Annotated in this window: 52 protein-coding genes (2 of these 52 only partly in view); 20 read left to right on the top strand and 32 right to left on the bottom strand. The window is 73.2% G+C overall.

What is annotated here, in order from left to right; translation table 11 throughout:
* Nucleotides 1–1381, top strand: the 3' portion of a protein-coding gene (locus ACWEMJ_RS00520) for a hypothetical protein (protein ID WP_452134697.1). The gene continues 923 nt to the left of window position 1, outside the view; 1381 of the gene's 2304 nt are visible here — the last part of the coding sequence; its start codon lies off the left edge, out of view; the stop codon is at nucleotides 1379–1381.
* 86 nt (nucleotides 1382–1467) lie between these two features.
* On the opposite strand, the gene ACWEMJ_RS00515 is transcribed toward ACWEMJ_RS00520, so the two are convergent.
* The gene (locus ACWEMJ_RS00515; RefSeq protein WP_452134696.1) at nucleotides 1468–1929 is read right to left on the bottom strand and encodes a nucleoside deaminase; all 462 of its coding nucleotides are present in this window, start codon (nucleotides 1927–1929) and stop codon (nucleotides 1468–1470) included.
* A 124-nt stretch (nucleotides 1930–2053) separates the two neighbouring features.
* Nucleotides 2054–2641: a TetR/AcrR family transcriptional regulator gene (locus ACWEMJ_RS00510; RefSeq protein WP_452134695.1), complete on the bottom strand. Its 588-nt coding sequence runs from the start codon at nucleotides 2639–2641 to the stop codon at nucleotides 2054–2056.
* Nucleotides 2642–2695: 54 nt separating this feature from the next.
* Here ACWEMJ_RS00510 and ACWEMJ_RS00505 point away from each other — a divergent pair, with 54 nt between their 5' ends.
* On the top strand, nucleotides 2696–3649 hold the full coding sequence (locus tag ACWEMJ_RS00505; RefSeq protein ID WP_452134694.1) for a TIGR00730 family Rossman fold protein: 954 nt from the start codon (nucleotides 2696–2698) through the stop codon (nucleotides 3647–3649).
* A gap of 579 nt (nucleotides 3650–4228) precedes the next feature.
* On the opposite strand, the gene ACWEMJ_RS00500 is transcribed toward ACWEMJ_RS00505, so the two are convergent.
* Nucleotides 4229–5314 (bottom strand): DUF5937 family protein, encoded by a 1086-nt coding sequence (locus ACWEMJ_RS00500; RefSeq protein ID WP_452134693.1) that lies wholly within the window; start codon nucleotides 5312–5314, stop codon nucleotides 4229–4231.
* 33 nt (nucleotides 5315–5347) lie between these two features.
* Nucleotides 5348–6556, bottom strand: a complete 1209-nt coding sequence (locus tag ACWEMJ_RS00495; protein ID WP_452134843.1) for a cytochrome P450 family protein — start codon at nucleotides 6554–6556, stop codon at nucleotides 5348–5350.
* A 263-nt stretch (nucleotides 6557–6819) separates the two neighbouring features.
* On the opposite strand from ACWEMJ_RS00495, the gene ACWEMJ_RS00490 reads away from it, so the two are divergent.
* From ACWEMJ_RS00490 to ACWEMJ_RS00480, 3 genes are all read left to right on the top strand, one after another.
* A complete protein-coding gene (locus tag ACWEMJ_RS00490) occupies nucleotides 6820–8049 on the top strand; it encodes an MFS transporter (RefSeq protein WP_452134692.1) in 1230 nt (409 codons plus the stop codon).
* Nucleotides 8050–8668: 619 nt separating this feature from the next.
* A complete protein-coding gene (locus ACWEMJ_RS00485) occupies nucleotides 8669–9637 on the top strand; it encodes an EI24 domain-containing protein (protein WP_452134691.1) in 969 nt (322 codons plus the stop codon).
* A 66-nt stretch (nucleotides 9638–9703) separates the two neighbouring features.
* Nucleotides 9704–10936, top strand: a complete 1233-nt coding sequence (locus tag ACWEMJ_RS00480) for a cytochrome P450 (RefSeq protein ID WP_452134690.1) — start codon at nucleotides 9704–9706, stop codon at nucleotides 10934–10936.
* A gap of 65 nt (nucleotides 10937–11001) precedes the next feature.
* Here the strand turns inward: ACWEMJ_RS00480 and ACWEMJ_RS00475 are convergent, their stop codons facing one another.
* Nucleotides 11002–11259, bottom strand: a complete 258-nt coding sequence (locus ACWEMJ_RS00475; RefSeq protein ID WP_073809193.1) for a Prokaryotic metallothionein — start codon at nucleotides 11257–11259, stop codon at nucleotides 11002–11004.
* Nucleotides 11260–11406: 147 nt separating this feature from the next.
* On the opposite strand from ACWEMJ_RS00475, the gene ACWEMJ_RS00470 reads away from it, so the two are divergent.
* On the top strand, nucleotides 11407–11730 hold the full coding sequence (locus tag ACWEMJ_RS00470; protein ID WP_452134689.1) for an antibiotic biosynthesis monooxygenase family protein: 324 nt from the start codon (nucleotides 11407–11409) through the stop codon (nucleotides 11728–11730).
* A 4-nt stretch (nucleotides 11731–11734) separates the two neighbouring features.
* Here ACWEMJ_RS00470 and ACWEMJ_RS00465 read toward each other — a convergent pair whose 3' ends face one another.
* Complete coding sequence (locus ACWEMJ_RS00465; RefSeq protein ID WP_452134688.1) at nucleotides 11735–12196, bottom strand: Lrp/AsnC family transcriptional regulator; 462 nt, start codon at nucleotides 12194–12196, stop codon at nucleotides 11735–11737.
* Nucleotides 12197–12312: 116 nt separating this feature from the next.
* On the opposite strand from ACWEMJ_RS00465, the gene ACWEMJ_RS00460 reads away from it, so the two are divergent.
* On the top strand, nucleotides 12313–12942 hold the full coding sequence (locus tag ACWEMJ_RS00460; RefSeq protein ID WP_452134687.1) for a LysE family translocator: 630 nt from the start codon (nucleotides 12313–12315) through the stop codon (nucleotides 12940–12942).
* A 66-nt stretch (nucleotides 12943–13008) separates the two neighbouring features.
* Here the strand turns inward: ACWEMJ_RS00460 and ACWEMJ_RS00455 are convergent, their stop codons facing one another.
* Nucleotides 13009–14250, bottom strand: a complete 1242-nt coding sequence (locus ACWEMJ_RS00455) for a PucR family transcriptional regulator (RefSeq protein ID WP_452134686.1) — start codon at nucleotides 14248–14250, stop codon at nucleotides 13009–13011.
* Nucleotides 14251–14401: 151 nt separating this feature from the next.
* Between ACWEMJ_RS00455 and ACWEMJ_RS00450 the strand changes: the two genes are divergently transcribed.
* Entirely contained in the window at nucleotides 14402–15724 is a 1323-nt protein-coding gene (locus tag ACWEMJ_RS00450; protein WP_452134685.1) for a lipase family protein, read from the top strand.
* Between the two features lie 48 nt (nucleotides 15725–15772).
* Here the strand turns inward: ACWEMJ_RS00450 and ACWEMJ_RS00445 are convergent, their stop codons facing one another.
* Nucleotides 15773–16372, bottom strand: coding sequence for an HdeD family acid-resistance protein (locus ACWEMJ_RS00445; RefSeq protein ID WP_452134684.1), 600 nt, complete (start codon nucleotides 16370–16372; stop codon nucleotides 15773–15775).
* Nucleotides 16373–16596: 224 nt separating this feature from the next.
* Between ACWEMJ_RS00445 and ACWEMJ_RS00440 the strand changes: the two genes are divergently transcribed.
* Complete coding sequence (locus ACWEMJ_RS00440) at nucleotides 16597–18393, top strand: NAD-binding protein (RefSeq protein ID WP_452134683.1); 1797 nt, start codon at nucleotides 16597–16599, stop codon at nucleotides 18391–18393.
* 47 nt (nucleotides 18394–18440) lie between these two features.
* Entirely contained in the window at nucleotides 18441–19451 is a 1011-nt protein-coding gene (locus ACWEMJ_RS00435; RefSeq protein WP_452134682.1) for a VanZ family protein, read from the top strand.
* A 3-nt stretch (nucleotides 19452–19454) separates the two neighbouring features.
* Here the strand turns inward: ACWEMJ_RS00435 and ACWEMJ_RS00430 are convergent, their stop codons facing one another.
* Entirely contained in the window at nucleotides 19455–20597 is a 1143-nt protein-coding gene (locus ACWEMJ_RS00430) for a Na/Pi symporter (RefSeq protein WP_452134681.1), read from the bottom strand.
* A 100-nt stretch (nucleotides 20598–20697) separates the two neighbouring features.
* On the opposite strand from ACWEMJ_RS00430, the gene ACWEMJ_RS00425 reads away from it, so the two are divergent.
* Nucleotides 20698–24417, top strand: coding sequence for a HEAT repeat domain-containing protein (locus ACWEMJ_RS00425; RefSeq protein ID WP_452134842.1), 3720 nt, complete (start codon nucleotides 20698–20700; stop codon nucleotides 24415–24417).
* 52 nt (nucleotides 24418–24469) lie between these two features.
* On the opposite strand, the gene ACWEMJ_RS00420 is transcribed toward ACWEMJ_RS00425, so the two are convergent.
* From ACWEMJ_RS00420 to ACWEMJ_RS00385, 8 genes are all read right to left on the bottom strand, one after another.
* A complete protein-coding gene (locus ACWEMJ_RS00420) occupies nucleotides 24470–25258 on the bottom strand; it encodes an enoyl-CoA hydratase (RefSeq protein WP_452134680.1) in 789 nt (262 codons plus the stop codon).
* Between the two features lie 95 nt (nucleotides 25259–25353).
* Entirely contained in the window at nucleotides 25354–26394 is a 1041-nt protein-coding gene (locus ACWEMJ_RS00415) for an enoyl-CoA hydratase/isomerase family protein (RefSeq protein WP_452134679.1), read from the bottom strand.
* Nucleotides 26395–26507: 113 nt separating this feature from the next.
* A complete protein-coding gene (locus ACWEMJ_RS00410; RefSeq protein WP_452134678.1) occupies nucleotides 26508–26687 on the bottom strand; it encodes a hypothetical protein in 180 nt (59 codons plus the stop codon).
* A 186-nt stretch (nucleotides 26688–26873) separates the two neighbouring features.
* Nucleotides 26874–28088 (bottom strand): fumarylacetoacetase, encoded by a 1215-nt coding sequence (gene fahA / locus ACWEMJ_RS00405; RefSeq protein WP_452134677.1) that lies wholly within the window; start codon nucleotides 28086–28088, stop codon nucleotides 26874–26876.
* Nucleotides 28085–28894 carry a hypothetical protein gene (locus tag ACWEMJ_RS00400; protein WP_452134676.1) on the bottom strand — a complete coding sequence of 270 codons (810 nt, stop codon included), beginning with the start codon at nucleotides 28892–28894 and terminating at the stop codon, nucleotides 28085–28087. The genes fahA and ACWEMJ_RS00400 overlap by 4 nt, the downstream gene beginning before the upstream one ends.
* Nucleotides 28873–30060 (bottom strand): cupin domain-containing protein, encoded by a 1188-nt coding sequence (locus ACWEMJ_RS00395; protein ID WP_452134675.1) that lies wholly within the window; start codon nucleotides 30058–30060, stop codon nucleotides 28873–28875. Before ACWEMJ_RS00395 ends, ACWEMJ_RS00400 begins: the two co-directional genes overlap by 22 nt.
* Before the next feature lie 40 nt (nucleotides 30061–30100).
* A complete protein-coding gene (gene hppD / locus ACWEMJ_RS00390; protein WP_452134674.1) occupies nucleotides 30101–31312 on the bottom strand; it encodes a 4-hydroxyphenylpyruvate dioxygenase in 1212 nt (403 codons plus the stop codon).
* A 133-nt stretch (nucleotides 31313–31445) separates the two neighbouring features.
* Entirely contained in the window at nucleotides 31446–32747 is a 1302-nt protein-coding gene (locus tag ACWEMJ_RS00385) for a phosphoribosyltransferase family protein (RefSeq protein ID WP_452134673.1), read from the bottom strand.
* Between the two features lie 186 nt (nucleotides 32748–32933).
* Between ACWEMJ_RS00385 and ACWEMJ_RS00380 the strand changes: the two genes are divergently transcribed.
* Entirely contained in the window at nucleotides 32934–33386 is a 453-nt protein-coding gene (locus ACWEMJ_RS00380) for an SPW repeat protein (RefSeq protein WP_452134672.1), read from the top strand.
* A 70-nt stretch (nucleotides 33387–33456) separates the two neighbouring features.
* On the opposite strand, the gene ACWEMJ_RS00375 is transcribed toward ACWEMJ_RS00380, so the two are convergent.
* Entirely contained in the window at nucleotides 33457–34872 is a 1416-nt protein-coding gene (locus ACWEMJ_RS00375; protein ID WP_452134671.1) for a class II fumarate hydratase, read from the bottom strand.
* Nucleotides 34873–35040: 168 nt separating this feature from the next.
* Here ACWEMJ_RS00375 and ACWEMJ_RS00370 point away from each other — a divergent pair, with 168 nt between their 5' ends.
* From ACWEMJ_RS00370 to ACWEMJ_RS00335, 8 genes are all read left to right on the top strand, one after another.
* Nucleotides 35041–36225 carry an acyl-CoA dehydrogenase family protein gene (locus tag ACWEMJ_RS00370; protein ID WP_452134670.1) on the top strand — a complete coding sequence of 395 codons (1185 nt, stop codon included), beginning with the start codon at nucleotides 35041–35043 and terminating at the stop codon, nucleotides 36223–36225.
* A 44-nt stretch (nucleotides 36226–36269) separates the two neighbouring features.
* Entirely contained in the window at nucleotides 36270–36614 is a 345-nt protein-coding gene (locus ACWEMJ_RS00365) for a hypothetical protein (protein WP_452134669.1), read from the top strand.
* A gap of 59 nt (nucleotides 36615–36673) precedes the next feature.
* Nucleotides 36674–37879: a helix-turn-helix domain-containing protein gene (locus ACWEMJ_RS00360; protein ID WP_452134668.1), complete on the top strand. Its 1206-nt coding sequence runs from the start codon at nucleotides 36674–36676 to the stop codon at nucleotides 37877–37879.
* A gap of 174 nt (nucleotides 37880–38053) precedes the next feature.
* The gene (locus tag ACWEMJ_RS00355; RefSeq protein WP_452134667.1) at nucleotides 38054–39199 is read left to right on the top strand and encodes an adenosylhomocysteinase; all 1146 of its coding nucleotides are present in this window, start codon (nucleotides 38054–38056) and stop codon (nucleotides 39197–39199) included.
* Entirely contained in the window at nucleotides 39183–39725 is a 543-nt protein-coding gene (locus tag ACWEMJ_RS00350; RefSeq protein WP_452134666.1) for an NUDIX hydrolase, read from the top strand. Before ACWEMJ_RS00355 ends, ACWEMJ_RS00350 begins: the two co-directional genes overlap by 17 nt.
* Nucleotides 39726–39879: 154 nt before the next feature.
* Nucleotides 39880–40299: a PaaI family thioesterase gene (locus ACWEMJ_RS00345; protein WP_452134665.1), complete on the top strand. Its 420-nt coding sequence runs from the start codon at nucleotides 39880–39882 to the stop codon at nucleotides 40297–40299.
* Nucleotides 40300–40472: 173 nt separating this feature from the next.
* A complete protein-coding gene (locus tag ACWEMJ_RS00340; protein WP_452134664.1) occupies nucleotides 40473–40928 on the top strand; it encodes a hypothetical protein in 456 nt (151 codons plus the stop codon).
* 71 nt (nucleotides 40929–40999) lie between these two features.
* On the top strand, nucleotides 41000–42286 hold the full coding sequence (locus ACWEMJ_RS00335; RefSeq protein ID WP_452134663.1) for a multidrug effflux MFS transporter: 1287 nt from the start codon (nucleotides 41000–41002) through the stop codon (nucleotides 42284–42286).
* An 80-nt stretch (nucleotides 42287–42366) separates the two neighbouring features.
* Here ACWEMJ_RS00335 and ACWEMJ_RS00330 read toward each other — a convergent pair whose 3' ends face one another.
* The 14 genes from ACWEMJ_RS00330 to ACWEMJ_RS00265 all read right to left on the bottom strand — a co-directional run.
* Complete coding sequence (locus tag ACWEMJ_RS00330; RefSeq protein ID WP_452134662.1) at nucleotides 42367–44415, bottom strand: glycosyl hydrolase family 18 protein; 2049 nt, start codon at nucleotides 44413–44415, stop codon at nucleotides 42367–42369.
* 279 nt (nucleotides 44416–44694) lie between these two features.
* On the bottom strand, nucleotides 44695–45609 hold the full coding sequence (locus ACWEMJ_RS00325) for an ABC transporter substrate-binding protein (protein WP_452134661.1): 915 nt from the start codon (nucleotides 45607–45609) through the stop codon (nucleotides 44695–44697).
* Nucleotides 45606–46319: an ABC transporter permease gene (locus ACWEMJ_RS00320; RefSeq protein ID WP_452134660.1), complete on the bottom strand. Its 714-nt coding sequence runs from the start codon at nucleotides 46317–46319 to the stop codon at nucleotides 45606–45608. Before ACWEMJ_RS00320 ends, ACWEMJ_RS00325 begins: the two co-directional genes overlap by 4 nt.
* The gene (locus tag ACWEMJ_RS00315; RefSeq protein WP_452134659.1) at nucleotides 46316–46978 is read right to left on the bottom strand and encodes an ABC transporter permease; all 663 of its coding nucleotides are present in this window, start codon (nucleotides 46976–46978) and stop codon (nucleotides 46316–46318) included. The genes ACWEMJ_RS00320 and ACWEMJ_RS00315 overlap by 4 nt, the downstream gene beginning before the upstream one ends.
* Complete coding sequence (locus tag ACWEMJ_RS00310) at nucleotides 46965–48161, bottom strand: ABC transporter ATP-binding protein (RefSeq protein ID WP_452134658.1); 1197 nt, start codon at nucleotides 48159–48161, stop codon at nucleotides 46965–46967. The genes ACWEMJ_RS00315 and ACWEMJ_RS00310 overlap by 14 nt, the downstream gene beginning before the upstream one ends.
* 76 nt (nucleotides 48162–48237) lie before the next feature.
* Nucleotides 48238–48636, bottom strand: a complete 399-nt coding sequence (locus ACWEMJ_RS00305) for a rhodanese-like domain-containing protein (protein ID WP_452134657.1) — start codon at nucleotides 48634–48636, stop codon at nucleotides 48238–48240.
* Nucleotides 48630–49133, bottom strand: a complete 504-nt coding sequence (locus tag ACWEMJ_RS00300) for a cysteine dioxygenase (RefSeq protein ID WP_452134656.1) — start codon at nucleotides 49131–49133, stop codon at nucleotides 48630–48632. The genes ACWEMJ_RS00305 and ACWEMJ_RS00300 overlap by 7 nt, the downstream gene beginning before the upstream one ends.
* A gap of 464 nt (nucleotides 49134–49597) precedes the next feature.
* Nucleotides 49598–49801 carry a hypothetical protein gene (locus ACWEMJ_RS00295; protein WP_452134655.1) on the bottom strand — a complete coding sequence of 68 codons (204 nt, stop codon included), beginning with the start codon at nucleotides 49799–49801 and terminating at the stop codon, nucleotides 49598–49600.
* On the bottom strand, nucleotides 49798–50181 hold the full coding sequence (locus ACWEMJ_RS00290; RefSeq protein WP_452134654.1) for a hypothetical protein: 384 nt from the start codon (nucleotides 50179–50181) through the stop codon (nucleotides 49798–49800). The genes ACWEMJ_RS00295 and ACWEMJ_RS00290 overlap by 4 nt, the downstream gene beginning before the upstream one ends.
* A 114-nt stretch (nucleotides 50182–50295) precedes the next feature.
* Complete coding sequence (locus ACWEMJ_RS00285; protein ID WP_452134653.1) at nucleotides 50296–50607, bottom strand: cupin domain-containing protein; 312 nt, start codon at nucleotides 50605–50607, stop codon at nucleotides 50296–50298.
* 103 nt (nucleotides 50608–50710) lie between these two features.
* Nucleotides 50711–52156 (bottom strand): sensor histidine kinase, encoded by a 1446-nt coding sequence (locus tag ACWEMJ_RS00280; RefSeq protein WP_452134652.1) that lies wholly within the window; start codon nucleotides 52154–52156, stop codon nucleotides 50711–50713.
* Nucleotides 52153–52866 (bottom strand): response regulator transcription factor, encoded by a 714-nt coding sequence (locus ACWEMJ_RS00275; RefSeq protein WP_452134651.1) that lies wholly within the window; start codon nucleotides 52864–52866, stop codon nucleotides 52153–52155. Before ACWEMJ_RS00275 ends, ACWEMJ_RS00280 begins: the two co-directional genes overlap by 4 nt.
* Before the next feature lie 167 nt (nucleotides 52867–53033).
* Nucleotides 53034–54185 (bottom strand): serine hydrolase domain-containing protein, encoded by a 1152-nt coding sequence (locus tag ACWEMJ_RS00270; RefSeq protein WP_452134650.1) that lies wholly within the window; start codon nucleotides 54183–54185, stop codon nucleotides 53034–53036.
* A gap of 74 nt (nucleotides 54186–54259) precedes the next feature.
* On the bottom strand, nucleotides 54260–55004 hold the 3' portion of the coding sequence (locus ACWEMJ_RS00265; protein WP_452134649.1) for a serine hydrolase domain-containing protein. It continues 422 nt past the right edge of the window; 745 of the gene's 1167 nt are visible here — the last part of the coding sequence; its start codon lies beyond the right edge, outside the window — the gene reads right to left on this strand; its stop codon occupies nucleotides 54260–54262.

Raw genomic sequence — 55004 nt, 5'->3', positions numbered from 1 at the left:
GGCGCTGGCGGCGGGGCCGCGACAGGCCACGGACGAGACTGCGGCGGTCGAGGACGTGGCTGCTGAGGTTGAGGCCGAGATCGAGGCCAAGGACGAGGCTGAGGTCGAGGTCGAGGCTCCGGTGGAGGTTGTTGCGGAGGAGTCGGCTGCTGAGGTGACGGCTGAGGTCGACGCCGAGCTGCCGGCCGAGCCCGCTGCTGAGGTGGCGGTCGAGGCCGAGCCGGAGCCGGTGGTGGAGACCGTCGCTGAGGTCGAGGTTGAGGCCGAGGCTGTCGCGGAGCCGGTTGCCGAGGAGGTGGCTGAGGCCGAACCGACCGTTGAGCCCGAGGCTGAGCCGGTTGCCGAGGTTGCTGCCGAGGAGCCTGTTGCCGAGGCGGCGGTCGAGGCCGAGCCGGAATCGGCTGTGGAGGCCGTCGAGGAGCCCGCGGCTGAGGTCGTTGCGGAGCCCGAGGTCGAGCTGGTCGCCGAGGAGCCCGCTGCTGAGGTGGTGGCCGAGGCTGAGGCTGCCGTCGAGCCCGAGGTCGAACTGGTTGCCGAGGTTGAGGCCGAGCCGATCGTGGAGCCCGAGGCGGCCGTCGAGGAGGCTGCGGCTGAGGTGGCGGTTGAGGCCGAGCCGGAGCCGGTTGCCGAGGCCGCCGTCGCTGAGGCCGAGGTTGCCGTGGAGCCCGAGGTCGAGCCGGTTGCCGAGGTTGAGGCCGAGCCGATCGTGGAGTCCGAGGCTGAGCCCGTCGTCGAGGTTGCCGCCGAGGCGGTCGTCGAGGTCGAAGCCGAGCCGGTGGCCGAAGCTGCTGTCGAGGTTGCGCCCGTCGTCGAGGTAGAGGCTGAGCCGGTCGCCGAGCCCGTTGCCGAGGTCGTCGTCGAGCCGACTGTCGAGCCCGTCGTCGAGGTCGAGCCGGTCGCCGAGGTTGCCGCTGAGCCCGTCGTCGAGGCAGAGGCCGAGCCCGTCGCCGAGGTCGTCGTCGAGGCTGCGCCCGTGGCAGAGGCTGCTGCTGAGCCGGTGGCCGAGGTCGTCGTCGAGGCTGAGCCTGTCGTCGAGGCAGAGGCAGAGGCCGAGCCGGTCGTCGAGGTTGCTGCTGAGCCGGCCGCCGAGCCTGTCGCCGAGGTTGCTGTCGAGGTCGCCCCCGAGGCCGAGGTCGTGCCCGTGGTCGAGGTGGCGGCGGGCGGGGGGCAGCCGGTGAAGCCGGAGGTGGTGGCCGGGAAGCCGATTACGGGCTACTCCGCCGAGGAACTGGTCGCGCTGGTGGCGTGGTTCGATGCGGACGGGACCGAGCGGACGGACGACGAGCTGCTGCGGGCCGCGATGAAGGAGCTCGGGTTCGCCCGGCTCGGGCCGCGCATCAAGGAGGCGCTGGGCGCCGCGGTGGCTGCCGTGCGTGGCTGACGCAGCGTCAAAAAACAGGCCCGTGCCCGTCGTTGTGCGATTTCGTGCAGCGGCGGGCGCGGTCGTTCCGGGCGGGGCGTCTCGGGTCATTCGCCGATGTCCTCCTGCCACAGGTCGGGGTGGGCGGCGATGAAGTCCGTCATCAGGCGCACGCACTGGGGGTCGCCCAGCAGGGTGATCCCGGTGCCGTGCTCGGCGAGCCAATCGTGGCCGCCGGTGAACGTGACGGACTCGCCGATCACCACGTGGCCGATGCCGAACTGCCGTACCAGGCCCGAGCAGTACCAGCACGGGGACAGGGTGGTGACCATCACCGTGTCCCGGTAGTCGCGCAGGCGGCCGGCGGCGCGGAAGGCGGCGGTCTCCGCGTGCATGGACGGATCGCCGTCCTGGACGCGACGGTTGTGGCCGCGCCCGAGCAACTCCCCGTTCGCGCCGAAGAGTGCGGCCCCGATCGGGATGCCGCCCTCGGCCAGGCCGAGTCGGGCCTCCGCCACCGCGACCGTGAGCCACTCCCGGGCCTGCTCCACCGTCACCTGGCCGTCCATCGGCCACCTCCTTTCGGGTCCGCGAGCGGTCTACCCGCCCGCACCCGCGCCCACCGCGGATCGAACGTTGTTCGCTCGATCGAGTGTTCGGAAGGGTCTGAAGGTGACGGAAGGAGGCGGGAGTTCAGAGGCCGAGGATGCGCACCAGGCGTTCCGGGAGCCGTTCGTCGACCGGCAGCCCCGTGACGAGTTGGCGGTAGAAGACCGCCCCGGCCAGGGCGTCCATGAACAGTTCGACGTCGGTGTCGGCGGGCAGGTCGCCGCGTTCGATGCCGCGGTGGACCACGGCGGCGCAGTTGGCGCGGCGCTCGGTGAGGAAGGCCGCGCGGAAGGCCTCCAGGGCGCCCGGGCGGCCGGAGAGGTCGGCGATCAGGGCGGGCATGGTGGCGCCGGCGGGGGTGGCGGTGTAGTTGGCGATGGTGCCGCGCAGCCAGTTGGTCAGGTCCTCGCGGGTGTCGCCGGTGTCCGGGACGGGGCCGGTGTCCATCCGGGAGGCGAGGGCGTCCGCGACCAGGGCGGCCTTGTCCGGCCACCACCGGTACAGCGTGCTCTTGTGGACGCCGGACGTGCCGGCCACGCCTTCGACGGTCAGCCGGGCGTACCCGGTCTCGCTGAGCAGGGCGAGGGTGGCGTCGAGCACCCGGTCGCGGCTGCGCGGGCCCCTGAGCTGGGAGGACGGCAGGGGGTCGGTGTGGTGGCGGGAGGCGGTCATGTGATGAACTCTGCCACAGTGCGACGCGACGTCGCGTCGCATTTGGAGGATTGAATGCGCTTCGCAGTCTTTGCCGGGTCCGCCGCCGGCCACCGCACCGAGTACGCCGCCCTGGCCGCCGAACTGGGCGCCACGCTGGCCCGCAGGGGCATCGGCATCGTCTACGGAGGAGGCAAGGTCGGCCTGATGGGCGCGCTGGCCGACGCCGCGCTCGCCGCCGGGGGAGAGGTCGTCGGCGTGATGCCGAAGGCGCTGGTGGACAAGGAGATCGCCCACCGCGGCCTGACCCGCCTGCACGTGGTGGACGACATGCACCGGCGCAAGGCCGCGATGGCCGACGCGGCGGACGCGTTCGTCGCGCTCCCCGGCGGCGCGGGCACCCTGGAGGAACTGTTCGAGGCCTGGACGTGGCAGCAACTCGGCCTGCACACCAAGCCCGTGGCGCTGCTCGGCCCGCCCGGCTTCTGGCAGCCGCTGACCGACCTCGCCGAACACCTCGTCGGCACCGGCTTCGTCCGCCCCGCCCACGCGGACCTGATCTCCGCGACGGACCCGGACGCCCTGCTCGACGCCGTGCACCGGTGGAGCCCGCCCACCCCCAAGTGGGAGTCGCGGGCCGAGGAGACGCTGCTGGACTCGGTGGGCTGGATATGCGTCCGCGACGGGCGGCTGCTGGCCGTCCGCACCCACGGCAAGGACGCCTTCTACCTGCCCGGCGGCAAGCTCGAACCCGGCGAGACGCCCGCTCAGGCCCTGGCCAGGGAACTGCGCGAGGAACTCGGCCTGGCCTGCGCACCCGAAGACCTCGCCCTCGCCCACACCGTCGAGGCCCCCGCCCACGGCCGCCCGGGCGTCCGCCTGCGCATGCGCTGCTACACCGGCCCGGCCGCCGGCACGCCCACCCCCGGGGCGGAGATCGCAGAACTCGCCTGGATCACCGCCACCGACAGCGCCCGCTGCGCCCCTGCGCTGCGCGAGCTCGTCACCCGCCTCGACCTGGCCCGGTAGCGGGGGGGAGGGAAGCGTCGGCACAGGATCGCCGCGAGCGGGTGCGGAGGAGCTCGCCTTCGCCCGCGCCGTCGAGCCTCCCGCCCACGGCGGCCCGGGAGTGCGGTGGCGCACGTGCGGCGGCAACGGCTCTGGGAGGTTTGGTGGCGGGGCGGGGGAATCGGCGCGGGACAGCCGCGAGCGGGTCGGTTCCGGTGGCACGTTCGGGAAGCTCGTCCTCGCGCACACCGTTGAGGCGCTCGCCCACAGTCGCCGCCGGTTGCGCATGTGCCGCGGCAGCGGCCGAGGGTGTGGCCGCTGCCGATGGCGACGGTCCGCCTGCCCCGATCCGGCCCGGTACGTGGGGGAGGCGGAACTCGGCGCAGGACGGCCGAGCGCAGGCCGGTACCGGGGTCGGCCCGGCTGCGGGCACATCGACGAGGCGCGCGCCCACGGTCGTCCCGGCGTCCCGTTGCGCAGGCGCTGCTGCATCGGCCCCGGCGGCATGCCCGAGGGCTTCGCCCGCGCTGTCGAGCCGCGCCCGCGGCCGCCCGGTTGGGTGTGCGCTCCTGTTCCGGCCTGGGGCCCCGGCAGGCGGCGTCAGCGCAGGATCGCGGAGAGCAGGTCGGTGCCGAGGGCGGTGGTGGCGGGGAGGTTGAGTCGGTGGTGGACGTAGCGGCCGTGGCGGTGGGCGGTGAGGAGGCCGGCGCGGCGGAGGGTGGCGAGGTGGCGGGAGACCTCGGGCGGGGTGAGGTCCCAGGCGTGGGCGAGTTCGCCGGTGGTGTGCGGGCCGCGGGCCAGGGTGCGGACCAGGCGGAGGCGGACGGGGTGGGCGAGGGCCTCCAGACGGAGCTGGAGGGTGTCGAGCGGGACGGTGGTGTCGCGTTCGCCGTCGGCCGCCGGGTACTGGACGACGGGCTGCCAGCCGGCGGCGTGGACGGCGACCAGGTGGGGGTGGCCGAAGGCGCTGGGCAGGAAGGTGACGCCGGCGGGGCCGGCGGTGGTCGCGTTGTCCTGGAGCTTGTCGAGGACGAGGCAGTCGCCGTCGGCGGTGAGCGCGATCGCCGACGAGACCTCGGCGAGCGCGGCGGCGAGGCCCCGGCGGCGGGCCAGTTCGGCCTTGCCCCGGACGTCCTGCCCGAGGCGGGCCGCGAGGGTCGGCCACTCGGCGTCGAAGAAGGCCTCCGCGCACCGCTCCAGGGTGTCCCGGACCCGGGCCCGGACCGCTCCCGGGTCGGCCAGCAGGCGGGCGGCGAACTCCTCCTGGCGCGGGCCGCGGGCCTGCGCGCGGTCGAGCGCGTCGGCCCGGGCGTCCGGGTCGCGCAGCGGCGAACTGCCGCTGAAGGTAAGGCGGTTGGAGCCGCAGGTGGTGATCAGCGCGGCCCGGACGTACCGGTCGTCGTCGATCAGGTCGAGGTCGTCGAGCTCGGCGGTCAGGGTGGCGCGGGGCCGGGCGGGCACCAGGAAGTCGGCGCGGGAGGAGCGCCACAGGAACTCGGCCTCGTGCAGCCGGTCGGCGAGCTCCGGCGGCAGCTCGGCCCACACCCCGGCCGCCCAGCCGGCGTACCGGGGATGGTGGTCGGGGGCGGCCAACACGTGCAGCATCGCGGCGAGTTCGGCGAGCGGGGAGACGGCGAACCGGATCCGCTCGGGCGGCGTCCCGGTCAGGTCGATGCGCAGGGTCACCCGCCCATCCTCCCCGACCGGCGCCCGAAGGCTTCAGCCCTCCAGCAGGACGGGCAGGGTGCGGTGCCCGTTGGAGATCAGCGAGTCGACCGGCTCCAGCTCCACGCCGGGGACGAGCACCAGCCGGGGGAAGCGCTCGAACAGCGCGCGCAGCGCCGTGCGGGCCTCCAGGCGGGCGAGCGGTGCGCCGAGGCAGAAGTGCGGGCCGTGTCCGAACGCGAGGTGGTCCTTGACCGCGCGGGTGACGTCGAAGACCGCGCCGCTGTCGCCGTGCCGCGCCGGGTGGCGGCCGGCGGCGGCGTAGGAGCACAGGATCGCCTCGCCCCAGTGGACGGTGACCCCGCCGGGCAGCTCGATGTCCTCCAGGGCGAAGCGCAGCGGCAGGTGCGCCACGGGCGCCTCGCGGCGCAGCGACTCCTCCACCACGTCGTCCCAGCCGGCCTTGCCGGCCCGCACCAGGCCGAGCTGCTCGGGGTGGGTGAGCAGCAGGGAGACGGCGTTGTCGAACAGGTTGACGGTGGTCTCGTAGCCGGCGGAGACCACCAGCAGGACGGTGTCGACGAGTTCCTGTTCGGTGAGGGCGCTGCCGTCGCCCTCGGTGTCGCGGGCGGTGATCAGCAGCGAGGTCATGTCGTCGCCGGGGTGTTCGCGCTTGGCGGCGATCAGCTCGGTGATCAGCGTGTAGAAGGCGACGTTGTTGGCGGCGGACTCCTCCGGCGTGAGGGTGGTGTCGAAGACGCCGTCGACGTGGTGGCGGAAGCCGTCGCGCAGTTCGGCGGGCAGGCCCAGCAGGTGGGCGATGACCAGGATCGGCAGCGGGCGGGCCAGGTGTTCGCGCAGGTCGACCGGCGCTCCGTCGGCGCCGGCGGCGGCGACGGTGTCGAGCAGCGCGGCCGTCATCTCCTCGATGCGCTCGCCGAGGGCGGCGACCTGGCGGGGCGTGAAGGCGGCGCTGACCAGGCGGCGCAGGCGGCGGTGGTCCTCGCCGTCGGAGGAGAACATGTTGCGGGCCGTCACCCACAGGGCGAGCGGCCAGCCGGCCGCGACCGGTTCGTAGTCGGGCCAGTGCCGCTGGCCGTTCTTGGCGATCCTGGGGTCCTTGAGCAGGTCCTCCAGCAGGTCGGGGTCGGAGACCGCCCAGACCTGCACCCCGAGCAGGTCGGCGGGGACGGCGGGGCCGCGTTCGATCAGCTCGGCGCTCTCGGCGTCACGGGCCCGCCCGGTGGGGTCCAGGACGAGCATCGGCCGGTCGACCGGGCACTTCAGCGGGTGGTTCAGCGGGGCCGGCCGGTTGTCCAACTGACGCTCCACGAGGGCTCCTTCACGCGGGTGGGGGTGACCAGGTCGAGAATGGCCCGCCGCCCGCCACCCGTCGAGAGCGCATCCCCACGCCCCCGCGCGCCCCCGGCGCACTCCGCGCGCCGCCGGCCCGACCCGCCCACCCCGATTGACGGGGAACGTCAACTCGCGTGACCCGCGCCGCCCGGACGAGAACCGTGGGCGCCATGACGACGATCACCATGCCCCGCCCGACGCCGCGCCAACTCGTGGCGGCGAGCGGCGGGGCGCGCTACGCGGTGGCGCTGGCCGTGGACGCCCTCGGCACCGGCCTGCTGCGGCCGTTCCTGCTGCTGTACGGCATCACTGTGCTGGGCCTGGGCGCGGCCGCCACCGGCCTGGCGATGACGGTCGGCATCGTCGCCGGGCTGGCCGCGATGCCGCCGCTGGGACGCTGGCTGGACCGGGGCGCGCGCAGCACCGCCGTGGCGGCGTCCATGCTGGTGCGGGTCGCGGGCGTCGCCGTGCTGCTGGCCGCGCCGCGCGGGAGCGCCGTGCTGTTCGCGCTGGCGGCGCTGATCCTCGGCATCGGCAACCAGGCCTGGCCCGCCGCCCACGCCGCGCTGGTCGCCACCCTCGTCGAGGGCCGCCTGCGGGACGCCGCGCTCGCCGCCGGCCGGGCCGTCCGCAACGCGGGCCTCGGCGTGGGCGCGCTGCTCGCCACCGTCTGCCTGAGCGGCGGCGCACCGGCGCTGCGGGCCCTCGCGGCGGTCTCCGGTGCTGGGTTCCTGGCCGCGGCGCTGCTGGCCCGCTCGGTGCGGGTGACGGCCGCCCCCGCCGCCCGGAGGGCGGAGCGCGCGGACGGCGCCGGGCCCGCGCTGGGCACCGTGCTGGTGGCCAACGTGGTGTACGTGTTCTGCCTGAACGTGCCCGAGGTGGCGCTGCCGCTGGTCCTGGTGACCGTCCTGCACGCCTCCCCGGCCTGGTCGGCGGCGGTGTTCGTGGCCAACACGGTGCTGGTGGTCGCCCTCCAGGTGCCGCTCACCGCCTGGGCGGCGGCCCGCTGGTCGCGCGGGACGGTGCTGGCGCTGTCCGGCGCGGTGCTGGCCGCGAGCTACCTGGGCTTCCTGGCGGCCGTCCCGTTCGGGCCGCTCGCCGTGGCGCTGGTCTCGGTGCCCTGCACGCTCGGCGAGATCCTGTACGCGGGCAGCGCCACCGCCCTGGTCACCGCGCTGGCCCCGGCGCCGCTGCTGGGCCGCGCGCTGGCCCGCCTCCAGCTCTCCACCGGCCTCGGCCTGGCCCTCTCCCCGGCCGTGATCACCGCCCTCGCCGCCGTCGGCCAACCCTTGCTGTGGGGCACCCTGGCCACCGCCACCCTGGGCGCCTCGGTCGCCGTCGGCCACGCCTCGGCCCGGCTCGGCGGCGGCCGGATCGGAGCGGGTGACCTACGGCTTTGATGGTTCCTTCGCCTCGTCACCGGCCTCGGTCCGGTCCCGTCCCCAGTAGTGGTCTCCGCCCTCGTGCCGGCGCTGTGGGGCCCTGGCCACCGCCTCGCCGGCCGCCGTCGGCCGGATCGGAGCGGGTGACCTGTGGCTTTGATGGTTCCTTCGGCTCGTCACCGGTCTCGGTCTGGTCCTGTCCGCGGTCGTGGTCTCCGCCCTCGCCGCCGTCCGCGTGCCGGTGTTGAGGGGCTCGGGCCATCGCCTCGGCCGGGGCCAGAACGGGCTGGGTGACCTGTGGCTTTGATGGTTCCTTCGGCTCGTCACCGGTCTCGGTCCGGTCTTGTCCCCAGGCGTGGTCTCCGCTTTCGTGCCGGTGCTGTGGGTCCCTGGCCATCGCCTCGCCGGCTGCCGTCGGCCGCGCCTTGGCGGGGGCCAGAACCGACCGGGTGACCTGCGGCTCTGACGGTTCCTTCGGCTCGTCACCGGTCTCGGTCCGGTCTCGTCCCCAGTAGTGGTCTCCGCCTTCGTGCCGGTGCTGTGGGGGCCCTGACCATCGCCTTGCCGGCCGCGCCTCGGTCGGGGCCGGAACGGGCCGGGTGGCCCATGGCTTTGACGGTTCCTTTAAGGTGCGGGGATGCGAGATTTCGGGGCGGGACTGCGATTCCTGTTCAACGGACAACGGTGGGTGGCGCGGCACGGCCGCTGGTGGGGCTTCGGCATGATCCCTGCCCTGATCACCCTGGTCGGATACCTGGCCGCACTGGCCGTGCTGATCGTCTACGCGGGTGACCTCGCCGCCTGGGCGACACCCTTCGCCGACGACTGGTCGGACCTGTGGCGCGGAGCCGTCCGGGTGGCGGTCGGTGCGGCGGCGGTCGGCATCGGCGGGATGCTCGCCATGCTCACCTTCACCGCCGTGACTCTGCTGATCGGCGAGCCCTTCTACGAGTCGCTGTCCGACAAGGTCGAGGAGACCGAGGGCGGCGGCCCCCAGGGCCCCGACCTGCCGCTGTGGCGCGAGCTGTGGATCGGCCTCAAGGACAGCCTGGCGGTGCTGCTGCGCGCCGCGGGCCTCGGCATCGTGCTGTTCCTGTGCGGTTTCATCCCGGTGGTCGGCCAGACCGTCGTCCCGGTGGTCGCCGTCTGCGTCTCCGGCTTCTTCCTGACCGTCGAACTGACCGGCACGCCCCTGCAGAAGCGCGGCCTGAACCAGAAGGAGCGGCTGCGCCTGCTGCGCTCGCGGACCTCGCTGGCGGTCGGCTTCGGCACCGGACTGGTGCTGCTGTTCCTGATCCCGGTGCTGACCGTGCTGGCCATGCCCGGCGCGGTGGCCGGCGCGACCCTGCTGGCCCGCGAGCTCGCCCCGCACGAGGAGCCCGCCGACGGCCCGTCCGACGACGCCGACGGGGCCGACCACGCCGAGGGCTCCGAGGGCTACGGCAACCCCGGCGGATACGGCGCTGACCCGGACGGCGGACACCCCGGGTACCCCTATCAGCAGCACCCGTACCAGCAGCAGCCCTACCCGCAGAACCCCTACCAGCAGCCGTACCCGCAGAACCCGTACCAGCAGCCGTACCCGTCGGACCCCCGGCAGGGCTGACGGACCGCGCTCACCGACCGCTACGGCGATTTGACGTAGCGTCACCGACTGCGCGATAACGTCCCCATGCCCGTATCCGTGGACGCCGCCCCGCGCGGCATTGACCTCGGCGACCCCGCGTTCTGGCGGCTCCCCGAGAAGTTGCGCGCCGAGGCGTTCGCCCGCCTGCGGGAGCGCCCGGGACCGGTGGCCTTCACCGACCGGGCGACGGGGCGGCGCTGCTGGGCGCTGGTGCGGCACGCCGACGTGATGACCGCCAGCCGGTCGCCCGAGGTGTACCTCTCGGGGCCGGGAGTGACCTCGCCGGAACCCGCCCGCTGGGTGCGGGCGGTGTTCGGCGACTCGATGGTCAACCTCGACGACCCGCAGCACGCCGACCTGCGCCGGGTGGTCGGCCGGGCGTTCACCCCGCGCCTGCTCGCCGAGGCCGAGCAGGACATCGCCCGTACCGCCGCCCGCCTGGTCGACCGGCTGGAGCGCGAACGCCCCACCGACTTCGTCGCCGCCGTCGCCGGGGAGCTCCCGTACCAGGTGATCTGCTCGATGATGGGCATCCCCGAGGAGCAGCGCCGCGCCATCCTGGCCCGGATCAACCGGGCCGCGGCGGCGGCCGGCGTCACCCGGCGCGGCCTGCGGGTCCCCGGCCGGGGGCTGCACGCGCTGGCCGCGATGCACCTGACGGTGGCCGCGCTCGGCCGCGAACGCCGCCGCCGCCCCACCGGCGACCTGATCTCCGCCCTGGTCACCGCCGACGTGGACGGCCGCCGCCTCGGCTCCCGCGAGCTCGGCGCGTTCTTCTCGCTGCTGCTGGTCGCCGGCGTCGAGACCACCCGCAACGCGCTCGCCCACGGCCTGCACCTGCTGACCGTCCACCCCGAGCAGCGCGAACTGCTGCTCGGCGACCTGGACGCGCACCTGGGCGGCGCGGTCGAGGAGATCGTCCGCCACTCGACGCCGATCGTGCAGTTCCGGCGCACCGTCGCCGTCGACCACAAACTGTCCGGGATCCGGCTCGCCGCCGGCGACAAGGTGGTGCTGTTCTACGGCTCCGCCAACCGCGACGAAGCCGTCTTCGACCGCGCCGACGCCTTCGACATCACCCGCTCGCCCAACCCGCACCTCGGCTTCGGCGGCGGCGGCCCGCACTTCTGCCTCGGCGCGCACCTGGCCCGCCAGGAGATGCGCACGGTGCTGCGCGAACTGTTCACCCGGCTGCCCGCCATCCGCTCCACCGCCGAGCCGGAACTCGTCCCGTCGTCCTTCGACCACCGGGTGCGCACGCTGCGCTTCACCTTCTGACCCCGTGCGCGAGGGGCGGGCGCCGACACCGGCGACCGCCCCTCCGTCCTGTGGAACGCCGCAGGTCAGCCCGGGTGGGCGCCCACCGCGTCGCGGACCTCCGCGCCGAGCACGCTGTTCGCGCGGGCGCAGTTGGCGCAGCAGAAGAACCGCCCCGCGACCTCCACGCCGTGGCCGACGATCCGCACCGAGCACTGCTCGCAGCGCGGGGCCAGCTTCTCCATCGCGCACTCGAAACTGTCGAAGACGTAGGTGTCACCGGTGATCGTCTTGATCTCGAAGGACAGCCAGTAGTCGTTCTGGCACACCACGCAGACCGCCATGTCGGGCTCCTCTCGCCGTACGGGTCCACCGCCGAGTCTTGGCCCGGCGCGCACCGGCGGCAATCGGCGGCGGTCCGAACGGCTACCGCCCGGGCGCGACGGATCGATAATGGTCGGGCGGGCCCGGGTTCAGCCGAGGAGGCCGAGATGATCATCCGAATCTGGGAGGCGCACGTCTCCCCCCTGCGGGTCGAGGAGTTCTGCGCCCGACTCGCCTCGACCGTCCTGCCGGAGTTCGACCGCTGGGACGGCTTCCTCGGCGGCGAACTGCTGCGCGCCCTCGCCGACGACGACCACCGCGTCCAGATGATCACCCGGTGGCGGGACGAGGAAGCCCTGCGCGCCTACGCCGGCCCGATGTGGAAGATCCGCCCCGTGTGGGCCGAGGGCGAGCTCCACGAACTCGAACACCCGCCGACCGTCGCCCACTACCACTCGCTGCGCCGCCTCGACGCCCTCCCCGGCGACTGACCGCTCAGCCCCGCTGCACCGGAATCCCGCCGTCCGCCTTCACCTGCTTCATCGTCAGGTGCGAGTGCACCTGCGCGATGCCCGGCAGCCCCGACAGCACATCCGTGACGAACCGCTCGTACGCCGCCAGGTCCGCGACCGCCACCCGCAGCAGGTAGTCCGGGTCGCCGAACAGCCGGTGCGCCTCCACCACCTCCGGCAGCTCCGCCACCCGACGCTCGAACTCGGCCACCGTCGTGCGGTCCTCGTGCCGCATCACCACTGTCACGAACGGCTGGAACCCGCGCCCAACCGCCACCGGATCCAACTGCGCCCGGTACCCGCGGATCACGCCCTGCTGCTCCAACTGCCGCACCCGGCGCAGACACGGCGACGGCGTCAGCCCCACCCGGTCGGCGAGTTCGGCATTGGTCAGCCGGCCTTCCTGCTGGAGCTCGTGGAGGATTCTGCGGTCGAGGCGGTCCATGGCGCAACATTCTGCCCCACGAGCGACCTGACCAGCGAAAACGGGACATCGGCTGCTCGCCGCCCCCGGATAGCGTCCTGGACGACCCCGGACCGCTGCGAAACGAAGGCCCACCCATGGACCCGCACACCCTGCTGCTCTTCCTCGGAGTGGACCTGCTCCTGGTCTGCACCCCCGGACCGGACTGGCTCTACATCGCCGCCCGCGGCCTCGGCCAGGGCCGCGCCGCCGCCCTCACCGCCGTCGCCGGAGTCTGCGCCGGGTACGCCGTCCACACCCTGCTCTCCGCCGCCGGCCTCGCCGCCGCGCTCCGCGCGGTGCCCGCGCTGCTCCCCGCGCTCCGTCTGGCCGGCGCGGGCTACCTGGCGTTCCTCGCCGTCACCATGCTGATCGGCCTGCGCCGCACCGGCCGCAGCGCCGCCCTCGCCGCCGCCCGGCCCCAGCCCACCTCCGTCGTGCTGCGGCAGTCGCTGCTCACCGCGCTGCTCAACCCCAAGGGCCTGTTGCTCTACCTCTCGCTCGTCCCGCAGTTCGTCACCCCCGGCGCCGCGCTGCCCGTCGGCGCGCAGGTCGCCGCGCTCGGCGCCGTCAACGTCCTGTGCTGCGCGGCCGTCTACACCGCCGTGGCGCTCACCGCCGCCCGCCTGGCCGGCCGCCTCGGCGGCACCCCGACGGCCGCCCGCCGGCTCTCCGCGGTCTCCGCCGTCCTGCTGCTGGCGGTCGCGGGCGTGACGGCGGCGGCCTGACGGGCAGCCGGTCGGCGGGGGCGGCGGGCCGTCAACTCCTGTGCGCAGCACCTGCGGTGCGGCCGGTCACGGGGTGGCGGTGTCGTGGGCGGTCAGGGCGGCGTGCAGGGTGAGCAGGTCGGGGGTGCGGGTGGGGTTCAGGCCGGTGAGGGCGGCGGTGCGGCGCAGGCGGTAGTCGACGGTGTTCGGGTGGACGAGCAGGTGGGCGGCGGTGCGGCGGCGGTCGAGGTGGTGGGTGAGGAAGGCGCGGAGGGTGTCGAGCAGTTCGGGGCGGTCGGCGAGCGGGGCGAGTTTCGCGGCGAGGGCGTCGCGGGCGGGGCCGGGACGGCTGAGCTGGTAGGCGAGCAGGACGTCGTCGAGCAGGTGCGGGCCGGGGCCGCGTCCGGTGGCGGCGGCGAGGCGGCGGATCTCGTCGGCGAGCCGGGCGGCGTCGGCCACCGCGGCGGGCACGGCGGTGGCCGCCCCGGCGGTCAGCGGCGCGCCGCAGGCGCGGGCGAGGCGGTCGACGAGTGCGGTCAGCGCGTCCCGGTCGAGCGGGCCGGCGGCGGGGAGGAGCACCGTCCCGCCGTCCGCCGCGAGGGCGCAGAGCGGGGCGCCGTCCACCTGGCGGCGCTCCAACTCGGCGCGCAGGCGGCGGAGTTTGCGGCGGGCGGCGACCGCCCGGTTGACGCCGGGGCGGGACTCGTCGGGGTGCGGGCCGACGGCGAGGGAGAGGACGAGGTAGTGGGCCGGGAGGCGGATGCCGGCCCGGTCGGCGGCCGCGCGCGGGTCGCCGCCCTCCAGCAGGCGGGAGAGCAGGGCCTGCCGGGCCACGTGCTCGTCGCCGAGCGCGGCCTGCCGTTCCTGCACGTAGCCGGCGGCGACCGCGCAGCTGACGGCGCGCAGCCAGCCGAGCAGCCGGTCCTGGGCGGTGGCGACGTCGGGCAGGTCGTCGGGGTCGGCCTCGGCGAGCAGCCGGGCGGCGCAGAGCTGCGCGCCGAGGTGGTACGCGCCGACCACGGACTCCAGCGGGACGCCCTCGTCGGCCCGGCGCGCGGACGACTCGCGGATGCGGGCGAGCTCGTCCTCGCCGGGCGGCTGTCCGCCGCGCAGCACCTCGACGAACGCCCGGATGCCGCGCTCCACCTGCCGGGTGATCTCGGCGCGCAGCTGCTCGGGCGGCAGCGCGTGGTAGGCGGGGAGCTGGTCGAGCAGCCGGGCCATCACGTCGGCGGCCAGCCCGGGGGCCAGGGCGAGCAGCCGCAGATGGACCGGGGTGCCGCCGAACTCCGGTGCGGGGGAGGTGGGTTGGTCGTTGGGTGCGGTCACAATCCACCTCGCGAATCTCTGTGCAGCGGCCCGGCGACGTGGCGGGGCGACGCGTCCATGATGGTTTTCCGCAGGTTACCTACCCGTAGGTAACTCGCGGGATCCCACCACCCCTGTGCGCCCCGTCCCCCACGCCAGAAACGGGAGAGCCATGTACCGAGCCGTCGCCCGGACCCTCGCCGCCGCGCTCGCCGCGGCCGTCGTCGCCACTGCGGCCCCCGCGGTCACCGCCTCCGCCGCCGCGTCGCCCGACGCCTTCTACAGCTACGACGGCAGCACCCCGCTGTCCTCGTTCGCCCCCGGCACCGTCCTCAAGACCCGCACCCTGTCGTACCACCTGCTGGGCATCCCGACCCCGGTGCCGGCCGTGCAGCTGCTGTTCCGCACCACCGACGCGCAGGGCCGCCCGTCCGCCGGGGTGACCACCGTGGTGCGCGGGCTGGGCAGCGACGGGTCCAGGGCGGTGTCGTACCAGTCGTTCTACGACTCGCTGAACCCGGCGGACTCCCCGTCCCGGGCGATCGCCGGCGGCCTCACGCTGGGCGGGGCGATCCCCAACGCGGAGGCGCTGTTCGTGGTGCCGTTCGTCCTCCAGGGCTACGACGTGGTGATCCCCGACACCGAGGGGCAGCGCGCCGACTTCGCCGCCGGGCCCGAGTACGGCACCAACACCCTCGACTCGATCCGCGCCGTCTCCGCCTCCCCGGCGACCGGCATGAACGCCGACACCCGGTTCGGCCTGCTCGGCTACTCCGGCGGCGCGATCGCCACCAACTGGGCCGCCGCCCTCGCCCCCGGCTACGCCCCCGACGTCAACCGCCGCCTGGTCGGCTTCGCCGAGGGCGGCCTGCTGGTCGACCCCGCGCACAACCTCAAGTACGTGGACGGCAGCACGGTCTGGGCCGGCGTCGTCCCGATGGCCGTCGTCGGCGTCGCCCGCGCCTACGACCTCGACCTGACGCCGTACCTCAGCGACTACGGCAAGCAGGTGTACGCGAAGCTGCAGGACGCGTCCATCGTCAACGCGCTCGGCCAGTACCCCGGCCTGACCTGGAAGAAGCTCGCCAAGCCGCAGTACGCCGACCCGAACTCCGTCCCCGCGTTCCTGACCGCCGTCAACCGCGTCAACCTCGGCTCGGCCCCCACCCCCACCGTCCCCGGCTACCTTGCGCAGGGCAACGCCGGCGTCCTGGAAGGCACCTTCGGCAACCTGCCGGGCATCGGCACCGGCGACGGCGTGATGGTGGCCGGCGACGTCCGCGCCCTGGCCCGGCAGTACTGCGCCACCGGCAACGGGCGGATCGCCTACCAGCAGTACGACCTGCTCAGCCACCTCGGCGCGGCCGTCCCGTGGGCGCCCACCGCCGTGGCCTACCTGAACGACCGGTTCGCCGGGAAGGCCGCCCCCAGCGACTGCGGCCGCATCCCGGCCGGCAACTCACTGGCCCCCGAACAGCCCGCCCCCGCCCAGTAGCCGGAGGGCGCCTCGGGCCCGCCCGGAGCCGGGCGGGCCCGCTCGGCCTCAGAGTTCGCGCGGGTACAGCTTCGCGCCGCTGCGGATGCGCAGCGCCGCCACCACCTCGGTCAGCCCGAGCACCACCAGCCCGCAGCCCGCCAGGATCGCCAGCGCGGTGATCGAATGGGCCGGCCACACCATCAGCAGGATGCCCGCCAGCAGGTTCAGCACCGCGATGAACCCCTGCCAGCCCCGGGCCGGCATCATCGGGTCGGACACCACCGCCGCCAGATGCGTGATCCCGCGGAACAGCCAGCCGATGCCGATCCACAGCGCCAGCAGCAGGATCGACTGCGCCGCCGAGCGGAAGCACAGCAGACCCAGCAGCACACAGATCGCGCCGCTGACGAACGCCAGCACCCGCAGCGCCGTCGAGACGTGCGTGCCGAACGCCGCGACCAACTGCACGATGCCGATCACCAGCAGGTACAGGCCGAACAGCACCCCCACCACCCACAGCGTCTGCTTCGGCCAGGCCAGCACCACCACCCCCAGCGCCAACGAGATCAGACCGCCCAGCAGCACCACCTGCCAGGCCAGCCGCGCCAGTTGCTGGAACGGACCGATCGCACCGGGACGGTCGTCGGTCCGATAAGGCTCTGCCATGGCTCCTCCGAGGTGCCGTCGCGGGACAGGGATCACCCATCAGCCTCGACGCCCGGCCCCTCGCAGAGCACGGTGGATTCCACCGAACGGGTGAACCTCCCCCGCCGCTCCCGCAGGAGCCTCCGCCACCGCTTCCGCAGGAGCCTCCGCCACCGCTTCCGCACCCGGATCCGATACCGACTGTTCACCCGCCCGTCCTGACGGGCCGTCTACCATCTGACGCTATGACGGATCAGGGGCGGGGGAGCCCACCGACCGCAACGGTCGACGGCGGCAGCATCGAAGGGCACTACATCGTCTGCGGCGGGAACTCGCTCGCCCACCGCCTGATCCTCGAACTCACCCAGCAGTACGAAGTACCGGTGGTCGCCGTGGTGCCCGACCGCTCCCGCGAGCACGGCCCCGCCATCGCCGCCCTCCCCGGCGTCGCCGCCGTCCTCGAGTACTCCACCCTCACCGGCGAAGCCCTCGGCGCGGCCGGCGTCGAACGCGCCCGCGGCATCGCCCTGATGGACGGCACCGACCAGGAGAACATCCACGCCGCGCTCGCCGCCGAGAACCGCAACCACGGCGTCCGGATCGTGCTGCGGATCTTCAACCAGCGCCTCGGCGAACACCTGGAGAAACTCCTCCCCAACTGCGCCGCACTCTCCGCCTCCGCCACCGCCGCCCCCGCCTTCGCCAACGGCGCCCTCGGCCGCCCGCACTCCGTCGAGGTCGGCGGACGCCACCTCTACGTCGCCTACGACGAAGACATCCACACCAACCAGATCTGCCTGGTCGCCGACCGCATCGACCGCCAGGACCTCACCCGGCTGCGCCTGCTGCCCGACACCGGCGGCCGCGCCGCCGACTTCATCCGCATCGCCGAACGCTTCGGCAGCGGCGAAGGCCCCATCGAACTCGGCCGCCCCGACCTCGCCCCCGCCCGCGAACCCGGCGGACTCGCCGCCCTGCAACCGCTCGACAACGAACCCGCGCTGCGCCAGCCGCTGCGCAAGCGGATCAAGTGGTGGCTGCTGGACAGCCTCAAGTACTTCACCAACACCCGGCTGCGGATGATCCTGATCACCGCCTTCGCCGCGATCGTGGTCGGCGCCGCGGTGCTCTACTTCCGCACCGAGCACCCGCCCGGCCTCGGCTGGACGCTCTACTCCACCCTGCTGGACGCCGCCGGCGCCGCCCAGCCCGACCTGCCCGGCGAGCAGGCCCTCGGCGACCCGTGGGCGCGCGCCGCCCAGGTCCTGATCACCTTCTGCGGCATCACCTTCGTTCCGCTGGTCACCGCCATCGCCGTCGAGGCCCTCGCCAGCGGCCGCCGCGGCCTGCCCCGCCCGCCCGGCGCCCGCACCCGCGACCACGTCATCGTGGTCGGCCTCGGCAACGTCGGCACCCGCGTCGCCACCCTGGTGCACGCCACCGGCCTGCCCGTGGTCTGCCTCGAACGCGACCCGCAGGCCCGCGGCATCGCCGCCGCCCGCGCCCTCGGCATCCCCGTCCTGATCGGCGAGGGCCCCCTCGAAGCGCAGCTCAAGCAGGCCCGCGTCAAGCACGCCCGGGCCGTCGCCGCCGTCACCTCCGACGACGCCGCCAACCTCGAAGCCGCCCTCGAAGCCCGCGCCGTCCGGCCCGAAGTCCGCATCGTGGTCCGGCTGTTCGACGACGACTTCGCCCACCACGTGTACGCCACCCTCGGCAACGTCGCCTCCCGCTCGGTCTCCTACCTGGCCGCGCCCGCGTTCGCCGCCGCGCTGATGGGCCGCGAGGTGCTCGGCACCCTCTCGGTGTTCCGGCACGTCCTGCTGGTCGCCGAACTCACCGTCGAGGAGGGCTCCGCGCTGGAGGGCCGCAACGTCGGCGACCTGGAGTCCGCCGGCGGCGTCCGGGTGGTCGCCGTCCGCCTGCACCGCCGCGCCGACGCCTACCAGTGGAACTTCGCCGACCGCTCCCGCCGCCTCGTCCCCGGCGACCGTATCGTGATCGCGGCGACCCGGGCCGGGCTGGCCCGTATCATCCAGTAGTTCGTGAGCCAATTCGGCTCGTCCACTGCTGAGTTGACGGAGCATCAGTGATCGGCGCAATCCTGAACGGGAACGGGGGGCTGATACCGGCCTTCCTGGTGGTGGCCCTGCTGCTCGGCGCCGCCGGGTGGTGGCTCGCCGCCCGGCGCGAACTGCCGCGCTGGCCCACCGTGCTGCTGGGCGCCGCGCTCGCCGGGGAGCTCGTCGCCACCCTGTTCCCCACCGGGCAGTCCGGCGCGCGGGACGCGTACTGCACCCGGGGCGCCGACCTCGCCTTCACCCTGCAGGGCGCCCAGGGGCAGCTCAACCTGCTGATGTTCGTCCCGATCGGCCTGTTCGGCGTCCTCGCCCTCGGCCGGCCCACGGCGGTGGCGATCGGCGTCCTCGTGCTGACCGGGGCCACCGAGTCCGTGCAGGGCCTGCTCCCCGGGATCGGCCGCGCCTGCGACAGCGGCGACCTGGCCGCCAACGCGATCGGCGGCCTGGCCGGCGTGCTGCTGGGCTGCGCGGTGCGCCTCGCCCGGCGCCGCCGGATCCGGCCCGGCGGGCGGGAGTTGGCGTTCGGCGGCGCGCTGGCGGTGACGCTCGGGGTGCCGGTACTGCTGGTCCAGACGATGGTGCTGGAGCCGACGGTCGCCAGCGGCGCCTCCCCGGCCACCGCCCAGCAGCGTGAACTGGCGCTCCGCGACGCGGAGTTGCTCTTCGGGCCGGGGGAGCGGGTGGCGGCCGTGCAGTGGCTGGTCTCGGGGCCGGGGATCGAGCGGGTGAGCGTCACCGGCGAGAAGCTGTCCTTCACCCTGGACTGGCCGTCCGGTCGGCTGCTCGACGTGAGGGGCTTCTCCGAGCCCGGCCCCGCCCCGGACCCGGCCACCGAGCAGCAGGCCCGGGCGGCGGCGGACCGCTTCCTCGCCCAGTGGGCCCCGGGCCGCCCCGGCACGGACCGATCGCAGTCCGCCCCGCACGGCTCCTCCTGGCGCTTCACCTGGAAGGACGACACCGGCTGGTACCACCTGGACGTCGACCGGGACAACCGGGTGGTCGAGTTCACCCGCGAGTGACCCTCACACCACGCCCACCAGCACGATGACCAGCGCGGGCAGCAGGAGGAAGACGGTGCCGAGGTAGACGCCCAGCACCCAGCGGCGCCCGGCGGCGAGGCGGGCCAGGTTCTCGGCGCAGTACAGCGGCACCGGCCGCAGCAGCGGGATCACGTAGATCGCGACGATCGAGAAGACGTTGTAGATCAGGTGCACGAACGCCGCCTGCAAGCCGATCTTCGCGTCCGGCCCGACGCCCGCGAACGCCGCGAAGACCACGGTGAACGTGGTGCCGAGGTTCGAGCCGACCACCACCGGATAGATCTGCGCGGGCGTCAGGATGCCCGCCCCGGCGAACGGCACCAACACGGAGGTGGTGATGGTCGACGACTGCGTCACGACCGTCACCCCCATGCCGGACGCCATCGCCAGGTACTCGTTGCGCCCGACGGCCCGGATCAGCGCGTCGCGGGCCCGGCCCACCATCAGCAGCTTGAGCAGCTTGCCCAGGTAGCGCACCGCGACCAGGATCAGCCCCGCGCCGACCACGATGGTGAACAGCGGCCCGAGGGTGCCCGCAAGGTGCGAGGTCGCGTGGATCACCGCCTGCTCCACCGGCCTGGTGACCGCCCGCACGACGTTGAAGTGCGCGGGATTCGGCAGCCAGTCGGTGCCGTACAGCGCGTCGGTGAGCGCCCCGCTGAGGTGCTTCAGCGGGTGCCAGAGCAGCTCGACCGGGAAGAAGATCAGCAGCGCCAGCCAGTTGTAGAAGTCGTGGACGGTCGAGGCGCCCAGCGCCCGGCGGAACTCCGTGCGGTTGCCGAGGAAGGTCAGCGCGACCAGGCTCGTCGTCACCGTCGTCCCGACGTTCGCGCCCAGAATGATCGGAATCGCGCCCTCGATCGGCAGCGCCCCCGACCCCACCGCCGTCACCGCGATCGCCGTCGTGGTGGTCGACGACTGGATCAGCACCGTCCCCAGCACCCCGACGCTCAACCCGACCCACGGATTCGCCGCGAACGCGAACAGCGTGTGCGCCGCCTCGCCGCCCAGCCCCGCGAAGCCGTGGCTGATGACGCTCACCGCACAGATCAGCAGGTAGATCAGCCCGGCGACACCGGACCAGCCGAGGACCTTGACCCACGCGGGGAGCGGAGCGTCCGCCATCCCCCCAGGCTAGAAGCCCTGCCCGGCTTTTGCGCGCCGTCGACACCTCTACGCTGCTCATCAACGACAGGTCCGGTGGGTGGGGAGACGACCGTTGGAGATGGGGCCCAAGAAGCTGGCGCTGCGATTGGCGCTGACGGGGCTGCGGGACGAGGCCGAGCAGGGCTTCAAGAGGCGCGCGAACCGCACATGCAGCCAGACCGACCTCCAGAAGGCCGTTCGAGCCACCGGACTCCCCGATACGGCCACCTTCGCCGGCCAGCGGATCAGCGAGTGGCTGCCCCCGGACGAGCGGGCCGCCCGGGCGCGGATTCCGCACAGACCGGATGTGCTGCTGGCAGTGGTGGCGGTGTGGTCCTCGTGGGCCGGAGTCGCCTCCCTGACCGACTCGGGCAAGGTGGATCACCGGTGGATGCGCGCCCAGGGCGCCCGTTGGCGGCGCCTGCTGGACGACGCGAGGGCGGAACGCGCCGTCCGCACGGAGACAGCAGCCCTGGTCGCCCCGCACTCGGCCGCGGTGAAGGCCTACCTGAAGCGGGTCCGCGAGGTACACCGACGGCTGAACCTCGACGTCCTGGGCCACACCAGCCGGGCGGGTGAACAGCCGGCGATCGAGATCCGGCAGGTCTTCATGCCGCAGCAGTGCCGCGGGTACCTGTCCCACGTCCCGGGCGAGGTGCGTCGACTCCTCTTCGCCGACCGGGCGTCGGACAGTGAACTGCCGCCCGGGCTGGCCGCGGACGAGGCCGCCAAGTTGCGTACCTCGTACCACTCCCAGCCTGCCCGCTCCGTGCTGGAGATCCTGGCGAGCGAGCCCGGACGGCGACTGGTGGTTCTGGGCGATCCCGGCGCCGGGAAGTCGACGCTGTCGAAGTACGTGGCGCTCGCGCTGGCCGGCGCGGCCGACGATGTGCCGCCCGAACTCGCTCCCCTGACCGGGCTGGCACCGGTGGTGGTGGAGCTTCGGCACTTCGCGGAGCAGCGGTGGCGGGATCGCAGCCTGGAGGACTTCCTGGAGCACGCGAACGACGAGGACCGGATGGGCCTCACCCGGCCCCTCCTCGACGAACTGCTCGTCAGCGGGCGGGCGTTGGTGTTCTTCGACGGCCTCGACGAGATCTTCGATCCCAAGGTGCGGGCCGAGACCGCCCGGCGGATCACCGCCTTCGCCGCCGCCCATCCGCAGACGCGGGTGGTGGTCACGTCGCGGGAGTTCGGCTACCGGGCCAACGACTTCGCCGCTGCCGGATTCACCCAGGTGATGCTCCAGGATCTGACCCGCCCGCAGGTGGAAGAGTTCATCCACCGCTGGTACGCCGCCGCGCACCCCGAGAAGCCCTCGCTGTCCGCGCAGCTGACCCAGCGGCTGTCGGGCGCGGTGCGCGGGGTGCGGGCCGTGGCCGAACTCGCGGGCAACCCACTGCTGTTGACCATCCTCGCCTCCGTCGGCCTCGGGCGGACGATCCCCCGGGAGCGACGCGAGGTCTACGCCCATGCCGTGGACGTGCTCACCGAACAGTGGGACAGCGGGGCCAAGTTCCTCACGCCGCACCCCCCGGCATCGAGCGGAGCGGTCGAGGCGCTGGAGTGGCTGGAGCCCCGCAACCGCCGAAAGCTTCTGCAACGCATCGCCCGGCACATGCAGGAGGGCGCGGAGAACCCGGGCGGCACCTACCTCAAGCACGCGCAACTGACCGGCCTGATCAGTGACTTCCTGCAGCAGTCGACGGGCCTCCTGCGGTCCGCCACCGACATCGCTGCGCAGCACATCGTCGAGCGGCTACGCGTGCGGAACTTCCTGCTGGCCCACTTCGGGGACGGCGTCTACGGCTTCGTCCACCGGGCGTTCCTCGAGTACCTCGCAGCCGAGGACCTCCGAGAGCGGGTCTTCCAGGAGGAGATGAGCCGGGACGAGCTGCTCGAATTCCTGGGCCGCCGCGCAGAGGACCCCGCCTGGCACGAGGTCCTGCTCCTGGTCGTCGGTGGACTCAACCATCGGCAAGTCGCTTCCTTCATCGCTCTTCTGCTCGGTCGGCATCGAGAGCGTGATGGACGCCGGAACGCCCCGATGCTGATGTTGGCGGTCCGGGTGCTGGCCGAAGTGGATGAGACCAACCACCGATCCGGCTCCCCGAATGGAGATCCGGCATCGTCGGTCGCCAGGCAGAGCCGCGCTGTTGTCTCTGCGCTCGTTGGTGCACTCAGCCGTTCGGGAGTCATGGACGTCGAGGAGGTGCTTCCGGCTCTCGCGACGTTTGATCGCTTCTGGCCGGACCGGGACCGGTTCCTACGCTGGCACTACGCGCAATCGACCGTCCATGACCCCTACGCGGCCAGCAGAGTGGCAGCGGTTCTGAGTCGGGACGAGGCTGAGTCCATTCGACAGGCAAGTATTCCGTGGAACGCGAGCATGCGTACTTTTGCGTTGGAGGTACTCGCGGAGCGGTGGCCGGAGGAGGCCCGCACGGTGGTGATGGCGGCCGTTTCCGACCCCGAGTGGGAGGTTCGCAGAGGTGCCTTGGAAGTGCTGGGGGAGAGGTGGCCGGACGAGGAGGCTCGTGCTGTTGTGATGGCGGCTCTCTCCGATTCCGAATGGGTCGTTCGTAGCAGGGCGTTACGAGTGCTGGCAGAGGGGTGGTCGGATGCGGAGGCTCGCGCTGCGGTGATGACTTCTGCGGCTTCCGATCCTGATGTGTACGTTCGCGACAGTGCCTTGCGGGTGTTGGGGGAGCGGTGGCCGGACGAGGAGGCTCGTGCTGTTGTGATGGCGGCTCTCTCCGATCCTGAACCGGTCGTCCGCGTCAGTGCGTTGGACGTGCTGGGGGAGCGGTGGCCGGATGACGAAGCCCGCGGGGTCGTCATGGCGAGTGTCTCCGATGTCGACATGGATGTCCGCGCCGGTGCGTTGCGGGTGTTGGGGGAGCGGTGGCCGGACGAGGAGGCCCGTGCTGTGGTGATGGCGGCTCTCTCCGATCCTGAACCGGTCGTCCGCGTCAGTGCGTTGGACGTGCTGGGGGAGCGGTGGCCGGATGACGAAGCCCGCGCGGTCGTCATGGCGAGTGTCTCCGATGTCGACATGGATGTCCGCGACGGCGCGTTGGATGTGCTGGGAGAGAGGTGGCCGGACGAGGAGGCCCGCGCTGCGGTGACGGTGGCGGTTTCCGACCCCGAGTGGTTTGTTCGTTGTGGGGCCCTGGACGTGCTGGGGAAGCGGTGGCCGGATGGCAGAGCTCGCGCCGTGGTGACGGCCGCCGTCTCCGACCCTGAGCCCATGGTCCGTATCAGTGCCTTGGAGGTTTTGGCGGACCGGTGGCCTGACGAGGAGACTCGTGCTGTCGTCACGGCGGGCGTCTCCGACATCGACATGGAGGTTCGCGCCGGTGCGCTGTGGAGGTTGGGTCAGCGGTGGCCCGATGAGGAGACCCGTGCCATTGCCATGGCGGGTGTCTCCGATCCCGAACCGGGGGTCTGCCGCGGTGCGTTGCAGATACTGGGCCAGACCTTTCCTGGTCGCGATGCCTGCTCGCTCATCGCCGGTGTCGCTGCATCGGACATTCACCTATGGGTGTGCAAGGACGCCGTTGCGCTGCTGGCGGCACAATTCCCTGACGTGGCGTGGTCTGTGATCGGTGCCACGCTCGAAGGTGATCGGCCGCTGGAGCTCAAAGTACAGGCCGTCAAGCTCCTCGCGTTGCTGTGGCCGGAGCACCCCGAGACGGTGCTGCGGATTCAGGCCGTGGCCGCCCACGAGGAGCAGGAGCTTCGCCGAACTGCGGGCGAGGCCCTGAGGTTTCTGAGGCACCAGTCGCCCACGAGATGAGGCTGCTGGCGGTCCTGCTCCCCCAGAGGGCAGAGCAGGACCGTCGCTGTGGCTACTTGTTGGTGAAGGAGGCCGGGCGCTTCTCGGCGAAGGCGGACATGCCTTCCTTCTGGTCGGCCGTGGCGAAGGCGGCGTGGAAGAGGCGGCGTTCGAAGCGGACGCCCTCGGCGAGGGTGGTCTCGAAGGCGCGGTTGACGGATTCCTTCATCATGACGGCGGCGGGGAGGGACATCGCCGCGACCGTTTCGGCGACGTCGAGGGCCTCGGTGAGGAGCTGGTCGGCGGGGACGATGCGGGAGACCAGGCCGGCCCGTTCGGCCTCCTCGGCGGGCATCATGCGGCCGGTCAGGCAGAGGTCCATGGCCTTGGCCTTGCCGACGGCGCGGGTGAGGCGCTGGGAGCCGCCGATGCCGGGGATGACGCCGAGCTTGATCTCGGGCTGGCCGAACTTCGCGGTGTCGGCGGCGATCAGGATGTCGCAGAGCATGGCCAACTCGCAGCCGCCGCCGAGGGCGTAGCCGGCCACCGCGGCGACCACGGGCTTGCGCAGGCGGCCGAGCTCGTCCCAGGGGCCGAGCCAGTCGTCGAGGTAGACGTCGGGGAAGCGGTTGTCCTGCATCTCCTTGATGTCGGCGCCCGCCGCGAAGGCCTTCTCGGAGCCGGTGATCACCATGGCGCCGATCTCCGGGTCGCGGTCGAAGGCCTTGGCGGCCGCGACCACCTCGGTCATCAGCCGGGTGTTGAGCGCGTTGAGCGCCTTGGGCCGGTTGAGGGTGATGATGCCGACCCGGCCCTTGCGGTCCACCAGGATCGTCTCGTACTCGGCTGCGTTCTCGGTCATCGCCGCTAATCCTCTCCACGCTGAGCGGAACACTGACGGTGGATACGATCTCGGAACACCGCTCCGGATGCCAGTCTCGCCAGGCGAGACGATGGTCACCCCGCGAGGTGCAGGTCGCCGCCCTCGGGGACGGCGAAGAACCGGGCGACGTCGTCGGGCCCCACCTCGGCGAGCGTGGCGGGGTTCCAGCGCGGGGTGCGGTCCTTGTCGACGACCTGGGCGCGGATGCCCTCGACCAGGTCGGGGTGGGTGAGGGCGGCGCAGGAGACGCGGTACTCCTGGTCGAGGGTGGCGGCCAGCGAGGGCAGGGCGCGGGCCCGGCGCAGCGCGGCGAGGGTGACCTTGAGCATGGTGGGGGAGTGGGCGAGCAGCTGCTCGGCGGCCTCCTTGGCCTCGGGCAGGCCGGCGGCGTGCAGGCGTTCGACGATCTCCTCGACGGTGTCGGCTGCGTAGCAGTGGTCGATCCACTCGCGCCGCTCGGCGAGCGCGGAGGCGGGCGCGGGCCCGGTGAGCGGGGGCAGGGCGGCGACCGGGTCGTCGGCGGCGAGCAGCGTGGGCAGCGCCGAGGAGGGCACGAATTGGTCGGCGAAGCCGCAGTACAGGGCGTCGCCGGCGGTCATGGTGGTGGCGGTGAGGGCGAGGTGGGTGCCGAGTTCGCCGGGGGCGAGGGCGAGCAGCCGGGTGCCGCCGACGTCGGGGACCAGGCCGATGCGGGTCTCGGGCATGGCGACGGCCGAGCGCTCGGTGACGACGCGGATCGCGGCGTGCCCGGACAGGCCGACGCCGCCGCCCATGGTGATGCCGTCCATCAGCGCCAGGTACGGCTTGGGGTAGCGGGAGACCAGCTCGTTGAGCCGGTACTCGTCGCGGAAGAACGCCCGGTCGCCGGCGCCGCCGAGCTTGGCGTCGTCGTGTATGGCGCGGATGTCGCCGCCGGCGCACAGGCCGCGTTCGCCCGCGCCGGTGAGCAGGACGGCGGTGACGCGGTCGTCCTCGGCCCAGGCGTCGAGTGCGGCGCGGACGGTCCGCAGCATCGCGTGGGTGAGGGAGTTGAGGGCGCGCGGGCGGTTGAGGGTGAGGCGGCCGGTGCGGCCGATCCGCTCGACCAGCACGTCCTGCGAGGTGTCCAAGGCCATGACTGTCACCGCTCCCGTCCGGGGGAAGGAAAGTACGACGATCTTCCCGTGCACGGTACCGGGCCCGTCCAAACGGTCGGGCGGGCAGGGTCGGCGGAGCGCGGCCCGCCGGGTCAGCAGGGGTGCAGCGGGGTGGCGAGCAGCACCGGGCCGGTGGGGGCGGCCGGGCGCGGGGCGAAGCCGCACAGCTTCACGGGGTGCGGGGCGAGCGGGAACGCCTGGGCCTGCGGGGCGGGCATCAGCAGGTTGGCGGCGGCGAGCGCGGCTCCGCAGACCAGGGTGCGCAGCTTCATCATCGGGTCCTCCGGGCAGCAAGTCGTCCACGAACGGCCGCGGCTGTCACAGGTAGGGACAGGCCGCGTGAGGTCGCGTCAACTTCTAGCGGGGGACGGGTCCGGAGCTCCGCAATCTCACCCGAACAGCGGCGAGCTGCGGGCGCGCGGTTGACGGCGCCCGCAGCTCGTGGCCCTACCGGAGGATCAGCCGACGATCCGACCGGTGACCTCGCCGAAGCCGACCCGCAGCCCCCCCGGGCCGGGGGCGGTGGCGCCGATGGACACCTCGTCGCCGTCCTCCAGGAAGGCGCGCTCGGTGCCGTCGGGGAACTTCAGCGGGTGCTCGCCGTTCCAGGTCAGCTCGATCAGCGCGCCCCGGGTGTCCGGCTCGGGGCCGGAGACCGTGCCGGAGGCGTACAGGTCGCCGGTGCGCAGGCTGGCGCCGTTCGCGGTGAGGTGGGCCAGCTGCTGGGCGGCCGTCCAGTACATGGAGGCGAACGGCGGACGGGAGATGGTGCGGCCGTTGAGGGCCACCTCGATCGCCAGGTCCAGGCCCCACGGCTCGGCGTCGCGGTCGTCCAGGTACGGCAGCGGCTCCACGTCGCGGGCCGGCGGGGCGACCCGGGCGTGCTGGAGGGCGTCCAGCGGCACCACCCAGGGGGAGAGCGAGGTGGCGAAGGACTTGCCGAGGAACGGGCCGAGCGGCACGTACTCCCAGCCCTGGATGTCGCGCGCCGACCAGTCGTTGAGCAGGCAGACGCCGAAGACGTGCTCGGCGAAGTCGGCGAGCGCGACCGGCGTGCCCATGGCGCTGGGCGTGCCGACGACGAACGCGACCTCGGCCTCGATGTCCAGGCGGCGGCTCGGCCCGAAGGTCGGCGCCGGGTCGGCGGGGGCCTTGCGCTGGCCGTGCGGGCGGGTGACCGGGGTGCCGGAGACCACGATCGTGCCGGAGCGGCCGTGGTAGCCGATCGGCAGGTGCTTCCAGTTCGGGGTGAGCGGCTCCGAACCCGGGCGGAAGATCTTGCCCAGGTTGGTGGCGTGGTGCTCGGAGGCGTAGAAGTCGACGTAGTCGGCGACCTCGACGGGCAGGTGCAGCTCGACGTCCGCCAGCTCCAGCAGGCAGGGCTCGACGGCCGCCCGGTGGGCCGGGTCGGTGAGCCACTCGGTGAGCGCCGCGCGCACCGCCCGCCAGGACGAACGGCCGGACGCCATCAGCGGGTTGAGGGTCTCGGCGTCGAGCAGGTCGGACGGGGCGCCGACCGCTCGGGCGGCCGCGCCGGCGTCCAGCACCCGCTCGCCGATCCGGACGCCGATCCGCCGGCCGGGCCGGTCGGCGGCGGTGAACACGCCGTAGGGCAGGTTGTGCACGCCGAACGGCGAGTCCGCGGGCAGATCGAGCCAGGTGGTGGTGGTCAAGAGATCTCCAGGAGGCCGAGTCGGGTGAGGTCTTCCAGCGGCTCGGCGATGCTACAGGTGCCGAAAGCGGTGAACGCGGAACGGATCCGGGCGACCTGGTGCTCCGTCAGCGACTGCACGGCGGTCGCCAGTCGCGCCCCGTCCCGCTCGGCGAGCAGCCCGGTGGCCTCGTCGAGGTCCGAACTCCCGGCCGCCAGCAGCACGTTGAGGAAGCCGTGGTGCTCGTAGCCGGTGCCCAGGTCGGTGTGGCGCACCGCGTTGTGCAGGCCCGCCGTGCACTTGTACGGCAACTCCCGCTCGGCGCAGGCGAGCTGGAACCCGGCGAGTTCGGCGACGCTCGGGAACGCCGCGTGACTCAGGCCGCCGGTACGGTACTTGGCCCGGTAGCGGGTGCCCGCCAGGGCGTCCAGCGCGGCCGCCGTGCCGGTGCGGGGCACCTCGACGGCCGCCGTGACGCCGTCCGGCAGCAGCGCGTCCAGCTCCGCCACCGTCGCCCGCACGTCCTCGCCCGCCACGTACTCGACGCCCGCCAGCGGCAGGCCCGCCGCGGCCTTCACCGCGTCCGCCAGCCGGCCCGCCGGCACCGTCACCACGACGGGGAACTCCGGTGCCAGCAGTGCGAGTTCGGCCAGCTTGTCGATCGGCGCGAGCAGCGGGCCGACCGCCGCCGCGTACCGGGCGGCGCGGTGCGCCCGGTGCGCGGGGACGGCCTCGGCCAGCGGCAGGTCGCCGGGCGGGAAGACCGCCGCATCGTCGAACAGCCCCCGGTACAGCTCGGGTACGTTCATCGCTTCGCCCAGGTCCACGCGTAGTTCGGGTCCTCGCTGGCGGTGGCGGCCTCGCCGAGCTCCAGCGGGCGGAAGGTGTCCACCATGACCGCCAGCTCGTCGAAGAACTCCACGCCGATCGAGCGCTCGTACGCGCCCGGCTGCGGGCCATGGGTGTGGCCGCCGGGGTGCAGCGAGATCGACCCCTGTCCGATGCCGGAGCCCTTGCGGGCCTCGTAGTTGCCGCCGCAGTAGAACATCACCTCGTCGCTGTCCACGTTCGCGTGGTAGTACGGGACGGGGATCGACAGCGGGTGGTAGTCCACCTTGCGCGGCACGAAGTTGCAGATCACGAAGTTGTTGCCCTCGAACACCTGGTGGGCCGGCGGCGGCTGGTGCACCCGGCCGGTGATCGGTTCGAAGTCCGCGATGTTGAAGGCGTACGGGTACAGGCAGCCGTCCCAGCCGACCACGTCGAACGGGTGGTTCGGCACCGTGTAGCGGGTGCCGGCCACGCCGCCCGGGCCGCGGTGCTTGACCAGCACGTCCACCTCGCCGCCGTCGACCAGCAGCGGGCCCTCGGGGCCGCGCAGGTCGCGCTCGCAGTACGGGGCGTGCTCCAGCAGCTGGCCGTACTTGGAGAGGTAGCGGCGGGCCGGGGTGATGTGGCTGTTCGCCTCGATGCAGTAGGCGCGCAGCGGCTCGTCGCCGGTCGGCACCCAGCGGTGGGTGGTCGCCCGGGGAATGATCACGTAGTCGCCCCGGCCGACCGTCAGGGTGCCGAACACCGACTCCAGCACGCCGGCGCCCGACTCCACGTACACGCACTCGTCGCCCAGCCCGTTGCGGTACAGCTCGCTGGGCGCGCCGGCCGCCACGTAGGAGATCCGCACGTCCGCGTTGCCGAGCACCAGCCGGCGCCCGGTGACCGCGTCGACGGACTTCCACTCCTGGCCGGGGAACAGCTCGTGCAGCTTCAGGTGACGGGGGAGCAGCGGGAGGTTCGCGGTGGTGGACTGGTCCGGCAGCTCCCACACCGAGGCGGCCGTCACCGCCGACGGGATGTGCCGGTGGTAGAGCAGCGAGGAGTCCGAGAAGAACCCCTCCTCACCCATCAACTCCTCGTAGTAGAGGCCCCCTTCGGGGGTGCGGTGCTGGGTGTGCCGCTTGGGCGGCACCGAGCCCAGCTGCCGGTAGTACGCCATCGTCCCGCTTCTCCCTCGTCGCCCTGGTTCCTACTGCCCGTCAGAGGTTGCCGCGCTGGTCCTGCTCGCGCTCGATCGCCTCGAAGAGCGCCTTGAAGTTGCCCTTGCCGAAGCCCAGCGAACCATGCCGCTCGATGAACTCGTAGAACACGGTGGGCCGGTCGCCGATCGGCTTGGTGAAGATCTGCAGCAGGTAGCCGTCCTCGTCGCGGTCGACCAGGATGCCGCGCGACTTCAGCTCCTCGATCGGCACCCGGACCTTGCCGATGCGCTCGCGCAGCTCCGGGTCGTCGTAGTAGGAGTCCGGGGTGTGCAGGAACTCGACGCCGCGCGAGCGCAGCACGTCGACGGTGGTGAGGATGTCGTTGGTGGCCAGCGCCATGTGCTGGCAGCCCGGGCCGGTGTAGAACTCCAGGTACTCGTCGATCTGCGACTTCTTCTTCGCGATCGCGGGCTCGTTCAGCGGGAACTTCACCCGGTGGTTGCCGGAGGCGACGACCTTCGACATCAGCGCCGAGTAGTCGGTGGCGATGTCGTCGCCGACGAACTCCGCCATGTTCACGAAGCCCATGACCCGGTTGTAGAACGACACCCACTCGTCCATCTTGCCGAGCTCGACGTTGCCCACCGCGTGGTCCAGCGCCTGGAACAGCCGCTTCGGCGCGCCCTCGGGGCGGACCACCGTGGACTCCTTGGCGACGTAGCCCGGCAGGTACGGGCCGGTGTAGCGGGAGCGGTCGATCAGGGTGTGCCGGGTCTCGCCGTACGCGGCGATCGCGGCGCGGCGGACGGTGCCGTGCTCGTCGGAGACGTCGTTCGGCTCCTCCAGGATGGTCGCGCCCTGGGCGCGGGCGTGCTCGATGCACTTGTCCACGTCCGGGACCTCCATCGCCAGGTCGACGACGCCGTCGCCGTGGCGGCGGTGGTGGTCCAGCAGCGGGCTGTCCGGCAGCACGCCGCCCTTGATCACGAAGCGGCAGGAGCCGGAGCGCAGCACGAAGGCCTTGCGGTCGCGGCGGCCGGTCTCCGGGCCGGAGTAGGCGACCAGCTCCATGCCGAACACGGCCTGGTAGAACTGCGCCGTCTGGGTCGCGTTGCCGACCACGAAGACGACCGCGTCCTGGGCGGTGACCGGGAACGGGTCGGCGGAGGCGTCGTACTCGACCAGGCCCACCAGCGTGCGCAGCTGCTCGGCGGTCAGTCCGGCCTGCAGCTCCTCGGGCGTCAGTTCAACAGCGGCGTCGGCGGTCATCGGTGCATTCCTCCACGTCGGTCGGTGTGCGAGGAGCTTCCTCCAGCGCGGTGAGGTGGGCAACAGGTCCGATTCCGGCTGCTCAATGTGTACAAGATGAGCAGCTCACGGCCGGTTCGACTGGGCGGATTGCTCAGCTCCCGGCCCGATCGACGCCCTGTTGACGCACCGTGAGGTGCCGGGCGAACCACTGCGCGGCCAGGTCGGCGACCGCCTCCAGCGCCCCCGGCTCCTCGAACAGGTGGCCCGCACCGGGGACGATCTGCAGGGCGCTCTCGCAGCGCAGCTCGGAACGGGCCTGCCGGTTCAACTCCACCACCTCTCCGTCCGCGCCGCCCACGATCAGCAGCGTCGGCGCGCTCACCAGCGGCAGCCGGGCGTGCGCCAGGTCCGGGCGGCCGCCCCGGGAGACGATCGCGTCCGGCGCGGTGTCCGGCTCGGCCGCCGCCCACAGCGCCGCCGCCGCGCCGGTGCTCGCCCCGAAGTAGCCGAACGGCAGGCCCGCCAGCGGCGGCCGGCTGCGCACCGTGCGGGTGGCCTCCGCCAGCCGGCCGCCCAGCAGCCCCGGGTCGAACACCTTCCAGCGGTCCTTCGCCTCCTGCGGCGTCAGCAGGTCGAACAGCACGGTGGCCAGGCCCTCCCGGTGCAGCCGCTCGGCGACCAGCCGGTTGCGCGGACTGCCCCGGTTGGAGCCGGAGCCGTGCGCGAACAGCACCACGCCGGCGGGGCGTTCGGGCACCGCGACGGCGGCCGGGCCGGTCGGGAACGCCAGCTCGTGCTCGCTCACCACCCGCCGGCGGGGCCGACCCGCCCGTTCCAGCGCGTCCAGCACCTCGGCGTCCTCGACCTGCCGGAAGTCCCGGTAGAACTCGCCGACCGCGAAGAAGCTGGCGGGGGTGTGCACCGCGACGAACGCGTCCGCCGCGCCCGCCAGCCGGGACGTCCAGTCGTCCGGGGCGACCGGCACCGCCAGCACCACCCGCGCGGCGCCCCGGGCCCGCACCAGCCGGCAGGCCGCCAGCGCGGTCGAGCCCGTCGCCACGCCGTCGTCCACCACCAGCACGGTGCGGCCCGCGAGCGGCTCCGGCGTCCGGCCCTCGCGGTAGGCGGCGGCGCGGCGGGCCAGTTCGGCGCGCTCGTGGGCCTCCACCGCCGCGAACTGCTCGGGGGTGACGCCCGCCGCGTCCACCACGGTCTGGTTCACCACCCGGGCGCCGTCCTCGCCGACCGCGCCCATCGCCACCTCGGGCTGCCCCGGCACCCCCACCTTGCGGATCACGCACACGTCCAGCGGCGCCCCCAGCGCGGCCGCCACCTCCACGGCCACCGGCACCCCGCCCCTGGGCAGGGCCACCACGACGGGGTCCGTCTCGGGGGTCTTGGCGAGCGCGGCGGCGAGCCGGCGTCCCGCGTCGGTCCGGTCGGTGAAGTACATGGGAAGCAACCTCTCCGCTCTCCACCGTACGCGCGGGCGGAGGGGCCGGAGAGGTCGGGACGGCACTGGTCGAATCGGGTGATAAGTAAAAAATAAGAACAAACCGGTAGGTAGCGTTAGTTTTATCCCGGGCCGGGTAGCGACCAAGTGGTTTCGCGTTGTCCCGACCATGAGGAGGTGATCCAGGTGTCCACCCAGCTGCCGTCGGGCATGGAGCATCATCCGGACATCCTGGAACTGCGTGAACACGCAGAACGGGTGACGTCCACGACCGCGGGGCAGGGGACGGAGGCGCTGGCGATCTGCGCCGGCCTGTTCCTCGCCATCTCGCCCTGGGTCGTCGGATTCAGCGGATTCACCGGCCTGACCATCAGCAACCTGGTGCTCGGCATCGCCTACGCCGTCCTGATGGCCGGCTACGGCCCCGCGTTCGGCCGCACGCACGCCCGCGCCTGGGCCTGCGTGGCGATCGGCGTGTGGACGATCATCGCGCCCTGGGCGGTCAACGGCGGAGCGCACGTCCGCCGGACCATCCTGACCAACGTGATCACGGGCGGCGTCATGACCCTGCTGGCCCTGGCCGCGGTCGGCATGGTGTTCGCCGGAGCATCCGGCGCGGCCTCGCGACGACGCCGCTGACGCCCTCGCTGTTCGGCGCCGACGTCGCGCGGACTCCGCCCCGGCCCTGCGGCCGGGGCGGAGCGCCGTCTCAGCCCCGGCCGGCCGGGCGGGTCATCCGCAGCACGTCGAGGGCCTCGTCGAGCTGGGCCTCGGTGAGCAAGCCCCGGTCCAGGTAGCCGCGTTCGACGACGACCTGGCGGATGGTCTTGCGCTCGGCCAGCGACTGCTTGGCGACCTTCGCCGCCTCCTCGTAGCCGATGTACCGGTTCAGCGGCGTCACCACGGACGGCGAGGACTCGGCGTACTCGCGGGTGCGCTCGGCGTTCGCCGTGATGCCGTCGACCGTGCGGTCGGCCAGCAGCCGGGCGGCGTTGGCCAGCAGCCGGACCGACTCCAGCACGTTGCGGGCGATCACCGGGAGCATCACGTTCAGCTCGAAGTTGCCGCTCGCGCCGGCCACCGTGACGGTGGTGTCGTTGCCGATCACCTGCGCGGCGACCATCAGCACCACCTCGGGCAGCACCGGGTTGACCTTGCCCGGCATGATCGAGGAACCCGGCTGCAGATCGGGCAGGTTGATCTCGCCCAGACCGGTGCGCGGGCCGGAGCCCATCCAGCGCAGATCGTTGGCGATCTTGGTGAAGCCGGTGGCCACCGTCCGCAGCTGGCCGCTGAGTTCGACCAGTCCGTCGCGCGCGCCCTGCGCCTCGAAGTGGTTGCGGGCCTCCGTCAGCGGCAGCCCGGTGGCCCGCGCGACCTCCTCGATCACCGCGGCGGAGAACCCCGGCGGGGTGTTGATGCCGGTGCCCACCGCCGTGCCGCCGAGCGGCAGTTCGGCGACCCGGGGCAGCGTGGCCGTCAACCGCTCCACGCCGTAGCGGACCTGCGCCGCGTAGCCGCCGAACTCCTGGCCGAGGGTGACCGGCGTGGCGTCCATCAGGTGCGTGCGGCCGGACTTCACCACCTCGGCGAACTCCGCCGCCTTCGCCTCCAGCGCCCCCGCCAGGTGCTCCAGCGCCGGGATCAGCTCCTGCACCACCGCCCCCGTGGCCGCGATGTGGATCGAGGACGGGAACACGTCGTTCGACGACTGCGAGGCGTTGACCTGGTCGTTCGGGTGCACGGGGCGGCCCAGCCGCTCGGCGGCCAGGGTGGCGATCACCTCGTTGGCGTTCATGTTGGACGAGGTGCCCGAGCCGGTCTGGAACACGTCCACCGGGAACTCGGCGTCCCAGCGGCCCTCCGCGACCTCCTCGGCGGCCGAGCGGATCGCCGCCGCGACCGGCTCCTCCAGCACGCCCAGGCGCGCGTTCACCGTCGCCGCGGCCGCCTTGATCCGGGCCAGCGCCGCGATGTGGGCCCGCTCCAGCCGCTGGCCCGACACCGGGAAGTTCTCGACCGCGCGCTGCGTCTGCGCCTGCCACTTGGCCGCCGCCGGCACCCGCACCTCGCCCATCGAGTCGTGCTCGGTCCGCCAGCCCTGCTCGTTCTTGCTGTCCGCCATGGTGGGACACCTCCTGGACCCGTCAGCCTTCCACGGCCCCCGCGCATTCCCGCCGCGTCGCCGCAGCGTGTCGGCCCGGGTTTGTTGTGGCGGCGTCAAGACGGGCGGGCCGGAGGACGGCATACTCCTCGGTAGCCCGTTCCCCGCACCCTCCGAGGAGCCCACCCGATGGCCACCGCCCCCGCCGGCCGCCCCGACCCGCTCGACCTGCTCGGCGTCGACGAACTGCTCACCGAGGACGAGCGGTTGATCCGCGACACGGTGCGCGCCTTCACCGACAAGCAGATCCGGCCGCACCTCGCCGACTGGTTCGAACGCGGCACCTTCCCGGTCCGCGAGATCGCCCCCGAACTCGGCCGGCTCGGCGTCCTCGGCATGCACCTCGACGGCTACGGCTGCACCGGCTCCACGGCCACCGAGTACGGCGTCGCCTGCATGGAACTCGAAGCCGCCGACTCCGGGCTGCGCAGCTTCGTCTCGGTGCAGGGCTCGCTCGCCATGCGCTCGATCCACGCCTTCGGCTCCGAGGAGCAGAAGCAGCGCTGGCTGCCCGAGATGGCCGCCGGACGGGCCGTCGGCTGCTTCGGCCTGACCGAGCCCGAGGTCGGCTCCGACCCCGCCGCGATGCGCACCCGGGCCCGGCGCGACGGCGGCGACTGGATCCTCGACGGCGCCAAGATGTGGATCACCAACGGCTCGGTCTCCGACGTCGCCGTGGTCTGGGCCGCCACCGAGGACGGCGTGCGCGGCTTCCTCGTCCCGCGCGGCACGCCCGGCTTCACCGCCCACGACATCCCCGGCAAGCTCTCCCTGCGCGCCTCCGTCACCAGCGAACTCGCCTTCGACAGCGTCCGGTTGCCCGCCGAGGCGATGCTGCCCGGCGCGCGCGGACTGCGCGCCCCGCTCTCCTCGCTCGGCGAGGCCCGCTACGGCATCCTGTGGGGCACCGTCGGCGCCGCCCGCGACTGCTACCGGGCCGCCGTCGACTACGCCCGCGACCGCGAGCAGTTCGGTCGGCCGATCGGCGGCTTCCAGCTCACCCAGCAGAAACTCGTCGACATGGCACTGGAGTTGGAGAAGGCCTACCTGGTCGCCGTCCGCATCGGCCGGCTCAAGGACGAGGGCCGCGCGCAGCCCGCCCACATCTCCTTCGGCAAGCTCAACAACGTCCGCACCGCGCTGGAGATCGCCCGCACCGCCCGCACCGTCCTCGGCGCGAACGGCGTCACCACCGCCTACCCCGTGCTGCGGCACGCCAACAACCTCGAATCCGTCCTCACCTACGAGGGCACCTCCGAGATCCACACCCTGGTCCTCGGCGAGGCCATCACCGGCGAATCCGCCTACCGCTGAAAACTCGCTGGCCGCGGCGCCGACGCCCGCCCTACGGTGGCGGCATGACGACGACCACCACCCTCTGGCGACCCACCGGCCTCGAGGAGCTGGCGCTGGTCGCCGCGTCCGGCTGGCGGGCGTGGCCACCGCGCCTGCCCGAACAGCCCATCTTCTACCCCGTCCTCAACGAGGACTACGCCGTCCGGATCGCCCGGGACTGGAACGTCCCGGCCTCCGGCGTCGGCTACGTCACCCGCTTCGAGGTCGACACCGCCTTCCTCACCCGCTACCCCGTCCAGCGGGCCGGCGGCGAGACCATCCTCGAACTGTGGGTCCCCGCCGAGGAGTTGGACGAGTTCAACCAGCACATCGTCGGCGCGATCCAGGTCGTCCACGAGTTCCGCTGATCCCCCGCCGGCCGGGCGGTACCTTCCGAGTACGGCCCGGCACCCGGAAGGGGATCAGGATGACGCAGTGGAGTGACTACACCACCGGCGAGCGCATCAAGCTTCTGCGCGGCCCGGATCTGACGCAGGAACAACTCGCCGAAGCGTCGGGCCTGTCGGTGGCGACGATCCGCAAGGCGGAGCGTGATCTCGGCGGAAGCCTGCAGACCCTGCTGCGGATCTCGGCCGCGCTGAACGCCGACGTCTCGGTGATCCTCGGCCAGCAGGCGCCGCGTCGGGCGATGCACGGTGCCGACCGGGCGATGGTGCGCGAACTGTCCCGTGCCGTCCACGACACGGCCGCCGGAATCGGTACGGACGCGCAGTCACCGGCGCCGGCCGAGGTCGCGGCCGGGCTCACCGCCGCATGGGAGGCCTATCGCGCCGGCGACTTCGTCGGCGCGGGCGTGCGGATCGCCCCGGCCCTGCGTGAAGCCGCCGCCGCCGTGCGGGCCGCGTCCGCCGACCGGCAGGCAACGGCCGCGGGCGCTCTCGCGGACGCGTACCGGCTGGCGGCCTATGTGGCCAACCAATTCGGTGCCCGCGATCTCGCGTACGCCGGTATCGGACACGCCCAGCACCAGGCCGACCGGGCCGGGGACACGGTCCGCTCGGCCATGGTCGCCTCCGGGAGGTCGTGGATCTGTCTGCGGGACTCCCGGCTCGACCAGGCCGCGCAGACGGCGCGCGAGTCGTACGAGGTGATCGAGCCCCGGTACGGCGACCGTGACCTCGGACTGCTCGCCACCTACGGGTGGCACGTGACCTTCGCGGCCGTGGTCGCGGCCCGGCGGGGCGACATCGCGGGGGCGGACGACCTGCTCTCCCAGGGGCACGCGGTCGCGGCCCGGATGGGACGGGACGTCAGCGTGAACGGCACGGCTTTCGGGCCGGCCACGGTCACCGCACAGGCGATCGGCATCACCGTCTCGACCGGCCGCCCCGGAAAGGCCCTCGGCCTGTTCGCGTCGCTGACCGACCTGTCCGCCCTCACCCCGTCCGCGCGCAACCGGCTGCTGCTCGACGTCGCCCTCGCCCAGGCGGACACCCGGCAGTCCGACGCGGCGCTCGACACGCTGCTGGACGTCTGCTCGGCCGCCCCGGCATGGGCCCGCCACCAGGGCCTGTCAGGAGTGATCGCGCAGAAGGCGAGTGCCGGCAGCGCGACCACCGCCAAGCTGCGGAAGCTGTCCGCGATCCTCGGCACGTCCATGATCATCGGCTGACTGGTACGGGGCGTATCACTTCGGTCCGGTACGACTTCGGGAAGTGATACGCCGCATGGGTTCACCCTCCGTGTGCGCGAGACCACAGTTGGCACATGTCGGCGTCCCGCCGCATCGGCGGCCCACCGGTGGGCCCGCCTCGTCAACAGGCCCACGAATGCGAAGGGTTGCACCATGGAGGAACTGGAAGCGTCCCGCGTCGGGCACTTCTTCCGCAGCGTCACCGACCGATTCCCGGCCGCGCCGGACACCGCGTCGGTGATCGTCACACACCTGGTCGACGGAAGGCCTGTCTTTCTGTCGGCCGCCGCCCGTGCCACCGATCTGCGCTCCATCCTTCCCAAGCCCCGGTCCGTGCAGGCCGACGTCCTGGCGCAGGCGGAGAAGGTGGCGAGCTGCGACCGGCTGTCCCGGGACGACTTCGCCGACCGCGGGTTCGTCCTGGAGTACCTGGAGAACCGGGCACCGGGCCGGGACCTGGTGATCGCCGACGTCGGAGGCTACTTCGCTCCGACCCTGGGACGGATCGTCGACGAGTACAGCGGCAGAGTGGTCGCGGTGGTGGAGGACACCGAGAACGGGCACCGGCGGTACGCGGCCCTGGCCGACTGCCCGGTGCCGGTGTTCTCGGTGGCCCGCAGTCCGCTCAAGGTGGCGGAGGACTACCTGGTCGGCCACTCGGTGATCTTCTCGGTGGAGGCTCTGATCCGGGGGCACGGCGACATCATGGGCTGCCGACGGGCCTGTGTGATCGGCTTCGGGAAGATCGGCTCCAGTGCGGCCTCCCTGCTGCGTGCCAAGGGACTGCCCGTCGTGGTCTTCGACGCCGACCCGGTCAAACGCACCCAGGCCCTGTCCATGGGCTACCAGGTGGCGGGGACACTGGTGGAGGCCACTGCCGGGGCTGGGATCGTGATCGGCGCGACCGGGAACGTGAGCCTGTCGGCCGCCGACTTCTCCCGCCTCGCGAACGGCGCCTACGTGGCGTCCGTGACGTCCAGCGACGACGAGATGGATCTGGACGGGGTCGCCGACCTCTACCACCGCACGCAGGTCGCACCGCACGTGACCAGGTACGACACCACGGGGCACTACTTCTACCTGCTGGCCGACGGGAACGCCGTCAACTTCGTGCACGGGGCGTCAGCCGGGTCGTTCATCTACCTGGTGCAGGCGGAGATCCTGGCGGACATCGGGCTTGCCACGAAGGGCAGTTACCCGCCCGGCATGCACGAAGCCGACCCGCAGACGCGTATGTTCATCGCGGACAGCTGGCTCACCACCTTCACGGAGGCGCACCCCCATGCCCGTCACCACTGAGCACATCCGGGCCGCCGTCGACTCGTACCTGGAGCGCCGGCCCGGCGATCGGGAGCGGCTGGGCCGACTGCTGGCCGCACTGGGGGACGGTGCCGAGCTCACCGATCGGTCGGTGATGCGCGGGCATGTCACCGCCGCCGTGTTCCTGGTCCGGGAGGACGGGAAGGTGCTGCACATCGCGCACAACGCGACGGGGAAGTGGCTGGTGCCCGGCGGTCACCTGGAGGCCGGTGACGAGACGCTGGCCGGTGCGGCGCTGCGCGAGCTCGCGGAGGAGACCGGCATCCCGGCGGATCAGGTGGTGCTGGGCGAACTGGTGGACATCGACGTGCATCCGATCGCGGCGAACCCGGCCAAGGGCGAGGGCGACCACTACCACTTCGACTTCCGGTTCGCGGCCGTGCTGTCCGGCCGGGGCGAGATCCGGCTGCAGCACGAGGAGGTGGCCGGGTTCGGGTGGGACCACCTCGATCCGGGGCAGTACCGGGCCGCCGCCGAACGGCTGGGAGCGCCTACGGGGAACTGACCGGCCGTCGAAGGCGCCGGCCGAAACGGGTGGTCGGGCCAGAAGTCGGAGGGGTACGCTCCACCACGCTCCGGAGCGGACCTCGCAGGACGCCTGGCGCCCCGAGAGGGCCGCAGCCGGCCGATCCGTTTTCGACAAGGGGGCCGATTCCCACATGACGACGACCACGCCCGAGCTTCGCCTCGCTCAGAAGATCCTCGACGAGCAGCCGTTCAGTGTGCTGGTGGGGGCGCGGTTGGAGGTGTTCGAGCCGGGGCGGGCGGTGTTGGTGCTGGGGATCCGGGACGACCTCAAGCAGCAGAACGGGTTCGTGCACGGCGGGGTGCTGGCGTACGCGGCCGACAACGCGGTGACGTTCGCGGCGGGGACGGCGCTCGGGCCGGCGGTGCTGACCAGTGGGCTGACCATCAGTTACGCGCGGCCGGCGACCGGGGTGACGCTGCGGGCCGAGGCGAGCGTGGTCTCCAGCGGGCGGCGGCAGGCGATCTGCCGGTGCGAGCTGTTCGCCGTCGCGCAGGACGGGACGCGGACGCTGTGCGCGGTGGCCCAGGGGTCGGTGCTGACGGCGGGGTGAGGGGCCCGGGTCCCACCTGGGGGTGGGGCGGGGGCCGCCGGAAGGCGGGGGCCGCGAGCGGGGAGTCCGACCGGGGGAGGAGCCTGCTCGGTACCTGGTGGGCATGCCCGCCGGGGTCCGGCCGGGCCACCATGGAGGGGAACGGTGGACGGCGGTACGGCGGGGGGCAGGACATGGGCGGCGCGCGGCAGGCGGCGGCGGTGGTGGTCGGCGGGGCGGCGGTGGCGGCGCTGCTGGTGATGGTCGCGCCGGCGGCCATCCAGGACGCGCAGGACCGGATGGACCAGACGCTGCGCTACCCGACGGGAACGGCGGCGAAGGCCGCCGGCCTGGTGCCGAGCTGGCTGCCGGACACCGCGGTGCGGGTGGCGTTCCTGACGGACTCCCACCAGGGCGACCGGCTGATCCGCGCCACGCTGCCGGACCGGACCCTGCCGGCCGGCTGCACCGAGGGCAGCCCCGCCGGGACGGTGCACCTGCGGGCGCGCTGGTTCCCGACCGACGCCCCGAAGCGGGCCACCGCGCACTGCGGGCTGTACGACGTCGCCCTGGTGGGCGACCAGCTGTACGGGTGGCAGGACGCGGCGGTGGCCGCCAGCGCGCGCCCCGGCGGAATTCCGGTGCACTGACACCCCGGGCTGTCGGTCGGCGGGGCGGATGCGGTAGGACGGTGCGCATACCCGCCACCCGGAGGAGCACCATGCCAGGCCCGACCGTCGACCTCGACGGCGACCAGACCGTCCCCGCAGAACCCGACTCCGCAGCCGACGGCCACCCCGTCCCCGCAGCCGGGGGATCGACCGGCAGGGCGCCGTTCGCGGCGGCCACCGTCGCCGTCCTGGGCAGCCTCGCCGCGCTCGGGCCGGCCACCACCGACCTGTACCTGCCCGCACTGCCCGAGCTGACCGCCGACCTGCACTCCACCGCGCCCGCCGCCCAGTTGACGCTGACCGGCTCGCTGCTCGGCATGGCCCTCGGGCAGCTGCTGTTCGGCCCGCTGAGCGACCGGGTCGGCCGCCGCCGCCCGCTGCTCGCGGGCCTCGTCCTGTACACCGCGGCCAGCGTGATGTGCGCCCTCGCCACGTCGATGCCGATGCTGGTGGCGGGCCGGGCCCTGCAGGGCGCGGCGGGCTCCGCGGGGCTGGTGATCGCCCGGGCGATCGTCCGCGACCGCCTCGAAGGCATACCGATGATACGTTTCCTCGCCACCATGGGGATGATCTCCGGCCTGGCCCCGATCCTGGCCCCCGTCGTCGGCGCCCAGCTGCTCCACCTCACCGACTGGCGCGGCACCTTCCTCACCCTGGCGGTGTTCGGCGCGCTGCTCACCGCCGGCTCGGCGCTGGGCATCCGCGAGACGCTGCCGCCCGAGCGCCGGCACGCCGACGGCCTCGGCAGCACCGTGCGGGCCATCGGCGGACTGCTGCGCGACCGCCCGTTCCTCGGCTACCTGCTCACCGGCACCTTCGCGTTCGGCGCGCTGTTCGCGTACGTCGGCGGCTCGTCCGTGGTGCTCCAGGACGTGTACCGGATCTCCCCGCAGACCTACAGCCTGGTGTTCGCCGTCAACTCGATCGTGCTGCTGGTCGTCACGCAGCTCAACGGGCGGGTGCTGGTGCAGCGCTTCCCCGGGCCGGTGCTGCTGCTCTGCGGGCTGGCGGTGGCCGTCGCGGCGGGGACGGCCGTGGTGCTGTGCACAACGGTGTGGGACACCGGCCTGGCCGGGGTGTGGCCGGCGCTGGCCGTGCTGATGGGCACGATGGGCGTGATCCTGCCGAACGCGAACGGGCAGGCGCTGACGATGGCCCCGCACGCGGCGGGCTCGGCGTCCGCGCTGCTCGGCACCGGAACGTTCCTGTGCGGTTCGATCGTCGCCCCGCTGAGCAGCGCCGGCGGCCACCCGTCGGCGACCGCGCTCGGCGTGATCGTGCTGGCCTGTTCGCTGCTGGCGCTGGCGTCGTTCCTGCCGCTGTACCGCAGGAGCTGACGCCCGCTCGGGGAAAGGGCCGCGCCCGGCCGGTGGGGAACAACCCACCGACCGGGCGCGGTCGTTCGCGTGGCGGAGCGTCAGGCGATCGAGAAGTCGTCGCCGTAGACCGCGCCCTGACCGTACCAGCCGTGCAGGTAGACCGTGACGGTGCCGTTGGCGCCGGTGGTGAACGGGACGCTCACCTTCGTCCAGCCGGAGCCGTTGGCCCAGGTGGAGGCGGTGGCGCCGCCGGAGACGCCGACGTAGGAGTACGGGCCCTGGACCCAGGCGGTCAGGGTGTACGAGTGGTTCGGGGCGAGGGTGACGCTCTGGCCGCACTCGCCGGTGGTGCCGGCGGTCGGGGTGACCTGGAGGGCCTTGGAGCCGCCGTGGACGGGGCTGTTGACGACGGCCGCGCCGGCCTGGCAGGTCCAGGGGGCGAGCGAGCCGGTCTCGAAGTCACCGTTGGACAGGCCGGTCGGCGGGGTGGTGCCGGTGACGGTCAGCGCGTAGGTCGCGGTGTGGGTCCGGCCCGCGCCGGTGCCGGTGACGGTCAGGGTGTAGGTGCCGGGGGCGGCCGAGGCGGTGGTGGCGACGTTCAGCGTGGCGGAGCCGCCGGCGGTGACGCTGCCGGGGTTGACCGTCGCGGTGACGCCGGCCGGGGCGCCGGAGACCGTCAGGCCGACGGTGGCGGCGGCGCCGGAGGTGACGGCGGTGTTGACCGTGCCGGTGGCGGCGGAGCCGGCCTGCACGGTGCCCGCGGCGGGGGAGAGCGAGACCGAGAAGTCGGAGGCGGTGGAGCCGCCGGTGACGGTCAGGGTGTACGTCGCCGAGTGGGTGCCGCTCGCGCCGGTGCCGGTCACGGTCAGCGGGTAACTACCGTTCGCCACCGACGAGTTGGTGGAGATGTTCAGGGTGGCGGAGCCGCCCGCGGTGACGGTGGAGGCGCTCAGCGAGGCGGTGATGCCGGCCACCGGCTGCGAGGTCACCGCCAGGTTGACGGTCTGCGCGTTGCCGGAGGTGACGGCCGTGTTGACGGTCGCCGAGGTGGCGGAGCCCGCCGTGACCGAGCCGGCGGCCGGGCTCAGTGCCACCGAGAAGTCGTTCGCCGGGGTGGTCGAGCTGGTGAACTGCGAGAAGATGTGGCTGAAGTCCCACTTGTTCTGCTGGATGCCGGAGCAGTCGTCACGGGCGCCGGTGCCGGGGCAGCCGCCGTTGTCGCGCTGCAGCGCCCAGAAGGACAGCGTGTTGATGCCCTTGGAGACGGCCCAGTTGTAGACCGTGGTGGCGTTGGCGACGGTGAAGGTCTCGGCGGCGCCGAAGTCGTCGATGCCGGGCATCTCGATGATGCCGATCATGCCCCACAGCTGCGCGGAGGTCTTGGTCGGGTACAGCTTCGCCAGCTGGTTGTACAGGCCCTGCGCGGCGGTCTGGGTGTCCGCGGCCATGTCGTGCGGCTGGTTGTCGTAGTAGTCGAACGTCATCAGGTTGACGACGTCGATGCGCGCGTTGTTGGTGACCGCGTTCTTCAGGACGTTCAGACCGCTGGAGGCCAGACCGCTGGTGGTGGTCGGCAGGGTGTAGCTGAACTGGATGCTGCGGCCGTTGGCGGCCGCCCAGTCCTGGACGATCTTGATCGCCTTGTTGCGGCGGTCGATGCCGGCCGTGTTGGTCAGCGAGTTGTCCTCGATGTCCAGGTCGATCCGGGAGACGTCGTAGGTGGTGATGACGTTCTCGAACTGGGCGGCGATCTGGTTGACGTCCGTACAGGAGTCGGCGATCTCGGTACCCGTGTTGTCGGCGGTGTAGCCGCCGAAGGACGGGATGACGTCGCCGCCGTTCGCGCGGATGGTGGCGATGTCCGCGCCGAAGACCGAGTTGGACACCGGCATCGAGGTGTCGCCGTTCCACAGCGCGGTGCAGGAGCCCTTGGTGGCGGCCTGCAGGAACGCCATGGTGAGGTGCTTGACGCCGGACTGGGAGGCCAGCGCGGCCGGGCTCTCACCCGTCCAGGACTCGAAGTACGGGGCGAAGACGCGCTGCGGCAGCGGGGTGGCGGCCTGGGCGGGGGCGGAGATCAGCCCCAGCGAGGCGGCCGCCATCGCGCCCGTGGCGAGCAGCGCTTGAAGTGGTCGGTGAAGGCGCATCGAGGCTCCAACAGGCATGGGAGGATGGCCTCGTGCCGCAGTTCGGGCACGGGGCGTGGGTCGGCCTGGCAGGGAGTGCCGGGGTGGTGCGGGGCGTGCGAAGCCCCGGCCGGCGGTCACACCCCCACGATGCGTTTCCGGTCGGGAAAACAACGCTCCCATGGTTGGTCTGGACCACTCATCTGTCAAGACTCCCAACTGTCCGTCCCACCAGGTGTCCTGACATGCCGTCGGCCCCGCACCCGGTGCCGGCGGGTGCGGGGCCGAGGGGCGCGCGGGTCAGTTCAGGCCGTTGCTCTTCAGCCAGTCCTTGGCGACCGCCGACGGGTCCTCCTTGTCCACCGCGACGCGCTTCATCAGCGCCGTCAGCCCGGCCGTGTCCAGCTTCGCCGAGACCGCGTTCAGCGCGGCCGCCCCGGTCGGGTCCAGGCCGGCCTTGTTCACCAGCGGGGTGACGTTCTGCGAGCTGAACAGGTTCTTCGGGTCCGCGAGGGGGACCAGCTTCAGCTGGACGATCTTCGGGTCGGTGGTGAACACGTTGCCGACCTGGACGGTGCCGTCCTTGAGCGCGTTGGCGGTGGTGTCGGCGGTCGGCTTCCACTCCTTGAAGGTGAGGCCGTACACGTCCTTGAACTGCTGCTCGCGCCGCGACTTGAACTCCGGCGGGCCGCCCACCACCAGGTCCTGGGACTTGCCCGCGAGGTCGGCGATCGACTTCACGCCGAGCCGGTCGGCGGTCTCCTGGGTGACCGTCAGCGAGTCCTTGTCCTCGGCCGCCGCGGAGTCCAGGATGCCCAGCGCGGCCGGCAGCTTCGCGGCCAGCTCGCTGTTGACGGCCTCCTTGCCGGCCGCCGTCGACTTCGCGTCCAGGTAGCCCAGCAGCGCGCCGTTGTACTCCGGCAGCACCGTCAGCGCCCCGGACTGCAGCTGCGCGTACAGCACCTCCCGGCTGCCGATGTTGAACTTCTCCTCGACCTTGACGCCCTTGGCCTTCAGCGCCTGCGAGTAGATCGACGCCAGCAGCACGTTCTCCGGGAAGTTCGCCGAGCCGACCACCACGGTCTTCCCCGAACCCCCCTGCCCGGCGGGCGACTTCGCGGCCAGTGGGTCGCCCCCGCCGGAGGAGGAGCAGGCCGCCGCGCCGAGCAGCAGCACGGCGACGGCGACGGCGGTTCTGACCTGACGGGACGTCATATCGATTCCTTCGACAGTGCGGGGGAGCCCGCGGGTTCGTCAACGTGGACGGTGCGCGCGCCGCGCGGCGTCGCGTACCGGATGAGCAGGGCGAACAGCAGTTGGACGGCGACCGCCAGCAGCACCACCAGCAGCGCGCCGCCGACGGTGGTGGGGAAGTCGCGGGTGGCGAGGCCGTCGATCACGTACCGGCCGAGGCCGCCGAGGCCGACGTACGCGGCGACCGTGGCGGTGGCGATCACCTGGACGGCGGCGGTGCGGGCGCCCGCGAGCAGCGTCGGCGCGGCGGCGGGCAGGCAGACCTGGAAGAGCGTCTGCGGGTGCGTCAGGCCGATGCCGCGGGCCGCGTCGCGGACGTCCGGGTCGGTGCCGCGGATGCCCTCGGCGGTGGCCACCAGCAGCGGCGGGGCGGCGAGCGCCGTCAGCGGCAGCAGCACGGCGGTGTCGCCGACACCCGCGAGCAGCACCGCCAGGGTGACCAGGCCCAGCGTGGGCAGGGCGCGGGCGACGCCGGTCAGCGCGGTGACCAGGAACAGGCCGCGCCCGGTGTAGCCGATCAGCAGGCCCAGCGGCACCGCGAGCAGCGCGGCCAGGGCCAGCGCCTCGGCGGAGAACACCAGGTGCTCCAGGACGCGGTTCGGCACCGAGTCCGGGCCGGAGCGGTGCGCCGGGTCGGCGAAGAACTCGTTCAGCCAGGTCAGCCAGTTCACCGCGCCACCCCCGTCGCCCACGGCGCGAGCAGCCGGCGGGCCGCGACCAGCACCAGGTCGCAGACCAGCGCAAGCAGCGCCACCAGCACGATCCCGGCCAGGATCGGGGTCGGGAAGGTCCGCTGGAAGCCGTCCACGAACAGGTAGCCGAGCCCGCCCCGGCCGATCAGCGCGCCGACCGCCGCCAACGAGATCGAGGACACCGCCGCCACCCGCAGGCCCGCTATCAAGTACGGTACGGCCGCCGGGAGTTCGACGGCCGCCAGCCGGTGCCAGGGGCCGTAGCCCATCGCCGTCGCGGCCTGCCGCACCGGCTCCGGCACCGCCCGCAGCCCGTCCACCGTGGTCGGCAGCAGCACCGCCAGGGCGTAGCAGGTCAGCGGCACCATCACGGTCTGCCGGGTGGCCAGGCCCGTGTACGGGATCAGCACCACGAACACCGCCAGCGAGGGCAGCGCGTACACCACGTTGAACACCGCCGCGAGCGGCTGGTACAGCCGGGGCCAGCGGGTGCAGGCCAGGCCCAGCGGGACCGCCAGCAGCAGGCCGATCAGCACCGGGACGAGCGCGATCACCGCGTGGTCGCCGGTCAGGCCGGCCAGGTAGCCGAGGTGGTCGCCGAGCCAGCGCCAGCGGATCAGCGGCTCACCGTCCAGCATGGTTCACCTGCGCGCCGTCGTCGTGCGAGCCGTCCTCGGTCGGGCCGTCCTTGGTCGGGCCGGGCTCGTCCTTGCGCGGGCCGTCCTCGGTCGGGCCGGGCTCGTCCTTGCGCGGGCCGTCGTCGTGCGGGCCCTCCTCGGGCGCCTCGCCGCCGGGCTCCGGCGCCTCCGGTGCGGCGAGCGCGGCCACCACGGCGGCCCGGCTCGCGGTGCCGACCGCCCGGCCGTCGGCGTCCACCGCCACGGCGTGGCCGGACGGGGACAGCACCGCCGCGTCCAGCGCCGAACGCAGGGTGTCCCGGGCCGGGGCGAACACCGGCACCGGGTGGGAGCGGCCGTCGCGCCGCCAGTGCTCCGGGCGGCCCGCCGCGTCCAGCGTCAACTGCCAGCCGTCGTAGGCGGGTTCGAGCGCGGCGAGCGGGACGCCGGCGGCCGGGCGCAGGCCCAGGCCGCGCAGGCCCCGGTCGCGGCCCAGGAAGGCGGCCACGCCCTCGTCCGCCGGGGCGGTCAACAGGGTGTGCGGATCGGCGAGTTGGGCGATCTCGCCGTGCTCGCGCAGCACCACCACCCGGTCGCCGAGCCGGACCGCCTCCTCGATGTCGTGCGTCACGAACAGCACCGTCTTGCCCAACTCGGCCTGCAGGCGCAGCAGTTCCTCCTGCAGCCCGGCGCGCACCAGCGGATCGACCGCGCTGAACGGCTCGTCCATCAGCAGCACCGGCGGATCCGCTGCCAACGCCCTTGCCACGCCCACCCGTTGCTGCTGCCCGCCGGACAGCTGCGCCGGATAGCGGCGGGCCGTCTCCGGCGGCAGGCCGACCAGCTCCAGCAGCTCCGCCGCCCGCGCCCGGGCCCGCCTGCGGTCCCAGCCGAGCAGCCGGGGCACCGTCGCCACGTTGTCGATCACCCGCCGGTGCGGGAACAGCCCGGCCTGCTGGATCACGTACCCGATGCCGCGCCGCAGCCGTGCCGCCGGCAGCGTGGCGACGTCCGTGCCGTCCAGCAGCACCCGCCCGCCCGTCGGCACCACCATCCGGTTGACCATCCGCAGGATGGTGGTCTTGCCGCAGCCGGACGGGCCGACCAGCACGGTGGTGCGGCCCGCCGGCACGTCGAGGTCCAGGCCTCGGACGGCGACCGTGCCGTCGGGGTGGCGCTTGGCGGCGCCCTCGAATCTGATCACGGAAGGTCCTAGCGATGGGCCGAGCGGATTATCGAACATGGATCTGAATACGTCTGTCCGGCTTCCCGGGCCGCGATCACCGCAAACCTTGATCCACCGAACGGGTGGGCAGACCGGCCGCGGCCCAGGCCACGAACCCGCCGTCCAGGTCGGTCGCCCGGAACAGCCCCAACTCCCTTAGCGAGGCCGCCGCGAGAGACGAGGCGTAGCCCTCCGAGCAGACTACAATCCACGGCACGTCGTGTCCGGTCGCCTCGGGAATCCGGTGACTGCCCGTCGGGTCCAGCCGCCACTCCAGCACATTGCGTTCGATGATCAGCGCCCCCGGAATCTCACCCTCCCGGGCCCGCTGCGCCGCCGGACGGATGTCCACCAGCCGGGCCCCGGCCGTCACCGCCGCCCACGCCTCCTGAGGGCCCGGACGTTCCAGGCCCGCCCGGGCCCGCGCCACCAGCTCGTCCACCGTGGTCACCACTGCTCCGGTCCTTCCGTCGCCGTCCGCACCAGGCCGCCGGCCCGCAGCTCGTAGCGCGACATCTCCGCCAGCGGCGGCGAGTACGCGTGCAGCGTCACCGCCGGGCCCGCCGAGGTGTTGCGGACATCGTGCAGGTACTGCGGCCCGAACGCGCGCTCCGTGCCCGATGCCAGCCGCCGCACCGTCAGCCCGTGCTCCGGGCCGGCCAGCGCCAGCTCCTCCAGCTCGCCCAGCGCCACCGTGAACGCCCCGCGCGAGCCGCCGTGGTCGTGGAACCCGGTCGACTGCCCCGGCAGCCAGCTGATCAGCCACACCTCGTAGTCCGGGGCCAGCTCCAGCCGCTCGTACCAGCGCTCCTCGGCGGACAGCCGCACCCGGTGCAGCCAGCGGTCCGGGCGCTCGGCGAGGTCGCGGACGATCCGGCGCAGCGCGTTCGGCGACAGAGGTGGACGGGTGGTGGCCTCGGCGGGAGCCGGGGCGGTCGGGGCGGTGGGCATGGGTCTCCTCCGGGGAAGCCGGGGCAGCCGTCGCCGGGGAAGGGCGGGGACGGCGGGGACGACGGGTGGCTGGTGCCCGGTCGCGCCGAGCGGGACGGCGCGCAGGCGGGCGCACCGCCGGGCGGGCGGTGCGGGGGAGTGCTCCGAGGGGTGCGGCGCGGTCCGGGCTCAACTCACCGGGACGCGGGCGCGGGCCGTGCGGGGAAGGTCAACAGGCACACATGTCGCTCGCCTGGCGTCGCAGGTCGACGTGCAGGCGGCAGACCAGGAAGGTGCCGGGATTCATGCCGCCGATGCTTCACGACGCGGCGGCGGCCCGTCAAGCTCCGCCACGAGCTGGTCGAAGGGCGGACGTTTCCGTCCCACCTGACGGGATTCCCGGGGAAACGCCGACGGCCCGCGCTCCGGGGAGGGCGCGGGCCGTCGGGGTCGGGGGCTGGTCCGGGTGTCCGGACCGGTGTCGCTCAGTTGTCCTGGCCGGCGTTGTCGTCGGCGTCGGCGGCGGCACTCTCCGCCGCGTCCACCTTCTGCTGCATCTGCTGGACCTGGGCGCCGTCCGCGCCCTTGTCGGAGCCGCCGGACGTGCCGCCGGACGGGCCGCAGGCCGTCAGCAGGGCCGCCGAGGCCAGCGCGAGTGCCGCGAGGGCGGCGGCCGGGCGACGGGTCACTTGGACGCCGCCGGGGCGTTCTTCGCGCACCAGTCGGCGACCGACTTCAGGTCCGCCTTGCGGGTGTCCAGCGTCGAGACCAGGGTGCGGCGGACCGTCAGGCGGTCGTTCAGGTACTTCTCGATCTCGGCGTGACCGGCCTTGTGGGCGCTGTCCACCCGCTGCTCCAGCCGGGCGATCGAACCGTTCACGGTCGCGTCGCCGTGCAGGCGGGTGAGCGCCTTGTCGACCCGCTCCTCGGTCTTCGGCAGCCGCTTGCAGATCGACTTCGCCCCGTCGCCCTTCGGCGCCCCGCCCGCCGCCTGCGCGGGCCCCGCCGCGAGCACCGCGCCCGCCAGCGCGAGCACCCCGGCCACCGCCACCGTCCGGTTGATCCGCATGGCACTTCCCTTCCCACTCCGTTGCCCGGGGTCGGACTGCCCGGCCCCGGACGGGACCGTACGGAGGCTTCTTGTGGAAACCCTGTGGAACGGGGTTCAGGCCGCGGACGGGGCTCAGACCGCGGGCGGGGCGAGCTCGACCAGGACCAGGGTGCCCGAACTGCCCGGACCGACCGCGTGCTCGACGCCCGCGCCGACCAGGAACAGCTGCCCGGCCCGCACCTCGACGGCCTCGCCGTCCGCGACCAGGTGCAGCACCCCGTCCAGCACCAGCAGCGCCTCCGGGGCGGGGTGGCATTCCGCCGGCAGCGGTCGGCCGTCCATCCGCAGCACCTTCAGCTCCGCCGGGCCGACCCGGTCGAGCAGGAGTGAACTCCAGGCGGACGGAAGCGAGTCGGCGGCGCTCGGCAGGTCGATCGGTGTCATGGCAGCACTCCTGACGGGCCGTCGGTGCCCGGTCGGTTTCGGTGGATGCGCCAGACGCTACGCGGGCGGGGCGTCCCGTTGGTCGACCGTTCGGTAAAACCTTTCATCCGGGCGGACCGGCGGCCAACCACTGCTGCGGCGGCGGGAGTTGCCGGGCCGGTGCCTGGTCGCGGAGCAGCGGGAGCCGGACCTCCAGGCGGCAGCCCGGCGGGTCGGGGCGGGTGGCGGCCGTGACGGAACCCCGGTGCAGGGCGGTCTGCTGGGCGACCAGGATGAGGCCGAGGCCGGAGCCCGGGCTGTCCGGGCGGCGGTGGAAGCGGTGGAAGACGGCGGCGCGCTCGGCGGGTGCGATGCCCGGGCCCCGGTCGTCCACGGTGAGCATCGCTGCGTCGCCCTCGACCCGCAGCCGGACGTCCACCTCGGCGGGACGGTCGGCGGTGCGCCCGTGCACGGCCGCGTTGCCCAGCAGGTTGTCGAGCAGGATGCGCAGCCCCGCGTCCCAGCCGAACACCCGTGCCTCGGTCGGGAGTTCGAGGCGGAAGGCGGCCTGCGGGTGGCGGCGCTGCGCGTCCGCGACGGCGGCGTCCACCAGTTCGGCGAGATCCACCGGGCCGAATGCCGACACCTCCACCAGATCGCCCCGGGCGAGCATCGACAGTGCGCCCAGCAGGTCCACCGTGCGGGCGTGGTCCTGCTGCAACTCGGCCAGGATTTCGGCGCGTTCGTCGGCCGGCAGGTCCGGGTGCGCGGACAGCACGTCCAGGTTGGTGCGCAGGCTCATCAGCGGCGTGCGCAACTCGTGCGAGGCGGCCGAGGAGAACGACCGCGCGGTGTCCAGGGCCTGCGCGGTGCGGGTGGCCTGCTCGTCGTAGCGGGACAGCAACAGGGCGATCGCGCCCGAGAGTTCGTCCACCTCGGCGGTGCCGGTGCGGGTGTGCGCGAACACCGCGTGGCCCGTTCGCGGATCCAGCACGGCCGCCCGCCGGCCCAGGCGGCGCAGCGGGAGGGTGGCGCGTTCGGCCAGCGCGAAGGCGATCAGGCCGGACAGCGGCGCCGAGACCAGCGCCACCAGCAGCACCCGCCGCCGCACCGCCCGCAGCTCCTCCGCCGGCTCCCCGGCCGGGGAGAACACCCACAGGGTGCCGGTGGCGGCGCCGCTGTTCAGCTCGACGGTCAGGACGCGCCAGGCCGCACCGTTCTGACGGACCGTCACTATGCCTTTGGTCTGCGGGAGTTGGCGATCCCCCGGCTGCGACCCGGCGGCGAGGAGGACGGTTCCGTCGGCCGCCGCGACGCGGACGCCCGCGTCCAGGGCGGCGTCCAGCACCTTGCGCTGCTGGTTCTGCTCGGCCTTGGGGCGGCCCCTGGTGTCGGCGGTCAGCAGGGCGCGGGCATTGGGCAGCAACGCGGCCGCCCGGTCGTTGAGTTGTGCGTCCTGGCGGCGGTGCAGGTCGGTGTTGACGAGCGGCAGCAGCAGCGCGGCGGCCGCTGCCACCAGCAGCGGCACCAGGGCGGCGGCGCCGAGCGCAATTCGGGTGGAGAGCTTCACCGGCCGCCACCGTCAGGTGAGTTGGGGGACTCCGGGGCGCGCAGGACGAAGCCGACGCCGCGCACGGTGTGGATCAGTCGGGGCCGGCGACCCGCGTCCTCCAGCTTGCGGCGCAGATAGGAGACGAAGGTGTCGACGGCGTCGCTGCGCACCTCGAAGTCGTAGCCCCAGACCCGGTCCAGCAGCAGCTCGCGGGAGAGCACGATGCCCGGGTTGCGGGCGAACTGGGTGAGCAGCTCGAACTCCCGTCGGGTGAGGCGGAGTTCCTCACCCTCCCAGTGGGCCGCGTGGGTCTCCGGGTTGATCCGCAACGGGCCCACCCGGAGCAGGTCGGCGGGCTGGGGCGGACGGCGCCGCAGCAGGGCGTGCAGCCGGAGCACCAACTCCTCCAGCGCGAACGGCTTCACCAGGTAGTCGTCCGCCCCTGCCTGCAACCCGGCCACCCGGTCGGCGAGTTCGTCCAACGCGGACAGCATCAGCACCGGGGTGTCGTCCCCCCGCGCCCGCAACGTCCGGCACACCTCCGTCCCCGCCAGCCCCGGCAGCCCGACGTCGAGCACCACCACGTCCGGCGCCCCCTCCGCCACCTGCCCGAGCGCCCCCGGCCCGTCCTCGGCCAGCAGCACCGTGAACCCGCTCAGCCGCAGCCCCCGCGAGAGGCTCCGCCGAATCGCGGCATCGTCGTCCACCACCAGCACCCGCCCGCCCACCCGACACCCCTCCGTCCGCCCGCACCCTGCGAGGGGACCGACCTTCGCACAGGAGGATGAGGCGGCGGCGAGCGGGGGACGGGAGAAGAGGACCCGCGGCCGGCCGCGGGGAGGGTGGTGGTGGCCCGCGGGTGGGTGGGGTCCGCAGGCCGGGTTGGGCGGAGGGGTCAGCGGCAGAGGGCCGCGTCGACGGCGTCGGTGAGGTGGGTGGTGGTGGCGGCGTCGGGGACGGTGGTGACGGTGATGTTGACGGCGCGGCCGTCCTCGGTGACGCCGCCGCGGTTGCGGTGGGCGGGGGCGGTGCCGCCATGGCCCCAGACGAGGCCGCCGCAGGTCAGCGGCTTGCTTTCGAGGCCCAGGCCGTAGCGGACGCCGGGTCCGATGAGGTCGGCGGGGACAGTGCTGCGCATCTCGGCGAGCTGCGCGGCGGGCAGCAGGCGGCCCGCGAGGAGGGCGCCGAAGAAGGTGTTGAGGTCGGTGTTGGTGGACACGACGTCGCCGGAGGCCCAGGCCATCGACGAGTCCATCTCGGTGTAGTCGATGAGCGGCGCGCCCGGCTCGGTGGTCAGGTAGGCGTGCGGGTGGGCCTCGCGCAGGGCGGTCTCCCCGGTGGCCGGGACGTAGGTGTGGCGCAGGCCGATCCGGTCGATGACGCGTTCGGTGACTTCCTCGCCGTAGGGGCGGCCGGTCACCTTCTGGATCAGCAGGCCCGCCACCAGGTAGTTGGTGTTGCTGTACATCCAGTCGGTGCCGGGGGCGAACAGCGCCTTCTGGGCGAGCGCCCCGTCGAGGAGTTCCCGCGGCTCGAAGTACCGGTACTGGATGGGGCGGAAGTCGGTCAGCGCGGGGGCGTCCAGGTAGTCGGGCAGGCCGCTGGTGTGCTGGAGCAGTTGGCGGACGGTGATGGTTCGGCCGTCGATGCCGTCGCCGCGCAGCAGGCCGGGCAGGTAGGTGTCCACGCTCGTGTCCAGGCCGACCCTGCCCTCGGCGACGAGTTGCAGGACGACGACGGCGGTGAACGTCTTGGTGTTGCTGCCGGCCCTGATCTGCCCGTCGACCGGGACTCTGGAGCCGGTGGCCAGGTCGCCGACACCGGCGGTGTAGGTGCGGGTGCGGCCGTCGCGGTCCTTGACGGTGGCGAGGGCGGCGGGCATCTTGTCGTTCTTCACCAGCGCGTCCAGGCGCTGCTGCACGACGTCGGGGCGCGGTGCGGCGGAGGCCGCGGTCGGGGCGACGGCGGTGAGGGCGAGTCCGGCGACGGCCGAGGCCGTCACCAGGCGGATGCGGCGCGCCGTGAGCCGCGGGGCGTGTTCGTTCATCGGGACTCCACGAGTGGGAAGAGGAGGGGCGGTGCGGCCGGGTGGCCCGTGCCGAGGGCCACCCGGAGGGGCGGTCAGCGGCAGAGCACCGCGTCCACGGCCCGGTCCGCGTGCTCGGTGGTCTCGACGCTGTTCGGGAACCCGGTGACGGCGATGCTCACGGTGCGGCCGTCGTCGGTGGTGCCGCCGAAGGTCTCGTAGCCCGGGATGGCGCCGCCGTGGCCCCAGGAGAGCCCGCCGCAGGAGAGCGGACGGCTGATCAGGCCGAGGCCGTACCGGGTTCCGGCGCCGAGCGCGTCGGCGGGGACGGTGGTGCGCATCTGGGCGAGCTGCTCCGCGGGCAGCAGTCGGCCCGTCAGGAGGGCGTCGTAGAAGCGGGTGAGGTCGGTGTTGGTCGAGATCATCGCGCCGGCGGCCCAGGCCCAGGACGGATCCAGCTCGGTGTAGTCGTGCAGCGTTCCGTCCTCGGCACGGATGTAGCCCTTGGGGTGGGCCTCGCGGATCGTGGTGTCGCCGGCGGTGGGGAAGTAGGTGTGGCGCAGGCCGGCCCGGTCGATGATCCGCTTGGTGATCTCCTCGCCGAGCGGGCGGCCGGTGACCTTCTGGACGATCAGGCCGGCCAGCAGGTAGTTGGTGTTGTTGTACTCCCACTGGGCGCCGGGCGCGAAGTGGGCCTTCTGGGTCAGCACGGTGTCGAGGAGTTCGCGCGGCTCGGTGTACCGCATCGGGTTGGCGAGCACGCCCGCGGGATTCATGTACTCGGGCAGGCCGCTGGTGTGCTGGAGCAGCTGGCGGACGGTGATGTTCCGGCCGTCGAAG

The organism is Kitasatospora sp. NPDC004531 (assembly GCF_053602195.1).
This window is presented reverse-complemented; position numbering and strand designations above follow the sequence as displayed.

What these genes read in the sequence shown, in the direction of transcription:
- ACWEMJ_RS00515 (WP_452134696.1), bottom strand. Translation starts at nt 1,929, where the DNA reads ATGGACGGCCAGGTGACGGTGGAGCAGGCCCGGGAGTGGCTCACGGTC.
- ACWEMJ_RS00510 (WP_452134695.1), bottom strand. Translation starts at nt 2,641, where the DNA reads ATGACCGCCTCCCGCCACCACACCGACCCCCTGCCGTCCTCCCAGCTC.
- ACWEMJ_RS00505 (WP_452134694.1), top strand. Translation starts at nt 2,696, where the DNA reads ATGCGCTTCGCAGTCTTTGCCGGGTCCGCCGCCGGCCACCGCACCGAG.
- ACWEMJ_RS00495 (WP_452134843.1), bottom strand. Translation starts at nt 6,556, where the DNA reads ATGCTCGTCCTGGACCCCACCGGGCGGGCCCGTGACGCCGAGAGCGCC.
- ACWEMJ_RS00490 (WP_452134692.1), top strand. Translation starts at nt 6,820, where the DNA reads ATGACGACGATCACCATGCCCCGCCCGACGCCGCGCCAACTCGTGGCG.
- ACWEMJ_RS00485 (WP_452134691.1), top strand. Translation starts at nt 8,669, where the DNA reads ATGCGAGATTTCGGGGCGGGACTGCGATTCCTGTTCAACGGACAACGG.
- ACWEMJ_RS00480 (WP_452134690.1), top strand. Translation starts at nt 9,704, where the DNA reads ATGCCCGTATCCGTGGACGCCGCCCCGCGCGGCATTGACCTCGGCGAC.
- ACWEMJ_RS00475 (WP_073809193.1), bottom strand. Translation starts at nt 11,259, where the DNA reads ATGGCGGTCTGCGTGGTGTGCCAGAACGACTACTGGCTGTCCTTCGAG.
- ACWEMJ_RS00470 (WP_452134689.1), top strand. Translation starts at nt 11,407, where the DNA reads ATGATCATCCGAATCTGGGAGGCGCACGTCTCCCCCCTGCGGGTCGAG.
- ACWEMJ_RS00465 (WP_452134688.1), bottom strand. Translation starts at nt 12,196, where the DNA reads ATGGACCGCCTCGACCGCAGAATCCTCCACGAGCTCCAGCAGGAAGGC.
- ACWEMJ_RS00460 (WP_452134687.1), top strand. Translation starts at nt 12,313, where the DNA reads ATGGACCCGCACACCCTGCTGCTCTTCCTCGGAGTGGACCTGCTCCTG.
- ACWEMJ_RS00450 (WP_452134685.1), top strand. Translation starts at nt 14,402, where the DNA reads ATGTACCGAGCCGTCGCCCGGACCCTCGCCGCCGCGCTCGCCGCGGCC.
- ACWEMJ_RS00445 (WP_452134684.1), bottom strand. Translation starts at nt 16,372, where the DNA reads ATGGCAGAGCCTTATCGGACCGACGACCGTCCCGGTGCGATCGGTCCG.
- ACWEMJ_RS00440 (WP_452134683.1), top strand. Translation starts at nt 16,597, where the DNA reads ATGACGGATCAGGGGCGGGGGAGCCCACCGACCGCAACGGTCGACGGC.
- ACWEMJ_RS00430 (WP_452134681.1), bottom strand. Translation starts at nt 20,597, where the DNA reads ATGGCGGACGCTCCGCTCCCCGCGTGGGTCAAGGTCCTCGGCTGGTCC.
- ACWEMJ_RS00425 (WP_452134842.1), top strand. Translation starts at nt 20,698, where the DNA reads ATGGGGCCCAAGAAGCTGGCGCTGCGATTGGCGCTGACGGGGCTGCGG.
- ACWEMJ_RS00420 (WP_452134680.1), bottom strand. Translation starts at nt 25,258, where the DNA reads ATGACCGAGAACGCAGCCGAGTACGAGACGATCCTGGTGGACCGCAAG.
- ACWEMJ_RS00415 (WP_452134679.1), bottom strand. Translation starts at nt 26,394, where the DNA reads ATGGCCTTGGACACCTCGCAGGACGTGCTGGTCGAGCGGATCGGCCGC.
- ACWEMJ_RS00410 (WP_452134678.1), bottom strand. Translation starts at nt 26,687, where the DNA reads ATGAAGCTGCGCACCCTGGTCTGCGGAGCCGCGCTCGCCGCCGCCAAC.
- ACWEMJ_RS00395 (WP_452134675.1), bottom strand. Translation starts at nt 30,060, where the DNA reads ATGGCGTACTACCGGCAGCTGGGCTCGGTGCCGCCCAAGCGGCACACC.
- hppD (WP_452134674.1), bottom strand. Translation starts at nt 31,312, where the DNA reads ATGACCGCCGACGCCGCTGTTGAACTGACGCCCGAGGAGCTGCAGGCC.
- ACWEMJ_RS00385 (WP_452134673.1), bottom strand. Translation starts at nt 32,747, where the DNA reads ATGTACTTCACCGACCGGACCGACGCGGGACGCCGGCTCGCCGCCGCG.
- ACWEMJ_RS00375 (WP_452134671.1), bottom strand. Translation starts at nt 34,872, where the DNA reads ATGGCGGACAGCAAGAACGAGCAGGGCTGGCGGACCGAGCACGACTCG.
- ACWEMJ_RS00370 (WP_452134670.1), top strand. Translation starts at nt 35,041, where the DNA reads ATGGCCACCGCCCCCGCCGGCCGCCCCGACCCGCTCGACCTGCTCGGC.
- ACWEMJ_RS00365 (WP_452134669.1), top strand. Translation starts at nt 36,270, where the DNA reads ATGACGACGACCACCACCCTCTGGCGACCCACCGGCCTCGAGGAGCTG.
- ACWEMJ_RS00360 (WP_452134668.1), top strand. Translation starts at nt 36,674, where the DNA reads ATGACGCAGTGGAGTGACTACACCACCGGCGAGCGCATCAAGCTTCTG.
- ACWEMJ_RS00355 (WP_452134667.1), top strand. Translation starts at nt 38,054, where the DNA reads ATGGAGGAACTGGAAGCGTCCCGCGTCGGGCACTTCTTCCGCAGCGTC.
- ACWEMJ_RS00350 (WP_452134666.1), top strand. Translation starts at nt 39,183, where the DNA reads ATGCCCGTCACCACTGAGCACATCCGGGCCGCCGTCGACTCGTACCTG.
- ACWEMJ_RS00345 (WP_452134665.1), top strand. Translation starts at nt 39,880, where the DNA reads ATGACGACGACCACGCCCGAGCTTCGCCTCGCTCAGAAGATCCTCGAC.
- ACWEMJ_RS00340 (WP_452134664.1), top strand. Translation starts at nt 40,473, where the DNA reads ATGGGCGGCGCGCGGCAGGCGGCGGCGGTGGTGGTCGGCGGGGCGGCG.
- ACWEMJ_RS00335 (WP_452134663.1), top strand. Translation starts at nt 41,000, where the DNA reads ATGCCAGGCCCGACCGTCGACCTCGACGGCGACCAGACCGTCCCCGCA.
- ACWEMJ_RS00330 (WP_452134662.1), bottom strand. Translation starts at nt 44,415, where the DNA reads ATGCGCCTTCACCGACCACTTCAAGCGCTGCTCGCCACGGGCGCGATG.
- ACWEMJ_RS00325 (WP_452134661.1), bottom strand. Translation starts at nt 45,609, where the DNA reads ATGACGTCCCGTCAGGTCAGAACCGCCGTCGCCGTCGCCGTGCTGCTG.
- ACWEMJ_RS00315 (WP_452134659.1), bottom strand. Translation starts at nt 46,978, where the DNA reads ATGCTGGACGGTGAGCCGCTGATCCGCTGGCGCTGGCTCGGCGACCAC.
- ACWEMJ_RS00300 (WP_452134656.1), bottom strand. Translation starts at nt 49,133, where the DNA reads ATGCCCACCGCCCCGACCGCCCCGGCTCCCGCCGAGGCCACCACCCGT.
- ACWEMJ_RS00290 (WP_452134654.1), bottom strand. Translation starts at nt 50,181, where the DNA reads ATGCGGATCAACCGGACGGTGGCGGTGGCCGGGGTGCTCGCGCTGGCG.
- ACWEMJ_RS00285 (WP_452134653.1), bottom strand. Translation starts at nt 50,607, where the DNA reads ATGACACCGATCGACCTGCCGAGCGCCGCCGACTCGCTTCCGTCCGCC.
- ACWEMJ_RS00270 (WP_452134650.1), bottom strand. Translation starts at nt 54,185, where the DNA reads ATGAACGAACACGCCCCGCGGCTCACGGCGCGCCGCATCCGCCTGGTG.